The following is a 57,671-nucleotide window of genomic DNA, read 5'->3' on the forward strand; positions in this document are numbered from 1 at the left end:
ACCATATTTTTTAATTTCAATCTTTTTGTTTGGGGGAGTGGAATCAGTATGATTGTTGTCCAATTGTTTTATACTTGGAAGCTAATTAGAAGATATTCAATCTGGTATGCCAATTATATGTTTGATGAAAAAATGGTAGGATTTAGAAAAAAAGTGGAAAAACCCAGGATATTCTTTTATTCCATTTTTTGGCCAATAATGAGCTTAAGTACTTACGCCATTTTGGTTTCAAACCCAACAGGAACCCTTTGGAAAGATGTTTTGCTTTTTGCACCATTCGTTTTCCTATTCATCGTTGGTGTTTTGATTCTAGATTTAACCTGGAAGAAAAGATTTGAAAATCGGTATATACCTCTGGTAAAGGATACTTTAAAAAAAAGCCAAAAGAAATTTAGAACACATTATACATCAGGGCAGTTAGCAAAAATTTTTGATGGATTGGTGGAATATGGATTCATCGAGTATATGGACTTTGAAAAACAAAAATCTCATAGAGAGAAATTTGTCGCTTTTTTTGAAAAGGGGACAACTCCATCTACCCCATTATTTGACTTAAATATTCCTGTGATTGATGCGGTTTACTTTTTCGATGAACTAAACAATAAGATTGATGGGCTTTCATATCCTACATTGGCGAAAATTTTTCTCATAAATGGGAAAGCAATAAAACCCGGATCTCTTCGAAGCTCAAAAAGCATTTCAAAAAACTCCAGAAGCAAGTCTGAAATTGAATATCAAATAGACGGTATTTTTTCAAAAATTCATTAACGAAACCCGCTAAAACATTGACAATAGTTAATTTTTATTGTCCTTTCAGGCCTCCTTTATTCTCCTTTGCTGGACAACATCAAAAAAACGCAGCAATGGAAAACGAACAAATCCTACACAAACTCAATCGCATTGAGAAATTTATGTTTGGCCTTAAGGATATCTTGAATCCTGAGGAACTTAGTGAGTATACAGGTTTCAAAGTATCCTACATCTACAAACTAGTAAGCCAATCCAAAATCCCTTATTCCAAGCCTAATAATGGCGCACTTTTCTTCGATCGCAAAAAGATTGATGATTGGCTATTGCAAAATCCAAGTAAATCGGAAGCAGAAATAAGAAAGCAAGCTTTGCAATACACCAGAAAAAAATAAAGCGAATCCTTTCGAATTCGCTTTTAATAATGTGGAAAGAGTATCTCCGTCTGACAACGTAAAGATACTGGTTCTGCATTCATTTTCAAACTCTTAATGCAGCTCCATGAAAAACAGAAATCCTTTCAAACGATTGGATGATGACTCCAATTCACCAATGGTAAAGATGATCCGGTACTTGATAAGTAAATATGACTTTATCAACAACGTAGTAGTTTACGAAGTTTTTGCCAGTGAAAAAGAAAAAAACAACTACCTGCGGGTCAATCCCCATACCCTATTGATCGAGGCAAAATCAGCAGGACACAACACATCACTAGCCGATATCAATTCCTTCTTGAGTAGTGACTTTATTCCGAAGGTAAATCCCTTGGAAGTCTATTTTGAGCACCACAAACAGCACTGGAATCAAGAAAAACATGGTGATTACATAGATCACTTCGCCAACTATATCCAAGTGCTGGATCAAGAAAGGTTCAAAGTCCAGTTCAAGAAATGGCTAGTCCGCTGCGTCGCTTGTAGCCTAGACGACCAATACTTCAACAAGCAGGCCTTGATTTTAGTCCAGGACAAACAAAACAGCGGAAAGTCGACCCTGACAAGATTTCTTACTCCTCCAGACCTTTCCGAATACCAGACCGAAAATATTTCGGTAGACAAGGATAGCCTGATAGCCCTTTGTCAAAACTTCTTGATCATCCAGGATGAATTGTCAACTCTCAACAAGCAGGAAATCAACGCTCAAAAAAGCCTAATGAGCCGATCCTACATCAAAGTCCGACATCCCTATGATAGAAAGCCTACCATGGAACCCCGTAGAGCATCCATTATCGGTTCTACCAACAAGGCGGAATTTCTAACAGACGATACAGGGAGTGTCCGTTGGCTTTGCTTTACCCTGATTGGAATCAACTGGAAGTACAAACAAGAGGTTGATATCAACCGAGTCTGGTCTCAGGCATATAACCTTTTTAAAAGTGGCTTTGAATACAATATGAATGCTGAGGAGATCACGGAAAACGAACTGGCCAATAACCAGTTCAGCACAATCACCATGGAGTTTGAACTAATCCAGAAACACTTTGACCCAGGAAATAAGGAGGACGAATTCATGACTCCCTCAGACATCATCCAATACCTGAATAAAGCAGAAGGATCACTTCTCAAAATCAGCAGGGAGGAAATCGGAAAAGCCCTGAAAAGACTCGGATTTGAACGGATTGCCAAAAGAGGCTATGGCGACAAATCCTATCCCGTAAAGGGCTATTATATAAAAACCCCTAATCCACTTACTACCTTACTACAATGAATATATATAATTGATATACTGATAGTTACCTGTAGTCAGGTTAAATCAATCAAGGTTACTACACCTTACTACAAAACCGGAAATGTAGTAACCGTAGTAAGCTTAAAATACCAATAAAAATGCAACCTGACTACAGTTAACACATTGATTTTCTATCGATTAAAGCTAGTGTAGTAACGTAGTAAGCTACTTTGACAATTTTAACTAACAAACCATAAAAATCATGAACTGTAAGCAAGCCAATCAAATCAGCATTCTCGAATATCTCTCAGCAATTGGCACCCAACCAGCGAAAAACCTTGGAAGCTATTCCATATACTTCTCTCCTTTCCGGGAAGAAAAAACACCTTCTTTCAAAGTAGATCACAGAAGCAATCTTTGGATCGACTTCGGTAACGACAATGAAGGTGGAACCCTCATCGACCTAGTCTTGAAATTAAACCCTGCATTTTCGATTGAAGGTGCGCTGAATCATCTCACGCAAAGAAACCTGGAGTCTTTTTCTTTTCAACAGCAAGACAATCATCATGACTTGAAAGCCGATTCTAAAATCCAAGTCTATGCAGTCAAACCACTTGGTACCAACAATGCTATTTCAGAATACATTGAATCTCGCGAGTTAACCTTGTTCATGGCCCGACAATTCTGCAAGGAAGTTTACTTCGAGGTGGACGGAAAAAAATATTTTGGAGTAGGAAACCAGAATTCCAACGGATGGTCTATCCGCAACAAATACTGGAAAGGATGCACAGCCCAAGGCATCAGTATTTTTGGAGATCCAAAAGGAAACGGTAATTCAACCTTGGTAATATTCGAAGGGATTTTTGACCTGATGAGTTACTTTCAAAGAAACAATATACAGGAGATTCCCTTTTGTTTAATGTCACTTAACTCATTGGCAAATACCAAAGAAGCCACCTCCTATTTCGAGCAATTTAAAACTGTGGAGCTATACCTTGATCGGGACGATCAGGGAAAGAAAAAGACCAAAGAACTATTAAAGGAACACTCCCATTGCATAGACAAAAGTCTGGACTATACAGGGTACAAGGACTATAATGAAATGCTAATTCATGAAGGTCGACTGGGCTTTCTTCGATGAGGGTCGCTTTGCGAAGCAAGCTATGTTTCGGCCAGACCGAAACGCTTGCTTCGCTCCGCTCAGAAATCAAAAACTCACTTCGTTCATTTACCGATATGGCAAGACCTAAGCTACCGCAAAAAGAAAAAAAGAGCATCAAGTTTTCCTTCAAAATGGACGAAGGGGAATATGAGCAATTGGCAAAACTATGTGAATACTCCGACCTCAGCGCTTCCGAAGTGATCAGATCTTGCGTCTTCAAAAACAGACTGCCGAAAGCACGTACACCTATTCTGGAAAAGCAAACCTATCTAGAGCTAAAGAAGATCGGAACAAACATCAACCAAATCGCAAAACACTATAATTCAAATATCCCGGTACCATCTGATAAGCTTGCAGCTTTCCAGGCTTTACAAGAAAAACTAAATCTTCTAATCAAACTTCTAGTCAATGATCACTAAGGTATCCATAGGAACTTCTTTCATGGGGGCGTTGAACTACAATTTGCAAAAGCTTTACTCCAAGGACGAGTCCCAAAAAGCTGAGTTACTTGCTACTAATTTTGCTAGCCTCAAGCAACAGTCTATCAAGAATGAGCTGCGCTTATTGCAAAGTTTAAATCCCAGATTGAAGCGAAACACCTTTCACACCAGCCTCAATTTCGGCAAGGACGAGGTGATTTCTAATGATAAAATGCTCACCATCGCCGAAGAGTACATGAAGAAAATGGGCTTTGACAATAATGCTTATTTCATCTTCCGGCATCATGACACCGGCCATCCACATTGCCATATTCTAGTGCTACGCAACCGATTTGACGGAACCGTGGTCTCAGACAGCAGGAACTACCAAAGAAGCGACCAAATCGCCAGGGAGTTAGAGATTAAGTATAATCTGGAACAGGTAAAATCAAGCCAAGAATCAAAGGTAAAGTCTCCCGACAAGGATGAAATAGAAATGGCTTTGCGGACTGGTAAAGCCTCCCAACGAATGGTACTCCAGGAGTTGGTGGGAGCAGCTTTGAAAAAAAGTAACAACATCCCCTCCTTTATTGGCCATCTGGAAAAGAGCGGGGTCAATGTATTATTCAACCAAGCTAGTACAGGCCGGATATCGGGCATCTCCTACTGCTATGGAGGATTTGTAGCTAAAGGACAGGCTTTGGGAAATCAATTCAAATGGGGGCAACTATCCAAAACATTACACTATGAGCAAGCTAAAGACTTTCAATCAATTGACGAAGCAAACCGTCGATCAAGAGCAGCATATCCTAAAGGAGGCAATGACCATCAAGCTGGAAAACCAGCAGCTGATCGAATGCTTGATAGAACTCCGAGACAGCCAGAATCAAATCAGGAAGAATCAAAAAATACTTCAAGGTCAAATCCATTCCAACCATCAAACGCTGGCCGCGAAGCAAGATCCACGGATCGAGAAGTTAATTTCGGGAATGATCGAGAACCGCAAATCTTACCGTCAGGTGATCAAAGTAGTTCAAATAGCCTTCTTCACGCTCCTAGTGCCATTGCTGGCCTTGGTGACCTGCTTGCTTCTATTCCGGCTTCTGGGAATCTAGATGACGACAGCAAAAAGAAAAAGAAGAGAAAAAGCAAGGATTTAGGGCTAGGACGGTAATCAGCCTTGCTCTCATATATCTAGATATATACATATAATGGCGAATATATATACGTATATCTAGATATATCCTACAACCCTTACAAATCTAGCCCTAAAAGTCCTTGGTTTAAGAAACCACTCTATGCTATTCCTCACATTTTAAGAGAACAGGACCAGTACTCGTTAAGAATTCACTTGCTTGTGTGCTTAAAAATTAAGCTAGCTGTAATAACAAAAACTTATTTGATGGTCATTTGATCCTCCCCCTCTTTTATAATATAGGATACTGATAATCAGCCGATCCTTATTTGACGGTTGTTTGATGATCAAGATGAAGAACAACTACAGACTGTGACAGCTATGAGATGGAAAGTAAAAACCAAGCGTAGCGCTGGATCAAGAGTTTAGCGTCTCATGGATGAGACACAAAATAATTTGTGTCTCATATTCTTGAAATAATGAGACGCAATACTATCTTGTGTTGCATAGATGAGATACAAATGAAACCGTACAAACCACAAGAACTTCTTTCGACGAACTTAGACTGGGCAGCTATAGTGGATTTACTGAGTACTGCCAATCGCCAGCTTGCCCGATATGACGGGCTACTTCAGTCTATCATCAATCCAGAAGTTTTGCTTTCACCTCTTCGCACTCAGGAAGCCGTGCTATCTTCCAAAATAGAAGGTACACAGGCTACACTAAAAGAAGTGTTGGAATATGAGGCTGAAAAAGTCCAATCTTCAGAAAAACAAGGGGATATTAAAGAGATTATTAATTATAGGAAAGCCTTATTGGCAGCAAAATCAAGACTTGACTCCCTACCCCTATCTCTTCGATTGATTCGTGAAATGCATGCTGTGCTAATGCAAGATGTCCGCGGAGAGAATAAGGCTCCAGGGGAATTTCGGAAAATCCAAAATTGGATAGGATCTCCGGGAAGCACCATGGATACTGCAAGATTTGTTCCTCCCACAGTTCAGGATATGCTTCATGGCTTGGATGATTGGGAGAAGTACATCCATTTTGAAGAAAAAGATCCGCTTGTTCAATTGGCAATTATCCATGCCCAATTTGAAATATTACATCCATTTTTGGATGGTAATGGACGGATAGGAAGAATTCTGATTCCTCTATTCCTATTTGATAAAGATATTATCAGAGAGCCTGTATTTTATCTTTCAGACTATTTGGAGAATCATCGCCGTGATTATTATGATGCGCTGAAGGATATCACTGAGACAGGGAGCTGGACAAATTGGATTAGATTTTTTTTGGGAGCGATTATTAGTCAGGCAAAGAAAAACAATGATCAAACCCGCCAAATAGTGGCACTTTACGAGTCCATGAAAGAGCGAATAGTGACGGCAACGCACTCTCAATTTGCTGTAAGTTGCCTGGACTTTATTTTTAATCATCCAGTTTTCAATAGTGGAAGATTTTATGAAGAGTCTGGGGTGCCTAGAGCATCTGCCTCTAGGTTACTTAACGCAATGGAAGCCAATCAGATAATTAAATGTATTGAGAAGGGATCTGGCAGGAGAGCATCTCTGTACATATTTGAACCTTTGCTTGATATCGTAAACCAATAGGAAACTTGCGTATCATGAAATATGCACAAAATCATTTGCGTCTCATAAAGCAAGATATATGAGACTAAAGCATACCTTTTATCTCATCTGTAATACACAAAAATAAATAGGCAATACGGCTTTGGGTGGTTCGAATTTTTCCAATTCTAGGAATGTGAGAGAATCCAAAGGGATGGAAACCTATTTATGACCATCTATACTTTGGCTAGTACCGTCTCATAAAAGGTGGGCAAATGGATATTTGAGACCTTGATTAAAGAGATGAGTTTATGAGACTAAAAATTGGGTTTTTTCAGCGGAGATATCCTAACCAGAAATTGTCTCAAAAAACGGTCGTTTTATGAGACTCTAAATTCTCCCAATAGATGGATAGATGCTTTCACTACCCAATTATACAGATAAAGCTATTTGACTACTATTTTTTTTAGGCAACCTTTAAAAACCCCGCCTTTAACCTAAAAAAAGAACTTCCTGTTTTATGTAACATGATGATTTAGGGAAGTTTTATCGAGTAAATCCCTCTATTTGCTCACTTTTAAAATTCTAAATGCCCCTTGAACAACCAGGACAAAAACAATTGCTCCAATAACCAGATCAGGCATACTCGATTCTAGCCAATGAACTAGTAGTCCTGCAGCAATTACACCTGAATTAATAATTACATCATTTGATGTAAAAATCATGCTTGCTTTCATATGAGCCTCTTCTTTGCTTTTCGATTTTTGCAACAGGTAAAGGCAAATTCCATTCGCCATGAGAGCAAGAATTGAGACAATAATCATTGTTGAAAAATCCGGAAGCTTCTCGACTCCAAAAAACCTTCTTAATACCTCTACAAATCCTATGATCGCAAGTATAATTTGAAAATATCCAGCCCATTTAGCAATCCGCTTTTTCCTATATATTGTTCCCCCCACTGCAAATAAACTAATCCCATACACAAAGCTGTCCGCAAGCATATCCAAGCTATCGGCAACCAGCCCCATAGATTTGGAAATAATTCCCGTGGTCATTTCGATTAGAAAAAATGCAAAGTTTATTGCAAGGACAGACCATAGTAACTTTTTTTGGTGAGTGTGTTCTTTAAAAACCGTTTGGTCAGTCTGTTCGGTGGAAATTTTCCTTCCTCCTAAATTTAAGTCCACAATAGACTTTTCGATTGCTTCAATTTCCCCTTGATGAAAAACTGTCAGTTTCCGGTTAGGAATATCAAATTCCAAATTCTCAATACTGGAAATACCGTCCAAATTCATCCTGATAAGATTCTCCTCCGAAGGGCAGTCCATTTTGGTTATCTCAAAAATTGTTTTTTGCATGTTGAATAGCTTATCTTTTGAATGAAAGATTTTTAAGATTTAAGTATATATTATCAATCAGAACTCTTCAGATCAATGTTGGTATGTTTGGTATCTATATCGCTTAAAATAGCGATACTGCCTGAAATCAAACCTCCTGTGACTTCTAACACGGTAAAGGCTAGATTCAGGAAAAAGGCTGTCCTGATATTGTTATCTTTTTTTGCCACTGACTAGCTGTTATTTTTTAATCCACTTTAATGCAGCTTCTTTATCTGAAATATCAAAGTATTTAACTTTAGCAGAAGAGAAAAAACCCATTAGGTCAGACATTTTTTCTTCCCACATTTTTTCACCTACCATGGCCACTTTATCAAAGTCATTGGCATGTTTTGCATCAAACTTCACATCTTCCCAAAAGGCTTTCAATTCCCACCCTTCAAAATCAACCATTTCAAAGTACCATCGAATCTTTGAATGTTTGTCGAGCGCGTTCTTCAATAATGGTAATAGCTTTTTGTAATCAACTTCAGTTAATTTTCCTGAGGCTTTTGTTGCTATGATATTGTTTTCAGTCTGTTCTAGTATCTGCAGCATAATATTGTTTTTAAGTAAATATCCCCACCCTACGTGGGGATTGATTCCACTACTTCCCTGTGGTTAATTCATTTTCTCTGGTATCCCAGCAACCTTAATGCATTTACTACAACGACTATCGTAGATCCTTCATGGATAAGTACAGCAATTCCTATTGAGGCAAATCCAAAGATCGTAGCTGGAATCAATACACCTACTACACCTAAACTGATCCACAGGTTTTGTTTAATAATCCCCTTGGCTTTTCTACTTAGCCCAATTGCAAAAGGCAATACTTCAAGTTTATCAGCCATCAATGCAATATCTGCAGTTTCCAAAGCGACATCAGAACCTGCTGCTCCCATGGCAATTCCTACTGTACTTGCAGCCATAGCCGGAGCATCATTTACCCCGTCGCCGACCATGGCGATTTTGGATTCTGACTGCTTTAATTGCTTGATAGCTTCTACTTTTTCTTCAGGCAGTAGGCTTCCTCTTGCACCAGTCAGTCCGACCTCATTGGCAATTGCATCTGCGACTTTCTGGTTATCGCCACTGAGCATGATCATCTTTTCAATCCCAATCTCCTTCAGTTCCCTTAAGGTAGCTTTGGCCGATTCCCTAGGAGTGTCCATCAGTCCAATGATACCCATATAGGTGTCATTTTTCCTGATGAGGATAGTTGTATTTCCATTGGACTCCAATTCTTCAATTTTTTTGACTACCTCATCAGAAGGTTTTTTATCATCCAGCGCTTCATATAAATCCAGGTTTCCGATATAGATTTTATCCGAACCCACATTAGCCTTAATTCCTTTGCCCAACACTGCTTCCAATGAATCAGCTTTGGGAATTTCTTTGCCATCCATTCGTTCTTTACCGTCTCTAACTACCGCTTTGGCAAGTGGGTGATCACTCAGCTCTTCCACTGCTATAGCATCTGCAAGTAATTCTTCGTTGGAAATTCCTTCCAGAGCAATCACCTCTGTGATTTTGGGTTTTCCTTCAGTGAGTGTTCCTGTTTTATCAAAAGCAATTGCAGTCAAAACACCTAAATCTTCCAAGGGTCTCCCCCCTTTGATCAACACTCCTTTTTTGGCAGCACGGGCTATACCGCTTAATACAGCACTGGGTGTAGCAATTGCCAGTGCACAAGGACTCGCAGCTACCAACACGGCCATCGCTCTATAAAAGCTTTGGCTAAAAGACTCATCAATGACTAAAAAAGCAAAGCATAATATCACCACCAAAACCAATACCGAAGGGACAAAATACTTCTCAAATTTATCAGTGAGTAACTGAGTAGGAGACTTTTGTGCCTTTGCTTCGTTGACTAAGGTGATCAATCTTGATACGGTGGAGTCCGTGGCTAATTTCAACACCTTTATTTCCAAGGTTCCATTTCCATTTATAGTCCCTGAAAATGCACGGCTTTCTTCAGGAACATCTTTAAGAGATAATTCATTTGAATCTGCATTTTGCATAGCAACTTTGTCCACTGGAATACTCTCACCTGTGATGGGGGCCTGATCAACGGCGCTACTACCTTTGATTACTACTCCATCAGCAGCTATACGAGTGTTGGGCTTGACTAAAATAATATCCCCAATTTCCAATTCTTCAATACCGATTTCTTTGGTAGTATTCTCATCCTTTTTCAAGGCAGTTTTAGGAGCTAGAGTTGCTAAAGACTCAATAGATTTATGTGCTTTTCCCATAGCGTAGTGCTCCAGTGAATGCCCGAGACTAAACAAAAATAGCAGCAAAGCACCCTCGGCCCATTCCCCAAGGATCGCAGCACCAATGGCTGCGACCAACATGAGAAAATCTATTTCAAACCCACCTTTAAGAATGGTCTCAATTGCTTCCTTGGCAGTATAGAACCCTCCAAAAAAATAGGCCCCTATATACATTCCAAGACTAACCCATTGAGGTACGGACTCTATAAAACTGAGACCAAACCCGATCCCCAAAAGAGCACCACAACAAATTGAGAAAATCAATTCACTATTTTTTCCGAATATCCCTGAATGTTCTACTTTTTCCTTTTCCATGATTTCATAAATCAGTTAGCATATTTTTCCTTTGTTTTTCAATGATGTCCACCTTCTTCTTCGCTGTTTTTAGCTTTTGAAAGTAGTGTGAAAGCTCCCTTAGTTACCAGTTTGATTTCCTCATAGGCACGGGCGGAATCCAATAATGTCACCTCAGTAAACCCGTCTTCATTATTCCCCATTATCACTTCTATCATCTCATAATCGTAGGCGGGTTTCCCGTTTTCATCCCGCTGTCCCAAATAGGAAAAAATAAAATGTTTCTCTCCAAACCGTACAACTGCATCATTTGGCGCTACTAGCGCTTTTTCACTTGCAGTTTCTATTTTGGCAGTCACATACATTCCTGGGAGCAAATCAGTATTCTTGCTGTCAAAATGACCATGAACGGTTACTGACCTATCTTTTCTGACTCCCTTACCTACCAAAAACACATGCGCCTCTCTCCATTCTTCATCCGTATTGGCAATATTGAATTTGATGCGTTGATCCTTTTTAATTTTAGTAATGTCATTTTCATAGACAGAAAGTTCCACATGCAAATCATCCGAATTGGTTAAATCCATGATCACATCCTGCGGACTGACATATTTGCCAATATTGGTATAAACGTCCAGCACCGAACCGGCAACAGGGGAATAGATATTTACTACAGATTTAATTTCTCCTGTTTCCACTTTCCCAGGATCAAAACCAATCATTGTTAACCGTGCTTTGGAAGTTTTTATTCTTGCCTCATTGGCCAGAAAATTACTTTTTGATTCTTCAAAGGTTTTTCCGGAAGCCACTTGTTCACCATACAATTTCTCCTGACGCTCGTACTCAGATTTTAAATAGGAGCTGTTAGCCAGACTCTCTAAATAGTCCTGTTGAAATTGAATGAAATCAGGATTTTCTATCGTTACAAGCAGCTGTCCTCTTTTGACTGCATCGCCGGGAAGAAGTGTGGTGTTTTTCACAAAACCTCCATAAGGCATGGTAATGGAAATGTTATTTTGCGGTGGGACATCAATCACCCCATTCACCATAAGTTCACTTCCAATTTCCTTGAATTCCAATTTACCTAGCTCAATCCCTGTCACTTCATATTGCGCTTGAGACAGTTCTACCCTGGCTTCATTTTCTTCGTGCTCTCCCTGAATTTCAACACTTTCAACCTGTGAATTACAGGAAACTATAAAGCCTGTTATTGTCAAGGCAAGTAGGCTGTTTATGATATATTTTTTCATTTTAAATGATTTTTAGTATTGGTACTATGGAATCTCAAAGGGATTAGACTCATTCTTCTAAATGACTTTTCACTCATGCTCGATTTCATATTTATTTAATTGGAGTTAATTGATTCCCGACAAGAATTCGATCTGAATAAGAGCCTGGTTGGATTTATCAAGTAAATCCAGGTAATTAAAAGACACGGTTAAGCTTCTGCTTAGTCCTTGGATATATTCCACATACCCAATTTCACCACTTTGAAAGCCCCGCTGCGACTGTTTTAAAATCAGCTCAGCTTGAGGTAAAGCATTGGTTTCATAAAAATCCAAACTGGTCTGGAATTTTTCGTAATCAAGAAGTAACGTGGTTAATTGATTTTCAAGCTCGTTGGTAAATGCCTCTTCTTCCTGTTCCACTTCGGCTATCCGAATGGTTTTGGATTTAATATTTGCGGACTGAGATTTTATGCTGAAAACCGGAATAGCTAATCCTACCTGAAAACCATCGAAACGATCTTTGGAGGTGAAGAATTTGGGATCACCTGCCACGGTTTCGCCTGGGCCATTTAGAGATTGATTAAAATACCCAACTTTAATGTCAGGCATCAACCTGGATTTCTCCACTGACTTTTCCTTTTCTGCTATTTCTATTTGTTGTTGAACCCAGGCTAACGTTGGATTACTTTCCACACTTATAGAAGATAGTGAGAGGGGTGATGACTTTTGTTCCAGTATTCCCATTTCAGATTCAATCTCTACTTCAGTGTTTAAAAGCATTTTCAGCCTCTTAGAGTAGATTTCTATATCTGCTTTGTTCTGAGCCAGTAGTGCCTGGATTTCAGCTACCTCTGCTTCGGCAGTTGCCTTTTCAAGCAAGTTGGTTTCCCCTGCCTCAAATCGGAGGGTGGCAGCTGATGCAAACCGGGAATAGATACTATCCTGTCTGACTAGTAGATTACCCCTTTCCTTTGCCGTCCATAAGGCAAACCAAGTTGACTTTACGGCTCTGGTAAGTTCATTTTTAGTCATTTCCACGGCCAATTCACCGGAAGTTACTTTGGACTCAGCCAGTCCATTTTGTCTGCTATAAGTAGTCGGGAATTCAAAGGTTTGTGAAACTGAAAAACGGGTATCATTGGTAAATGAACTGTTGGTCTGACCGTACTCCATATCCACAGCAGTTTTGCCAATGTTCCAGCTTGCCCCTTTTAAAGCTCGCTGCTGCTCCAGCCTCAGCGCTTCTGCTTTGACATTGGGATTGTTTTCCAGAGCCAGTTCTATTGCCTGGTCCACTGAAGAAATTCGCTGAGGTTCCTGAGCGAAAGTTGACATATTTATAACAGTCAAAAATGTAATGACCAGCAATCCTACTTTGCCTGTGGATTTCCTGAATCCTTTTTCAAAATAGTAATACAAAACAGGCAGAACCACCAAAGTCAGAATCGTGGCAGTGATTAGCCCACCGATGACTACTGTGGCCAATGGTTTTTGAACCTCTGCTCCACTTGAAGAAGAGAGTGCCATAGGCAAAAAGCCCAAGGATGCTACAGAAGCTGTCATAATCACAGGCCTTAGTCTGGTACGTGTACCTGAATAGATTCGCTCAAATATATCCGTGATCCCTTCTTTTTTCAGATGGTTAAATTCAGCTATCAGTACAATTCCATTGAGCACCGCTACTCCGAAAAGTGCGATAAAACCTATTCCTGCAGAAATACTAAAAGGCATTCCCCGTACAGTTAAAGCGAAGATCCCACCAATGGCGGAAAGCGGTATCGCAGTAAATATCAATACACTTTGTTTGATAGATCCGAAAGTGAAGAAAAGTAAAACGAAGATGAGTAAGAGCGCCAGAGGAACGGCAATTCCCAGTCTGGCTTTGGCCTCAATAAGATTCTCAAATTGTCCACCGAATGTGACAAAGTAACCCGTGTCGAAATTCACAGCCTTGTCAATTTTAGCTTCAATTTCATTGACTATACTTTCCACATCCCTATTTCTCACATTGAAAGCCACCACAATTCTCCGTTGGGTGTCATCCCGCTGAATCTGATATGGTCCTTCTTTCACGGAGACTTCTGCTACTTGGTACAGCGGAATCTGATCTCCATTTGCTCTGGCAATAAATAAATTTTGAACATCTTCCAGTTCATTCCTTTTGGTCTGGTCAAGTCTGATCACTAGATCAAATCGCTTTTCCCCTTCGTAAACTTTTCCAGCGGAAGCCCCGGCAAAAGCTGCCTGAATCGAACGGTTTACTTCCTTGATGCTTAAGCCATATTTTGCCAATTGTGCCCGTTTATAATCGATGACGATTTGCGGCACTCCCGTTACCTCTTCTATGTAGATATCCTCCGCTCCATCTACTCCTCGTGCTATCTGTCCTATCTGATTGGCATATTCAGAAAGTTGGTTTAAATCCTCTCCGTATATTTTTATTGCCACATCCTGGCGAACGCCGGACATCAATTCGTTGAAACGCATTTGAATGGGCTGCTGGAAACCAAAGTTGACGCCTGGCAGGACAGCCAACGCTTCGGACATTTTATTCGCTAAATCTTCCCTGTTAGTTGCTGTAGTCCACTCGCTTTTATCCTTTAAGACAATCATCATATCAGCGGCTTCCACTGGCATGGGATCTGTCGGTATTTCACCAGCTCCTATTTTGGATACTACTTCCACAACTTCTGGAAATTGATCCAAAAGAATCTTCTCTGCCTGGGTTGTGGCCTTTATGGTATTTTGAAGTGAAGAACCTGTGACCACACGGGTTTCCACCGCAAAGTCACCCTCTTCCAGTGTTGGAATAAATTCTCCTCCCATTCTGGAGAAAACCCAGCCTGAAACCAATAATAAAACCAAAGCAGTGCTTAAAATTACTGCTCGATGATGCATAGCCCAGCGGATGGAAGGATCGTAGAAACCATGGAAAAAATTCATGATTTTGTCAGAGATATTGGGCTTGTCACTGATCTTTTTGCTTAGAAAAAGTGCTGAGATCATAGGCACATAGGTAAGAGAAAGAATAAATGCGCCAAGAATTGCAAAGGCAACTGTCTGTGCCATAGGTCTAAACATCTTGCCTTCAGTACCGACCAAGGCTAAAATCGGTAGATATACGATAAGAATGATAATCTCCCCAAATGCAGCGGAGTTTCGGATTTTACTGGCAGAAAGAAACACTTCTTCATCCATCTCATCTTGGGTCAACTTCCTACCTATTTTTACCAAGCCTAGATGATGCAGGGTCGCTTCTACAATGATTACAGCCCCATCTACAATCAACCCAAAATCTATCGCTCCAAGGCTCATCAGGTTGCCCGACACTCCAAACAAATTCATAAGCGTAAAAGCAAAGAGGAGTGCCAATGGAATCACAGACGCCACAATTAGGCCTGCGCGCATATTACCCAACAAAAGCAGGAGCACAAAAACCACAATCAAAGCTCCCTCAATCAAATTCTTACTAACTGTCCCAATGGCATTATCCACTAATTTGGACCGATCTAAAAAGGGTTCCAAAGTCACTCCTTCTGGGAGGGTTTTCTTGATCTCTTCGATTTTAGCTTTGACATTATCTATGACTTCTGCCGAATTCTCTCCCTTTAGCATCATCACAATTGCACTGACTACTTCACCTTCTCCGTTTCTTGTGGTAGCTCCATAGCGTACAGCACTTCCCAGCTGGACTTTAGCTACATCTTTTATGAGAACTGGAATCCCATTTTCATTGACCCGAACAGGTATATTATTGATATCATCAAAGGAGCCTACCAGACCCTCACTTCGTATGAAAAGAGCGGTAAGGTTTTTCTCAATGTATGCACCGCCTGTATTTTCGTTGTTGTCTTCCAGCGCTTGGAAAATATCGGCTATTGATACATTTAAAGATTTGAGTCGATCAGGTTCTATGGCTATTTCATATTGCTTGAGATAGCCTCCAAAACTGCTAACATCTGCAATACCTGGAGTGCCCAACAATTGTCTTTTTATTATCCAATCCTGAATACTTCTAAGCTCGCGAGCATCGTATTTATCCTCAAAGCCTGGCTCTACGCCGACTACATATTGATAAATTTCTCCCAAACCAGTGGTAATCGGAGCCATACCTGGAGCTCCGATTCCTGGCGGAATCTGTTCTTTGACTTCAGCCATCCGCTCATTGACTTGCTGTCTAGCCCAATAGACATCCACATTTTCCTCAAAAACAATAGTAACTACCGAAAGTCCGAAACGGGAAAAGCTTCGGATTTCTTCTATGTCAGGAATAGTTGCCATTGTGATTTCAATGGGGAATGTAATAAGCCGCTCAACTTCCTCAGCAGCCAGAGAGGGAGAGGTAGTGATTACCTGAACTTGATTATTGGTAATATCAGGAACAGCATCAATGGGAAGCTGAGTAAGTGAATACCCTCCCACAATGACTAATCCTATGGTAAGTAGGCCGATAATCAGTTTATTATTAACTGAAAACCGGATTATATTATCCAGCATAAGGAATTAATTTTTATGAAATAAAATGGAAATGGGCACAGGTGCCCTTAGAAAAAACCGAGCACAACAGACTTGATCAGTCAATTGAAAAGAGCTGATCGAAAAGGGTAAATCTGGTGTGAAACGGGAAATTTAGCTCCGAGGAGGCTGAAAGAGTTCACCTAAAACCGGTGAAGTAAAAAGAAAAGTATAGTAAGTCGCTGGCTCTACTTTTTCATAAAAAGACCGGACTACAGAAAAATCATTTATTAAAGAGTAATAGATAGGAGCATGTGAACAGGTATGATTTCCATGAAAAGGTAAATTTTCATGACTTTCTTCATCATGGCTGGTATTGTTTGATCCATGATCAATATAATCTTCTACTACGAATTCAAATACGGAGTCGTCATGCAAAACTTTATGCTCCGCAAAATGTGAAAGTAAAAACGGGATTTTTTGAATCTGACAACATAGATCGAAATTCATCGATAGCATCCCCAAAAGGAGCAAAGCAATAAAAGATCTGTTTCTTATCATTTTCATGTTCTGCAAATCTATGAAATAAAGTAGTGCAAGGCTATTGCACAAAATCGCCACTGATTTCGCTACTGATTTAAAATTAAAAACCCTAACCATCAATATTTAAGATAGTTAGGGCTTTTAAATGTAGAGAGGAAGGGTCTAAAACCTTAATCTGTACGATTACTTCTATAGCTCAATAACACAATATAAATGAGTTATAGAACAACTTTCTATTCCTCACATGAACTACTAGGCGAAAAATTAGACCTACTTTGAAGATCAGACTGAAAATCCGCCGTTTCCAATTTTGCCACAGCTTGTGGCAAAAATCGTTTCCGGTTCCATTGATTCGCCAAGGAAACGATAGAGCTACCAATTCATTTGACCTGAATTCAACCAATTTCCAACTACCGAATATTTCTGAGTAGTTCAACTGTTTTAGGTTTCCGAAACTTTCAAATTTTAACTTCTTCCTAATCAGTGAAAGGCTTATAAACTTGCAACTTTTGGATTCAATTCAAAACAATAAATTCTCATTGCGAAATTTCCACCATGGGGAGGTAATAGCGTGTATGCCTTAATTTTCCAGTCTTTTTTAAGGCTCCAATAGCTACCATTTCCGCAAGATCTCTGGTTGCAGTAGCAGGGGAAGTTTTGCTGATTCGGATATAGTTCTCGGCACTCAGCCCACCTTGGAAACCAGCTGGTCCCTCTCGAAATAACCGAAGCGCAACTTTAGATTGACGCTCATTCAGCTTATCCCGGAAGTCTTCAAAATATCGAGCCTTTTCTACTATAAACAAAATCAGTTTATGAACATGGACTTGGGCTTCCAAGATCTCCCCAGAAAAATAAACCAACCACTCGGTTACCTCCAAAGAGCCATTGGCACGCTCCAAGGCCTGGTAATAAGCCTTTTTATTACTCTCTATGGTACTGGACAGTGAATTGATCAAGGGGTGTTTGGCTCCCATAGTCAAGGCTTTTTCAGCAATGGCTCGTCCGATTCTTCCATTACCGTCTTCAAAAGGGTGAATCAATTCAAAATATAGGTGTGCCAATCCAGCATGAATCAAAGTAGGCATTCCTTTACTGAATGCTTGATTGAACCAAAGAAGATAATTTTCCATCTCTTTTGGCACTCGGTGAGATGGTGGAGCCTCATAGAAAACTTGAGGTAAATCTAATCTCCCCGATACTATCTGCATCGGATCTTCATGAACTCGGTAACCTCCAACAATTTCCAAATCAATCCTTCCGTTCAAAATCATTTGATGCCAGCTGAGTAGGCGCTCTTTCTCAAGAGGTTCATCGTAACTTTTATAGAGATCCACCATCATTCGGGAAGCTCCTGTTTCTTTGGGACCAGACCTTCTTCCATCAGTTTGTAATCCCAGCTGACCGCGGATGGATGACTGAACAGAATCTCTGTCCAGTAATTCCCCTTCAATTTTTGATGTATCCAACGCTTCATTACTCAACAAGGTCACCCGCAATTCATCCATATCATCAGACGACACAGAACTAAGCGAACCTAAAATCAAACCAGTATTTCGATGAAATTCGCGTTCTAAATGTGTGAATGCGGCTGGGTCAAATGTAAAGTTTGGCCAATCCGCTCTTTCCCAAATCCATTTCATGAGCTATTGATATTATTTCTATAACTCAATAATACGAAAAATATGAGTTATAGAATGAGTTTCTATCGCTCATATGAAATCAAGCATGACCCGAAGCGACACACAGAGGGATGATTATAATTCATGCGAAGATTCCATGTGACCTTAAAAAAAATTATAAACACATGAAAAACTTGGCGAAAAATGAAGCCTACTTTGTAGTGCGTACTGAAAATCCTCCGTTTCCAATTTTGCCACAGCTTGTGGCAAAAATCGTTTCCGGTTCCATTGATTCGCCAAGGAAACGATAGAGCTACCAATTCATTTGACCTGAACTCAACTGTTTTTCAACTACCGAATATTTCTGGGTAGTTCAACTGTTTTAGATTCCCGAAACTTTTAAATTTTAACTTCACACCTCTTAGTCAATGGCTTATAAACTTGTAGCTTTTGGTTCTGTAGAGAAAAAATGGTCATTTTTGAATTAGAAAAAGGATACCGATCAATGGAAAATCGAAATATACCAGGGAACTGACGGCCAGACTCAAATTGAGGTGAAGTTTGAACAGGAAACTGTTTGGCTTTCTCAAGATCAAATGGCAAGCTTGTTTAATCAAACCAAGCAAAATATCAGTTTACATATCAACAACTGCTATAAGGAAGGAGAATTGGATAAAACTGCAACTGTCAAGGAATCCTTGACAGTTCAGCAAGAGGGTAAAAGAAAAGTTACCCGGAAAATAAACTTCTACAACCTTGATGTAATCATTTCAGTTGGGTATCGAGTAAAATCGAACCAAGGTACCAAATTCAGAATCTGGGCAACCAAACGGTTAAAAGACTACCTTATCCAAGGCTATGCAATCAATGAAAATAGACTAGCCCAAAAGCAACAAGAAGTCCAAACCCTAAAGGATGGAATTCGGATTTTAAGCAGAGCAATTCAGCAAAAAGAAGAAGACCAACACTTGGATTTTGAATGGCTAAATTACTTTGCAAAAGGTTTAGAGTTGCTCGATGATTACGATCATGAGAACCTGGACAAAAAGGGATTAAGCAAAAGAAAAGCAACATACCCTGAATTATCAGAATATCAAGAGGTAATCAAATCCATGAGATCAGATTTTGAATCTGGTGTATTTGGAAAAGAAAAAGATGGAAGCTTTGAAAGTGCAATTGCACAAATCAGCAAAGGCTTTGGTGAAGAAGACTTCTATCCTACCCTGGAAGAAAAAGCAGCTACCCTACTCTACTTTTTCGTGAAGAATCATGGTTTTGTCGATGGTAACAAAAGAATTGCTGCAGCTTGTTTTCTACTCTTTTTGCAGTTAAACGATCTACTGCTTAATATGGAGGGAATCGCGATCATTAGCAATGAAGCACTTGCCAGCTTAACGTTATTTATCGCTTCAAGTAAACCTGATAGCCTGTCCCGACGAATGACGGGAAAATGGACACGGTAAAAAAATTGGTGATTAGTGTTCTGAACAGGAATCGTAATTAATCGGGAAAGTCAAGTAGAAAAGAATTATAAAACCCAAGACTATGGCACACAAGAAAAAAGGACATATAACTGTTTCTGGTGAATGGGCTAAACATTTAAGAAATAAGAAGAAAAAGTTATTTTGGAAAGGTGAAAGAAATGCGGGTAAAGAATTGGTTCTAAATAAGTTAAATAACGAATACGCAAGTGAAGAAAGCAAACAATAATTCCGTTATCAGGAATTCAAAAATCAAGGGGAGAAAACAGGAGAGATTAAGAGAGATTACCCTAAATGGGTTAGACATAGGTTTAAAATGCAATGCAACCTATATTCTTTGCTGTTCACGGAAAATAAGTAAGTTAAATAGTCAATACTTTCACTAGCGCATGATAAATGAAGTCATCGAAATTGAATCGTTTAATCCATTTGAATGTCAATTTCCTAATAGAAAACTGATAACGAGAGAAACTTTAATCCTAATTAAAAATCTTCGTGCTGCAGGTCATAATGTAAGAATACTTCCAGATAATGATCAGCCCTTAGAAATTTTGTATAAAAAGGGCTTTTCTGAACTGTTTTCGGATGTCCTATTTTTGTATATGTGTGGTAAGGCGGTCGACGTCGCTGTAAATGTTATTTCAAGTCAGGTTGAGAAACTTCTTGAAAGTGGTAAAAATGTAAAAACTGAGAACATCATTATTAACATTGACAGATCAACTAAAAATTATAATTATTTGGGGGAAAAAGTACTTACCAGCACTAAGAAGAAATTACTAGAAGAACGATTACAATTCAAACAAGAATTTGAGAGATGCTTCAATACCATCTCACCTTTCCATAAGTATCCAATCCCTATTTTTTTAGAACATAAGCCAAAAATTGTGGGATGGTGTCTAATATATGAAGATGAAAAAGGACTTGGAACAGAAGGGATAGTTACAGATAAGAAAGTTAAACGTCGTATCAGTCAAGGAAGGCTTAAAGGGTTTAGCATCACTGGAATCGCTAAACTAACTCAATGCTCTATTTGCAAATCCAAATTTACTGATTGCAATCACATTCCTAGAAATTTCTATGACAACAAAGAATGTGTTAATAAGATCATAGAGGCTGATTTTATTGAAGGCAGTATTGTTAAAGAACCTATAAATCCCCAATGTTTGATAAATATGCAGTTGTAATCCGAGATAAAGTATTTCGGGCTTAGTTGGAGGCAATATTGGTAATTACTACTAATTTGTACAACTTCTGTACAACTTACCACCTTCAATAATACTGTAAATCAACAGGTTAACACTTACTGCATCGGCAAATAAATCGAGTTTTCTTTTTAAGACCAAAGTGACATCGAAGGTAATTTCACCGATTTTTTACCCTCGAATAAAAAACGAAGGTAAATTTTATACTCGTTACTTAACAATCAGACAAAACACATCTGCTAAGGCTCCAAACTCAGATGAATCATTATATCTTTTCTGACTCTCCTAATACCCTTGCTGGCTTGTGGATTTGCTTGAGAATCTATCGCCTATTGAAAATCTATAAAAAGTCCGCAAAAAGAAAAAGAAAATGGACGAGGAGCTTTCGAGCAAGATCAACCGAAAAAAGTTATTTCCGTAATTTTTCCAGGCCTTTGGATGGGCCGAAAAATTCCAGAATAACTGTTCCAACCGCTTATACACGTTTCGGACTTGTCCCGTAGAACTGTTAAAAGAAGTAGTCCCAAATTCGTTTGCGTGTTCCATGCAAGTTGTGTTTTTGTGACACAAATTCTATCGAATTTGCATCACCAAAACCTACTTACCTTTGGATTCACCTATTGCATACGGTAAATCCAAGGGAGTTTAGAACCTCGCAACTCGGGTCACTTTTACAGAAAAGACAGAATCATAAATTCACTGAATCATGACTAGATTCCCAAATCATAAATCTGAAGCCAAATTGGCTGACCATTACCCGATCCCGTCTCCATAAGGTAGAAATACAAAATACCATCAACTATCAACAGATTGCCAAATCTGAATCTTTTCCCAGAAGCCTCTTTATAAACGACAGTCCAATCATTGGTTCCCCCTTCTGCTTTTCGAATAATGGGTCTGTCATTCTCCAACCCTATCAAATACAGCTCATTTCCTACACTCCTAAGTTCACCACCTGGAAACTCCGTTGTATGCGTAAATTCCGAATCTGATGCTTTTTTATAACTATGAACATTCCTTGTCTCTCCTGAACCCGATACATTATTCATCATAAAATGGATATCACCACGTTGGGTTACGGTCCAAGAAGGAGAAGTAGTAATCGTTACCTTACCAGGAACTACATCAGCAGGTTCGTAAAAAAATATTTCATAGGGATCTATTAAAGGAGAAGTCACTTCTTCTCCCTTGTAGTTATGCCAATCATTGACTCCTTCGGGATCATCAGAATAGGAATAAAAGAAACCATTATTATAGACAAATTCCTCATCATTTTTTCTGATGCTGTATCCAATCTGAAATTTCCCATTGAGGTACTGCAAATAGCCATAAAGACCCCAGTTGTAGTTTATACCCGCTGCACTTTTTGCGTTTAAAACATTATAATCCTTCCATTCAGACCAAATAACGCCATCATAGTTTGCGATTTGAAATTTCCCGTTGTCGTTGCCACCCACTCTCATTTTTACAAGTAAATCTCCCTGGTCATTGACGAAAAAATCAGGATAAGTCAATCCAGAATAATCTTCACCTTGTTTTAAATAAAGTTTTTTAGGATAGAATTTACCCAAAGTAAATTCATCATCCGGAAGAGTAGCTGCATTTTCCACAGACATACTGTAGCGAAAATAATCCTCGGTCAAGCTGCCATCACTTGGCCTGTTTGGTGAATAGGCATGCATATCATAAAGTAAGTGAACAGTTTCATTCTTAGGACTAATTCCTACTGCTATAGTATTATGAGATTCACCAATATGCCATCTGTTTTGAAACCCGGTATGCTTATGAGGGAACTCAATATCCACCCGGGATTTGGTCTTTGTGTTGACTCTGGTTAGCATCACCTGTCGATTTTCCTTACCGCCCTTATACCAGGTTAGAAAAACATAATCTCCGTATTTTGCTATGCAGTCTCCATGTGGCGTTATTCTGTTACCAAAAGCATAATCATACCGTCCGTCTTTCCTCTCGGATTTTTCTAGACGCTGAGATGGTGCGACTACATCACCATCGAAATAAAGTCCTGTATCTGAAATAAGTATTTCTGAAACTAGAGAAACCTGTCCAATCGATTTGTTGCTTAAAGCCACTAAAATAAGTAGTGAGGTTAATATTGAAAAAGACCTATTCAAAGTGAGACAAATTCTCGTCATTTATAGATTATTTAATAGTTTGGACAATACACTTACCAAATAATAGAGAAGACTTCTCATAATTATTCATTCTAAAGTATGTTTGCACATAGGCCTTTATAGATGTTATACTCACTATCATTCAGTCAATAAAATTTATTTTGACACCTATTTTTGCTTGATTAAGGACCTATCAAATTCAGCCTGAGATATTACCTCTCTGCTCCGATCACCTTCACCGGCTTGCCATCGCTACCATTAGTCCTAGCTTTTTGCTCCACAAAGTAAGGCTGAAAGGTGTAAGAGGAATTTGGATCCCAAGTGGAATTTTTCTCAGGGAGCAGCTTCTTTAATTTTTTGATTTCATTGGCATAGATAGGATTACCGGCTTGATTCATGAATTCATGGGGGTCCACCCTATGGTCATATAGTTCTGCCGAACCATCCTCATATTGGATATACCGAAAACCATCGGATTGAACTGCATGGTTGTTCATTCCATAGGTGATAAGAGCAAATGCCTTTTTATCAGGACTCTTCTCTTGCATTGTGGACACTAAACTTTTCCCCTCGTTCCTGTCATAAGCCGGTAATCCTGACAATTCCAGAAGAGTAGGATAGATGGAGAGCATCTCAGTAGGGGTATCAATCACCTTACCCTGAGGTAGATTAGGAGCTACAATTAACAAAGGAGCTTTAGTCGCAGATGTCCATAAGCCATGCTTTGCAAAAGTCCCCTTTTCCCCTAATCTATAGCCATGGTCTGACCATAGTACTATAATGGTATTGTCTGCATATCCACTTTCCTCCAATGCATCCATCACTCGGCCTATTTCATAATCCACAAAACTGACACATGCCAAGTAGGCTTGAATTATTTTCTTCCATTCACCGGATTCTATCGCCCATTCGGTGGAAGGCATCATAGGCAAATTATTGATTTGTAGTCCTATTTCTGGAATATCATCCAAATCATCAGATAGGTACGGAGCTACCTGAATTCCGCTCAGAGGATGCAAGTCAAACCATTTTTGAGGAACATACAGTGGCACATGAGGCCTCAAAAACCCTAACCCCATAAAAAAAGGTTGGTCATATTCCTTATCAAGTCGCTCTATCACCCAATCCACCGATTGATGATCAGGCATCAGAGAATCATATTCAGGAAAAGCTCCCCAATCTGTGCTCGTGCGTCCATAATTTTTCCGATCAGAGGTACCAAAACCATCCCAGACAAAACGCTCATCGGGCAATGGGCCAAAACCTTTTTCCCTTCCTCCTGACTCATCAAAAACACCTTCAGGTGCATGATCATGGAATAACTTGCCAATACCCATGGTATGATAACCATGCTTTTTAAAGTATTCCGGTAGGAAAATAATATCCTTTGTTGCTGGATTTTCAGAACGGATCTTATAGTCATCAATCATTCCATAAATGCCTGTGGTGGATGGGCGCAAACCAGTCATCAAGGATGCTCGTGATGGACCACATAAGGGCGCTTGGCTGTGTGCATTGGTAAACAAAACGCCTTTAGCCGCCAACTTATCAATATTGGGTGTTTTGGTGCTGGAATAATTATTCAGAACGCCAATCCAATTATTCAGATCATCCACAGAGATGAACAAGACATTCGGCTTATCGGATTCAGTTTGGATTGTTTGTGCTTGCAATGCAGAAATTTCAAACACAACTATTAAAACAAGTAAAACCACTAAAAATTTTTCTTTCATGTTCTCTAGTTTTTTTACGGTAAAACTGTTTCTATTTTATCCACCATCATTTTAGTCATTGTTTTAATTGTGAGCCTGTTTCCATTTTAAAATGATCCTCTATTTCTAGGAAAACGTTTTTCAAGCAATAGCCTCATTGATTCCTTTTCTTTTTCAAACTGGCTATCATGGGCTAAATTCCGCTCAGCAATTCCTTTGTTATCTTTTATTGAATAAAGTTCAATACCTTTGATTTCCTGCGAATCACTATCTCTCCATTCAGTATAGCGCCAGTTACCATCGGTTACAGTGCAACCCATCATGCTCTTACCTCTCGGATAAAGACTATATGCTGCTTTATTCCAGTCCAAATTCGGGGATTTGAATAATGGCATTACGCTTATCCCATCTAACTTTTGCTTCGAAAGACCGGACGCCTCAATTATGGTTGGGAAAACATCAATGTTTTCTACTAAGGCATCTGAAACACCAGAATTTTTATCGGACTTACCTTTGCTAATAATCAACGGGACTCTAACGTCCAATTCGAAGTTTGTATGGTTGCACCAAGCACCGTATTCCCCTATTTTATATCCATGATCGCTCATAAATACCACTAGAGTTTCCTCACGAAGCCCCAATTCATCCAAGGCATTCATTACTTTTCCTACCTGAGCATCGATATAGCTAATCGACGCATAATACCCATGAATCAAGGTTCTTGTCAATTCATCATCCAGTTCCCCTTCAGCCGGAATACCATAATAGGCTCGTAACTCACCCCACTTGGTTAATGCTGTTGGATACATATGATCCGGCTTAATTCTGGATGGAATAACTAAAGAATTCCTATCGTATAAATCCCAGTATTTCTTTGGGGCATTAAAAGGCAAATGGGGCTTACTCAAGCCAATAACCATCAAAAATCTATCATCCACCAATTTTCCAAGAGACTCAATTGCGTTGTTGGCCACTCTACCATCTTTATACGCCTCATCATTCACATCAGCACTTTCATAAGCCGGCCCATTCCCTCCTTTTCCTTCCATTTCTAATTGGGCAACTAGTTGAATATTCTCCGGTTTCAAATAACTGTTAGGCTCTTTTGGGAAATAAATACTCCAGTTCTCTTTATCATCCTGACCATGATGGTAGACTTTCCCAATGCTCACAGTAGTAAAACCATTGTTTTTGAAAAATTGTGGCATGGTCAACACCTCTTTATGGACAGACCGAAGCGGAGTATTCAGATCGTAAATACCAATAGTCTCTGGTCTTAATCCTGTAAGAATACTCATGCGGGAGGGTGCGCATATTGCCTGTTGCGCATAGGCACGATTAAAAACCATCCCTTCTGATGCAAGCTGGTCTATGTGAGGTGTTTTGATGATTTTATTTCCATAGCTACCTAATTCTGGCCTCAAGTCATCTACTAAAAAAATCAATACATTCTTGACCTGCTGAGCATGTAAAGTGGAGCTACCTAGAATAATTAATAAACAGGCCACACCTACTATTTTAGGATATATCGTGCGCATCATTGATTTAGATTACAGTAATTGTCAATTCAACAGAATTAGAATCAAAATCTGCTTTAATTGGAAGGGCTTCCACTCCAGGCACCATATTGAAAGTTCTGCTTTTCTCTGTTTCGATTATGGTCAGGGGAACATTTGCCGTGATCTTAACCTTTCCTTCTGGTTTGGTAATGATAATCACATTCGCTTCAGGCTGTTCCACAGGCTCATTATTTTTGGATATGATGGGAATCGTAAAGGATGTTTTTCCCTTTATAGCTTGCTTTGTCTTTGCATTAATCCGCAGTCCCTTCGCCGAACATAAATAGGTGATTTCAAAGTCTGCGGCAGAGCCAGGGATAATCTCCCTAGCTTCGTTTTTCAGCTTCACATCACCAGAAATACTGATTTCTCCCTCTTGATCATTGGTCGAAAAAACAGCTGATAAATCATATAGATTCGTGAACCATTCTCCTTCATGAAAGGTCTCTAACCGTGGGGTTAGTGCGATATCCTTTCCGGGTGCATCTTGCTGATTTAAGGGCTCCATCAATCGGTAAACTGCCAAGCTGGCTGCGCAGAGCATCCCAACTTTATTGTGGTAAAGCATTCCTAAGGAATTACCCGTGGCTTGTCTCAGATCCATTTTAGGATAATACTCCGCATCGTAGGCTGAAACAGTGCCTCTCCAATCTCCTCTGGCAAACAGCACTGTATCCAATTCTTCGAAATACCTGAGTCCGTCAGCCTCGGCTCGTGGAAGAGGGTTTGATTTGGAAATTACGGGCATCTCATCCCAGTGATCCAAGAGTAGGGCAAGTGATTTGGTATGGGTAAAAGTATGGTGAATGCAAGGTTTGATCCCATGCGAAACATAATGAGGACCACCATGAAGCAGTCCATCAGAGGTGCATCGCTTGAGCAATTCTGTGTTTTTGAAAGTTGCTGTACCAAAGGCGGGATTATAGTCAGCCATGAGACTAAATGCAGGCTGTAATCCATCACAAGTTCGGCTTCCCCAATACGTCCACTTAAACATTCGTGTCCCCCAGCTATTATCCATTCCACCATCAGGAAGTATGAACTCCATCTGATTAGTCAAGGACTTCCGTACCAACTCAAGCAACTCCTCATCCTTTTCATGTAAGGCATATAATGCTAAGCTGTTGATTGACTCTTCCAAATTATACCCCAAATCCACTCCAGGAAGTCCTTTTTCGCTTAATTTATGCGCGGTCGGCTTCACCTCTCCAAATAAGAGTGAATTGGATTGGGTAAAATAGTTTTTCACTTCCGCTGCTAGTTTTCTACTCAGCGCTATATATTTTGGCTCATCCAGCAAATTCCCAATCAGGTTCATCGCATAAATATTTGTAGCCCCATAATTTACATTGGTCGCATCGATTGCTGGAAACTTGTCATAGATAAACTCAGCCGCTTCTCCCAAACGCTCAGTCCATTTTTTGTAACGCTCCGCATTCAACAAATTTCCGTGGTATTTAAGTGTTTCAGCCAAGGCAATTGCTCCAAATACGGTAGTTCCATTCCAGGACTTTGGATTTAGATCATTGGTCCAACTCCCATCAGGCTGGGAGACATTTTGGCTCCATTCAAACACAGCAATTCCAGCATCCAGGTACTTTTTTTCACCGGTAGCTTTGGCCATGTAGAAGAATGGGTAAACGGCATCAGAGACACGACCGTGAATCGTTTCACAAGCTGGACAATCCAGTAAGCCATGGACTTTGGGATCTGAGGGGTTGATGATCTGAACTTTAATCATGCCATCACACCAATCCTTTAAAAGATTAAATACCAGCTCTCTATACTCTTCAGAATGTGGGGAACTAGAATTCTCTGTTGCAAAAATGCTACTGAATGGCAATGATAAACCTATACCTGTAAATGCTGTAGTATGGATAAATTCTCTTCTGTTCATTTTGGTGAAGATGTGGTAGGAACCTAGTTTAAATTTTGTTTGATAATCGCACTTGGGTTGTAGCCTATTCTATGAGCTTGCACCCAAATTGATTCTCCATCTTCCAGATTAACTGGCTTCTGGTAAATACTCCAGGAAGCGGATTGTTCTCCGATAGCATTGATCAATTTATATCCTATGGAAGCTCCTTCAGTTTCAGATTCGATTGCTACTTTCCCATTACTGATTTTTATCTGAGGATCAGCAGTTGTAGGCTTTTTATCACCTGCCCAGAGTCTATGAATCAGGTTTATTTCGGGTAAATTTGGAGTATCCCCAATATCCGTCAGCCAGCGATCCATTTCCAGACTCAAATCCTTGAGTTTATCTTGGTATGCGGGATCATCGGCGAGATTATGTAGCTCAAAAGGATCTGCAAGGCAATCATACAATTCTTCTTTAGGTTTTGATTCCCTAAACCATTGGGCTTGGATTACATTCAATTCTCCAGCTTCATTCAGTCTTAAAAGCTCCTGCATGGTAGGGATTTGTTCTCTGTATGCCAAAGGCAAGTAATAGCCTTGGTTGGGACGATAGTTTCTGATGTATTTGAATTGAGGATCACGAACAGCTCGAATAGCATCAGTAACTTCATCAAAGCGATCTGCAGCAGCATGAATATATTTACGCTCATCCTTAGCCTGATAATCACCCAAAAATGCCTGTCCTTGCATGTAATCAAGAGGCTTTTCACCAATTAATGAAAGAAGTGTTGGAGCAAAATCCACAAAGCTGATCAATTGATTATCAGTCGTTCCAGCTCTCCAGGAATCCGGAAAACGGATGATCATCGGAGTATTTAACCCGGAATCATAGATCAATCGCTTTTCACGAGGAAGAGGGCCACCGTGATCTCCATAAAATACAATTATCGTATTTTCTAACAATCCGTCCTCCTCCAATTGAGCTAGGATTACTCCGACCTGATTGTCCATCTCAGAGATATTATTGTAAAGTTTCCACATATCCCGCTGCACTATTGGAGTATTTGGGAGGTATGGAGGAACTTCAAATTCCTGATCCTTTGAGACATGCACCGGTGTTTCATCTTCCGTCAAATTACCTGGTTCCCATTTGTAAGTGGTATCTCCAGAATGGTAATGTCTCATTTCTATATTTCGAAAGCCATACGGTTCGAAAAGACCTGATTCATGTGTAGTGGTAAAGTTGAATATGGAGAAAAAAGGTTGACCTTCCGCTCTATTTCTCCAATGGGCATAAGGCCCATTATCATCCCAGGCTGTGACTGGAGCATTGAACTGGTAATCTTCCTTGTAGTTATTTGAAGTAAAATAGCCATGGGAACGGAGCAGTTCACTCACCATTTTCACTTCCGGTCCAGGTACAGCTTCATACTTGGGAAGTCCTGTCACTTCCGAATATGAACTTGTGCGCATATGATTAGCACCTATGCTCGAAGGATACATGCCCGTGGCTATGGCAGCTCTACTAGGCGCGCATACTCCAGAAGTGGAATACAAATTAGTGTAAACAACCCCTTCCTTTGCCAGGCGATTCAAGTTGGGCGTAATGGCACTTGAGTCTCCGAAAGGCGAAATATAAGCACCCATATCCTCTGTCACCAACCATAAAATATTGGGGCGATCTGGAAGAGGATTTCCCCTATTCCCTTCACCTAAACCTCTTGAATTACCACTCTTACATGCAGAAAACAGAACAACAGAAATCAATCCCAACCAGATGGATTTAACCAGTTGATATCTAAGGTTTATGTTCACAAATCTTTTTATAGTGCTCATTGAATTTGACATTTTTTTGAGAGACAGGTTTTCTTGCTAAATAGCGAAAAACACTCTCTATTTTCGAGTTAATCTTATATTTCAAAGCAGCCAAAACTTGAATGCTCCGACATTAGAAAGAATTGACTTTCAATTGAATAGTATGTTTACCTGTTTCCAGCCGGATGGTACCAAATGCAGTGGCTACTTTTTCTCCATTATGAATCACATCTTTTCCTTCCAATTCATTTAGAGAAAACTCAGCCACCATATTTGCAGGAATTTCAATTTCATAGGTCTGCAGCCTGGCATTATTGAAGAGATAATCTGCCTTAATGGACCCCAAGACAGTAGGTACTTCAATTGAACTTGATTGGAGCGTACTCATTTGGGGTTGAATCTGAGCAATACCAAATCCCGGTGTTTTCGGTTGTATTCCCCACAAACCTCGAGGAATTACATTTGCAGGAACTGCTCCCCATGGATGGTTCCAGTCCAGGTTATTTTTGTACTTATTATCCCAAGCTTCGAGTGTAATGGTGGAACCTAACTTAATCATATTATACCAACTACGATCACTGGTATCTACCAAAAGAGATAAAGCATAATCCTGCTCCCCTGCCCTATAAAGCCCATCCATCAAATACTGAGAGCCATAGACACTGCAGGCCATTCCACGGGATTTAACAAATTTCAATACTGATTCCTTATATTCCTCAGGCACCAATCCAAAAGCCAGAGGCATCATATTGGCATGCAGGGAGGCGTGAACAGTACCGATTCCGTCCACATAAATCCCTCTTTCTGAATCAAACATTTGTTCATTGAGAGATTTTTTGACTTTGGCAGCCTGATATTCAAATTCAAGCGCTTCTTGAGGTTTACCCATGATCTTTGCGAATTCCGCCATGATTCTCATGTTTTCATAGTAGAATGCATTGATCACCGTATTATAAGGTTTGAAAACAAAACCATCTTGCTCCCCCATGGTAACAGCCCCATTAAACTTTGCCGGAGGCCAGTCCACAATATCTGTCAACGGTTTTTTATAATCTGGAGCAAATCCCAGCTTCAACATGTAGTCATGATCTACCTTCGTAGAAGTGATCAAGCCATCCTGATTGGCTAATTCATAGAGGGTCTTATATTTCAGTGGCTCGTAGTATTTCTCAATCAATTCCGTATTCCCAGTGTACATATAATCTGCGTAGAACATCATCGCCACATGCTGCTGCCACTCGGTAGGCCAAGTTGGGTTTTCCATGAAATACTCTATGGTTCTTCTAGCCATAGCATATTCAGCATCAGTTGTATAATGGCTGAGCTGATTTAAGTAGGCGTCCGATTCATAGGGAATCCTCTCCCGGTCCCCATCCACATACAGACCATTGAAGGTCGTGGCCTTGATGGTATATTTACATAGCTCCCACACTTGGTTTAGGATATCGTCCGAGCTTTCGAAAGCACTCGCTTCCTCATCAAAGTAGGTGTGATAGGCAAGTTGGATAAAATCATCAGCTACTAATTCTCCTTTAAGACCTTCCACTTCAGCATACCTAAATGGCATCAATACGGGAGTACATTCAGGTAATGGCAATGCAACATCTGGGAGCGTATTTCTGGTATCTTGCTTTATGGACAACTGATAGGTTGTCTTGCCAGGCTCTACTTTCACTTCAATCTCCTGGTATCGAATATGACTCTTTGCAGGAGGAGTTCTATTGACATTTTTCCCGTCAGCCATTTCTCCAATTCTAAAAATCAGCGTTTCAGCCTTATCTGCCTGGTATTTGAATTCCATGGTGGCAAAAGCAGCCTTGCCAAAATCAATGAAATAATTATCTCCATTTTTATCGAAAACTTTTGGTTTGATCCTACTTACATCCTGAATATTTGAAGTAGAAATCATCTTATCCTCACTCCTACCAACTGTGAATTTCTGAGCTTCTGAATAATCAACCACCCGATTTTCCTCATCCCAGATCCTTACTTTCCAGTAGTAGCTCTTTCCCACCTCCAAAGGTTTTTCAGCATATTCTACATTTGATGAAAGTGCAGTTCTTACCTGTCCACTATTCCAAACATCACCTGTGTTGGTGTCGATCAGTTCTTCGCTGGAACTGACTAGGATTTGGTAAGCAGACTGAGTTTTGGAATACTCGGATATCAACCATCCAAATTCAGGTTTAGTGTCCAATATCTTCACGCCATTCTCAGGATCTCGAATGAGTTCAACTGTCAAATTGGAAGGGGCAGCTCTATACTTATTACTAAATTTGGTAATCAGTTCATCAGTTTTGGAACGAAGCTCATCAGCGATGGTCTTGTACTTAGGATCATTGATCAGGTTTGTTATTTCCTGAGGATCATTTTTCAGGTGATAGAGTTCTTCAACTTTCTTGTCATTGACATATCGGAAATATTTCCATTCCGCAGTACGCACTCCTTCACTTGGAGGGATTTCATCAAATTCCCAAATATGCTCTATCAAGACGGTGTCTCTACCTATTCTTTGATTCTTTCCGTTAACTATTGGCATCAAACTCTTTCCATGCCAGCTCTCGGGAGCCTCAACACCCGCCAAATCCGCAATAGTTGCTGGCACATCAATATTTAGCACCATATCTTTTACATCCTGATGTGTATTTGAACGTGGGTCATAAATGATTAGAGGAACACGGATGGAATTATCATACATCAGCCATTTGCCTGCGAGCTGACGCTCACCTAGGAAGTATCCATTGTCCCCCATCACGATAATCACCGTGTTTTTATCCAACCCTTTTTCCTTGAGCTTTTGACGGATCTTGGCTATTTCCAGATCAATGCCTGAAATCATTCGATAATACCCCTTTAGGCTATGCTGATATTTTTCTGGCGTATCGTATCTCCAAGTCCAACGGAGGCGGTTAAAACCGTCGCGCACAAACTGCGGCTGAGCTTGAAAATAGGTATCCTCTGCGAGAACAGGACCTGGAATAGTGGTATTCTGAAGTAATTGATCCGTGCTGGATTGCCAAAAGTACTGATCGGGAGCTCCGTCGTGAGCATGCGGTGCACTGAAGCTTAAGGACAAACTAAACGGTTGATTTGAAGGTGCTTTGTCAATAAAGTCCAGTGCCTGCTGGCCGGTATATCGGGTCAGGTGAACCGTATCTCCATTGATTGTTTTGTAGAAATACCCTCTTTTATCCGGGTATTGATTGTTTCGATCGTAGGACTCGTACTCATCGAATTGCTTTTCCAGATCGTCATATCGCACCCCATATTTTCCAAAAAAGGCAGTGTAATATCCATTGTTTTTTAAGACAATGGGATAGGAATTATCCATGTACTCATCCCGGATATTGCCGGTTTGAAAATTAAAATTATGGGATCGCTCATAGAGCCCGGTGAATAAGCTGGCCCGGCTGGCTGCGCAGATCGGGGTGGTCACAATCGCCGTCTCAAAATAGACCCCCATCTCTGCGAGCCTATCCATCTCCGGAGTCTGGACAAATTGATTCCCTGCATAACCCAGCGCATCAAAACGCTGATCATCAGTTAGAATAAAGATAATATTAGGTCTATCCTGGGTTTCTTTTGATTCCTGAGCCGATACTTTTATCGCGTTGACAGAAAGACATAAGAAGCATAAAAGTGCTATAAGCTTTGTCATTAATTTGGGTGAATTTTAATTGATGTAGTATAGTTTCAATCCTATTTTTTAAAAAAGAATTTATCCGTGACTACAAATTAGTTCTTAAGAATCATACCACTATCCTGTACCCTAGCGTGTGCTTTAGAGTACTAGATTCAATGCTCTTTGGAATTTACCCGGAATGGTATTTTCAAAGAATAAAAAGAAGTAAGCTTTTGGTCAGCTTACTTCTTTTATGTTTTGTAAAATTAAAACGGTTGATATCTCACATAGCTGTTCAGTTGATGTCCTATGCCATTAGTGAAAATAAAATTATGAAGATTCACAACCGTTCCTCTAGAAGTGCTAGGCATATTGGATGGCGTAGAAGGCGAGCCTATCCTTGCAATACTGGTATTGATTCGGATAGACTGATCAAACAAGCGCTTATTAATCTCAATTGAACCAGTATCTCCAGGAACCAAGGTCTGATAGTATAGAAAGGAATCGTTTTTAGGTATGGCAGGCTGTGATAAGTATTCATCGATAATGTGATACCTAAGTACATGTTCTAATCGCTCATTGCTGATCGAATCCAGCGGGTAATTTCTGTTTCCCGCCATGTTTTGAATCAGTTGATTGTTGCCGTTCCAAGCACTATTTCTTAATAACAAATAAGTCTTTGTAGTATCCTGCCCCAAATACAAATCTTCTAAACCTGTTCTTGCAATTGCCTCAAGCAAGTAATTAAATTCAGGCAGTCCGTTAGCATCTTGATAAGTAGGGTCGCTATTTATCATCTCCATCCATTCCAATGCTGACATTCCCGTAGGTCTATTTCCAAATGGCTCTGGCACATATTCCCATTCCTTTTGCAGTTCCAAGTCACAACTGAAAAGTGCAAAAGTGGCAATTGCAGCCATCATGAAGTTTCTTGCCTTTTTAATATATAGTTTCATCTGTAGTTAAGTTTAAATTAGTAACCAGGAGTTTGAGTCAAGTTTGGATTGTCTACCAAGTGCTGAAACCAGATTGGAAACAGTAATCTATCCGAACTTTGTCCATTGATAGGTCCCAATACCTCAACTGCTTTATCTGTTCTGATCAGATCCCACCATCTCTTACCTTCCGCAAGCAATTCAAATTGGCGCTCGTCCAATATAGCGTCATGCAATTCATCGCTCGTTTGATAATCCTCCAGTTGAATTTCCGGTAAATCTCTAGCAGCTCTTATTCGGTTTACCAACCCTACTGCCTCCTCCATATTCCCCAATTGCAATTCAGCCTCTGCTTTGAGTAGCAGCATACCTGCATATCGATAGACAACTACATCCGTATCATCCTCATTTCCAGAATAATTAGTCAAATTGTATTTCCCATACCTTCGCTCGCCAATATCTTTTATAGATTCTATCATCTGTAAATACCTGTGATAATCTCCATAAATCGTCTGACCTGTATTTTCATCTACTGTCTGTGGTATAAAATCTGGATACTTCATATGCCACGAAATAGAATCTGTAGGAAATGTTTCTATCCATTTATTTTCCAGATGCTCAGAAACAAAGAATGCAGGCACACCAGGCCAAAACAAACTGTAAATTCCTCCTTCGCCCTGATCTTCCTCGATATTCAATGCGATGGAGAAAATCAGCTCCGGGCCTGTTTCCATTTGATTGGAAGGAAGACCTGATCTATCTGGTTCATTGCGAAATAGGGCATGAAAATCTTCCGGTGTGTTAACTAGTGTAAACTGATTTAATGCTTCCAACTTATCCAGCGCCTCTTTAGCCAATGCATATTCCTTTAAATGCATGTAAACTTCTGCTTGAAAACTGTAGACACTTGAAAGCGAAAACCTTGACTTTTCATGAGGATTCAAAATCAACTCTTCGGCCTTCATCATGTCTGGGATTATAATAGTATTTATAATCTCCTCTCCTGAGGTCTTTGGCCTATAGATATCATCATTTACGCCAGTAATCACATCGAGGTATAAAGGGACATCTCCGAAAGTCCGAACCAGGTCGAAGTAAACAAAAGCTCTTAAAGCATGAGCCTGTCCCAAAAGCCCGTTAATATCTCCTGTAATAGTTGGAATGTTATTTATAGCCAGATTAGCTCTCAAAAGCACATTATACATGTCAGCCCAACCACCATAATTTCTGCTTTTATCATTAAGATTATTAGTGGTAAGTTGAAGAGCTTCAGGATTTTCCCCAGCAGGTGATGCATCAAAATTATCTGATCGCAATTCTCCCCACACAAAATATTTACGTGAATAAGCGGACTGCAATGCATCGTAAATTCCGGCTACTCCAGATTGGGCATCTGCTTCAGTTTGCCAAAATTGTGCATCAGAAATTTCACTTTGCGGATTCTCTTCCAGCATACTATCACATCCTTGTGAGGCGATTACAGTAAGTGCTATCAGCAGTCCTATCGTTGTTTTTTTTATAATTTTCATAAGATTATAATTTGTCTTTTAAAAGCCATAGAGAATATCGCGATACTTATAAACGTACCAGTGTATGACCTTTTGGTCATGCCTATCTGACTCAGTCATGCTCGATTTCCAAATGAACTTGTTCCTTATTTCTAAAACTAAGACGCTTAAAATTTGATATTTACACCAAGTATATACTCTCGGTACAAAGGATATCTAAGATTATCCAGACCAGGCTGAAGTGCATTTCCTCTTGATCCCAGCTCTGCATTATATCCCTCATAATTTGTCCAGGTAAGAAGATTATTCCCGGAAGCATAAAAGGATACATTAGATAAGAAGTTTACTTTATCCATCATGGAGGTTGGGAGTGAGTAATCCAACCTCAAGGATCTTAGCTTTATGAAATCAGCTTGACTCACCCAGTAAGAGTTTGGTCCTAAACTATTTCTAGAGCTCCCACTCGCATTTAAACTCGGATATTTAGCTATATCACCTGGTTGATACCAAGCTTCCTCAACTCGATCAGGCCCAGGTATCACAGTACGTACCAAGCGTTGATTTCTGGTTTCATCGTAGCTTCGGTAGATGTCATTTCCGAAGTTATAGTCAATCATCATCGAGAGTTTTATTCCTTTAAAAATGAATTCGTTATAGAGTCCACCAAAGAACTTCGGCAAACCATTCCCGATAACCGTTCTATCAGCATTTGGATCAATATTGAAATCACCGTTCCAATCCTTCCACATCACATCGCCACCAAGCAATACTCGATTCTGTACTTTGAGCTGATTCACATTTCCAGTATAAGCTTGACCATTCTGCTGATAACTCAAAAACCCTCCTTGCTCATCAAAAATCGGAGTCAACTGATTCCCATTGTCATCAAATGCGTTGGACTCATTATAAGGAAAAACCCCCAATGCAGTGTATCCCCACATGTCTCCGATGGATCCTCCTTCCCTGATGATAAAGTCACCTCTAATAATCTGTCCATTTTCTTCGGCTAATTCTACTACTTCATTGGTGTTGGTAGCTATGTTGAAGCTGGAAAACCATTGAAAGTTTGGTTTTTTGATCACATCACCACTGATAGTAAATTCTATCCCGCTGTTCTTTATTTGACCGATGTTATTACTGATGCTGCTAAAACCTGTTTCTTCAGGAAGAGGCGTAGGGTAAAGCAAGTCTGAGGTCAATTTTTCATAGTAATCGAAACTCGCATTGATTCTTCCGTCTAAAAACCCAAAATCAGCTCCTACATAGGATTGCTGCGTAGTCTCCCATGACAAATTTTCATTTCCTAGCTGCGTAATAGCAATACCATTTAATCCGTTATAGAGAAATCCAGGTGAATAAAGTGTTCTGCTATCAAAGTTTCCGATTCGCTCATTTCCATTTTGGGATATCCCTGCTCTCAACTTGAACTCAGAAACTGCCCCTGAAAGTGGATCCCAAAACGATTCATCACTCAATCTCCATCCTACAGATACGCCTGGAAATACACCATATTGATTAGCAGAGCCAAAACGCGAAGAACCATCTCTTCTAATTGTACCTCCAAACAGGTATTTGCCTTTATAATCATAGGTAACTCTTCCGAACTGTGAAACCAACGCATGACTAGTAGCTGTGGTCCGGGTGTTTGCAGCGTCCAATTCCGCTACGTTGTTGAAAGTCCTTATGATATCGTTGTTAAAATTAACCGACCGAAAACGAGAGTACTCGTACTGCCATTGCTGAAACTGAACCCCAGCAACAGCGGTTACATTATGATCTCCAAAGCTCTTTTTATAGCTCAAATAATTTTCCTGCTGAAGACTATAATTCAAAGTAGTAATCTCTGAACCTGCAGGCGGGCTACCAAGTGGCTGTACCACGGTTGGATCAAAATCATTGTTCCTCCCAAGCTCAAAGTTGACCCCAAGAGTGGATTTAAACTTTAGAGAGGGAATAATATCTATTTCTCCGTATGAAAAAATTTGACCTACATAGTCTCTACTTCTCCTAACCGTGAAAATGGTTTCTGCAACGACATTCTGCTGACTGGAAGTTTGGGGTACATAAGTCCCATCAGCATCTTGGGTTGGCAAGTATGGGAAATGAGTTGCCAACTGACCAAAAATAGAACCTTCATTCAAACCATTTCGCTCCAAATAAGATGCATTGACGCGAGTACCAATTTTAAGTCTTTTAGCTACGTTGAAATTGACGTTTAGAGTCGTATTAATTCTCTGGAAACCGGAATTATCTACAATTCCATCTTGGTTCAAAAAGCCTGTGTTCCAATAAAAATTGGCATCATCTTTCCCCCCGCTCAACGAAAGTCCTACCTGGTCCCTAACTCCTACCCGGGTAATTAATTCTTGGTAATCAAAATCCTGATTAAACATCGCTGAAAGTGAATCAGCTGGAGGTCCAGGATTTATAGCATTATTCCCAACTCTGGCAAGTTCATAAATTCTCGCCTGACGTGTATTTGAAACCGGGATTTTTGTTGCCAAAGAGCTGTAACTACGCACATAACTCGCGTCTATTTTTGTAGCTCCACTTGCCCCTTTTTTGGTAGTTACGAGAATAACTCCATTGGCTGATTTGGATCCATAAATAGCAGCTGAAGCTCCATCTTTAAGCACCTCAATGGATGCGATATCATTTGGATTCAGGTTTTCAATGTTATCCAGTTGCTGACCATCCACAACATACAAAGGACCAGTCCCGCCATTCAAAGTGGACGTTCCTCTGATTTTGATATCCGATGGCTCACCAGGACCACCATTTGAGGTAATGGAAACACCGGCCAACCTGCCTTTCATACCATCCAGAACTCCAACAGGTGTAGTTTGCGCTAATTCTTCTGATTTTACAGAAACTACTGAGCCGGTCAAATCTCTTCTGTTTTGCTCGCCATAGCCCATCACTACCACCTCGCTTAATTGTGTCATGTCCACTCCCAAAGTCACATTAACTTGAGTTTGGTTTCCTACAGTAATTTCTTGCTGGTCATATCCTATAAATGAAAAAATCAAAACATCAGTAGGTGAGGCTTTAATTTGATACTTACCATCTATATCTGTGGCAGTTCCAGTTGTAGATCCTTTGACGAGAACGGTAACACCAGGAAGTCCCAGTCCATCTTCATCCGATATTACGGTGCCCATAATAATAGACTCTTGGGCAAGTACCAACGTACCGCTAAGAAGCATCGATAAGGACAGTAATATTATTTTTTGTAAAGTTTTCTGAATCATTTTAATTCTATTTAATTATCATTCATGATTAGTTTACTACATCTAGTGTAGCTATCCTTTTAAGGGATAAAATATTGGGCAAAAGGTTATTTAAGGTTTATTTTATTCATGCATATAATAATTAAATGTTTAAATATTCATACAGTTCAATCAGGTTTTCCCCTTAAACTAAAGATCAATACTTGGCTTGCAATTATTCCTGATCAGATCTTTAATAGGCATCATATTAACAATCCAATTCATAATGAATTATGAGCTAATACATCGATGATGTAACCCTATTCATTATGCTTGACTTTGCACCACTCGCTTTTGTACAGTTGAATAGTTCCATTCTCTAATCGAAGTAATCCCTTGGCGCTATTACTCGATTAGAACACTCTAAACTTCAAAATATTTAAAAAAGTAAAATCCAAAAAAAGGGTGATTTTGTACATATCAATACCAATATGCCCTTTAGGAATGATTAAAGGGCATTTCATAAATTGAATCAAAACTATCTTGGAAATTAGAATCTAAGAGGAGTGCATACCCCAAAGACACAAAAAGAGAATAGATCTAATTAAAAGTGAAAAGAAGAAAGAACTGACTACATTAAAAAAGATGAAAAGTCGTATAGAAATAAATTGGTCAATAGAACCTTTCGGAAAGGACACTCCACTTCTTCAAAAGGACATTATTCTATTTAGAAAAAACTATTGCAAGTATATAAAAATCAATCTAACCCTAACTCTTCCTTAAATCGCTCGGAGTAAGCTTTTGGACTTATACCAAAATGCTTTTTGAATGCTTTGGAAAAGTAATTTGGATCCTTAAAACCTACTATATATCCTACCTCAGATATATTAGTCTTATGCTGTTCTATTAAAGAAGCAGCTTTTTTCATTTTTACAGTTAATATAAAATCCTTAGGAGTCTGGTTTGTCCAGGCTTTAAATTTGGTGAAGAGTAAAGATCTGCTGATTCCTAACTCCTCTGTCAAATATTGAATATCGAAAAACTCGTTTGAAACATTATCCTTAATTAGTTGAATAGCATTTTTCATCATTTCTTCATCTCTGGAATTAACACTCACTTCTGTAGCTATAAATTCTCCAGACTCTCCTATTTTCTTTCTCAGTTTCTCATGAGTGTTTAGGATATTTCTGCATTTCAAAAGCAGCTCTTTAAAATCAAAGGGTTTACTTAAAAATTCGTCTGCACCTGACTCCAACCCATCGTATTTATATACCAAGGAGGTTCTAGCAGTCAAAAGTATAAAAGGAACATGGCTGGTACGAAGGTCAGATTTTACTTTTTCACAGAATTCTATCCCATCCATCACCGGCATCATTACATCACTGATGATAAGATCAGGCTGACTAGAAATCGCCTCTTGGTAACCTAAAGCACCATTTTCTATCAGAATAGTTCGATAGTTTTTACACAGTACACTTTGTATAAAAGAACCTATTTCTTTGTTATCCTCAACAATTAGTATTTTAGGTGCATCTTCAAGGACATTATTTCTTTCTTCATTTTCTAGCAAGGACCCTACTTCGTTTTCAGCCTGAGGCATGATATAGTTGGAAATTTCTTCACTGTTGACAAAGGAGTCAATAATTTCATCATTGGAAAAATGCTCTCGCCCTAGACTCAATTCCATCATAAAATCGCTTCCTTTCCCTTCTACACTGCTAACCTTCAGATTTCCCTTATGCAATTCCATCACATTTTTTGCGATAGCCAAACCAATTCCTGAACCTTTCTTGAACTTGGATTTTTGTCCGTGGGAAGGGACCTCGTAGAATCTATCAAAGACTTTATCAATATGATCTTCCGCTATACCAATGCCTGAATCCTGCACATGTATCTGAACTTTCTCAGCTTCAAGTGAAACTCTCACTGTTACCTGTCCTCCAGTGGAAGTATATTTGAATGCATTGGATATTAGGTTATATAGCACCTTTTCCAATTTATCCCGATCAAAATAGACATTGATTTCCTCTTGGGAAGTGAGGAACTGATAATCTAGATCATACAATTTGGCCTGTTGAGTAAAGGATAAATAGATTTCCTTTGCAAACTTCACTACGTTCCCTTCTGCAGCCTGAAGCTTCATTTGTTTGTTCTCCAACTTTCGGAAATCCATCAGTTCATTTATCAACTTGAAAAGATGATCGGTATTTTTTTTGATAACCTGAAGCTGTCTGAAAACACCACTAGGCCCTTTATATTCAGTAATCAATTTATCCAAAGGTGCAGAAATCAAGGTCAGTGGAGTTCTGAACTCATGAGAAATATTAGTGAAAAACTGCAGCTTTTGCTGATTCAGATCTTTTTGGTATTCAAATTCCCTGGTCTCCATTTCTAGCTGATGCTGCAATTTTAATCTTGACCTGAAGAAAAATATAACCACCAACAGCGCCGATAAAACAATTAAGGAATATAGTAAATAAGCCCAGCCAGTAAGCCAGGGAGCACTTTTCATAGTAATATCCAAGCTGGTGATCTCCGAACTTTCTATCCCATCTTTGTTTACTCCTTTCACTTCGAAAACATAATCCCCTCCTCTTTGAATGGTATAGGAAACAAAAGAATTAGTGGTTCTTACCCACTCATCCTCCAAGCCTTTTAAGCGATAGAGGTAAGTGTTTTTGTCCGAATTAATATAATTGGGCATGGAAAAATGTATGGAAAAAATATTCTGATTATAATTCAATGTAAGCTCTTTGGTGTAGGACATAGCTTGATCTAAAATGCTAGTCCCATCATTCACACTAATTTCCCGATCTGAAATATAGAATTGGGTAAGCACCACCTTGGGAGCAGAAGCATTCTCTACGTCTAGCCGAGTAGGATAAAATGAGGTCACTCCAGATGCTCCGCCAAATAGAATTCTTCCTGAACTGCTATACAATTTTGATCTCCTGTTGAATTCATTTGGCTGAACACCATCCTTGCTGTCAAAAATTCGGTGATTGCCAGATTCCGGATCATAGGAAACAACACCCTCCTCAGTACTCAGCCATAGTTTTCCATTGCTATCCTCGCTAAGCGCAAAAACACTCGTAATCTTGGGTATGTTCACAGAATATAGCGTGTCATTTTTCACAGAGAAAAGTCCGAAATCATTAGCAGCTACCCAGATGTTATTTCCTTCAGAGCTTTCCAGAATATCGTGCACATACAAATTGCTTTCCTCACCGTTTTCCAGTTTCAATAATTGAAATTGAAAATCATTTTCATTGTAGGATTTGCGGGAAAGGACGGATACCCCTCTTCCAGTCCCAATAAATAAGTCTCCGCTTTTAGTTTCGGTAAGTACTCTTACATTATTATTAGGAATGCTTGGAGAATTTATGTCAAAAGTAAAATGCCTAAACGATTGGTCCTTAGGATCAAATAGGCTTAGCCCTCGATTCAACGTGCCTATCCAAATTTTACCATCAAAGGCTTTTTCCAATTCTAATAATTGATTGGTGGAGATGGCTTTATCAGGCTCTGACTTTGAGTCATATTTATATTCTTTAAAGGCTTTACTTTTTAGATCGTAATGAATTAGCCCCCTGTTGAAGGTAGCAATCCAAACTTTATGTGAATCTTCATAAAGCATATCCTTGACAGAGCCAATAAAATTCCCTTCTGATAACTGATCAATTTTCTGGAAATTTTCGCCTCTAGCATTCATCACATTTATACCTGCGCCCTCGGTGCCTATATAAATGTTGGAGTTTTTATCTTCCATAAAAGAGCTGACCACATTGTACCCCAACTGAGTACCAAAATGCTCCTGTATCTTCTCAAAATTGAGCTGTTTATCGCTCCAGTAGTTGATCCCACCAAAATAGGTGGATATCCAAATTCCTCCATCTCGATCGGTAAACAATGCTTTTACATCTTTTCCATTTAAACTATTTGGGTTTCGTGAATCATGCCTAATCTTCGCTAAAAGTTTATGATTATTATCCAGCACATTCACTCCGTCATAAGTACCTACCCAAAGTCTATTTTGATGATCAAAGGTGATATCACTAATTACTTGATTGGTCAGTTTGCCCTCACCAGGCTGATTTCCATACCGTATAAATTCTTCTTCATTAGTTCTAAAATAAAAGAGTCCATCCTTGGTACCTATCCATAAGTTGCCTATTAAATCTTCCTTGATCGAAGTGATTTCAAAATTACCATCCTGCTGGTTATTGGAGATTTTAGGAGCATAGGATTTAAAAGTTAATCGTCCCCCTTTTTCCCTTAAGGATTTATTAAGTCCATTTTGTGTTCCTATCCATATTTCTCCTTTTTTGCTCTTGAAAAAACTAGTGATAATATCAGAACTGAGCGATTTATCATCATTTATATCATGCCTATAGACTGTTATTTCGTCCATTTCTTCATTCAATACATTAAGTCCCGCACGCGTAGCTAACCAAACTTCAGAAGCACTAATTCTTAATACATCAAATACAAAAGATGTAGATATCGACAGCTTTTCGGTAGTTTCAAAAGGAAAATCATGTGGTTTCTCAAGCCTTAGATCAAAATAACTCAAGCCTTTTTTGGTTGCCATCCATACACCCGCACTGTCTAAACTAATAGAGTAAATATCATTAACTCTTAAATCCCTCACATCGCCTACCTCCCTACGTACCACCACTAAATTATGCCCATCATATTTCATCAATCCATTTCTGGTTCCCAGCCAAATCATGCCTAAATTATCCTGATCAATACTATTGACAGGATTTAATGAAAAACCATCTGAAGTAGGTAAATGCGTAAAGAAATTGAAAGAATCCTGTTTTTGGGCAAAAAGGCAGCTACTGGAAACAAAAAATGAAAACAGGAATAGAGCCAAAATCCTCCATTGTTTGAATGCAGTATAAGAATGCGAGCCAGTATTTAAAAATCCTATTTTCCGTGCATTTTCAAATTGCATAATGCTAGAGTCATATTTGGGTTGTTAATCGACTTTATACCGGTCGAGAGTTTAATAATAGAGAAATTCCAAGTTCGAAATGCATCAAAATGGTAAAATATTGATGTAACAATGTCTTGTTCAAACTCCTGAAAGCAATAAAGCCCATAGCCACTTTATAAGGAGACTTAATAGGCCTTGGTGAAATAACTACAAAAAGCAGACTTTGCTGTACTGCCCCATACTGCTTACCCTAAAGTCCAGAAGCAAAAAAAGGGAGAAGATATGCCAATCCTCTCCCTATTGAGCTAAACAACCTAAACCCTCTGAAAAAGTTGCTTTATAGTACGCTCAATTTTATAGTATTTAAATCCTTTTCCATGCTTGAGGTACCAATTGAAATAGTAAAATCACCTGGCTCTACGACCTTTTCCATTTTTTGATTGTAAAGAGAAAGGTTCTCTGGGCTCAATTCAAATTGAATTGTTTTTGTTTCTCCTGGTTTCAAAGAAACCCGTTCAAATCCTTTAAGCATTTTATCATACCGACCCACCGAGGCAAAATCATCCCGGATATACATTTGAACTACCTCATCCCCCTGAATTTTTCCAGCATTTGTCACATCTACAGACACGGTCGTTGATCCATTGGAATGGATTTTCGTTTTAGCTAACCTTAGATTGGAGTATTTAAATTGGGTATAGCTCAATCCAAAACCGAAAGGAAAAAGTGGCGTTTTGTCTGCGAATTTGTATTCTCCTTTGCCGGATCCAACAAAGTCAGGTCTTTCTAAATAGGTAACTGGAAGCTGACCAACTGAGCGCGGAAAAGAAACCGTAAGTTTTCCTCCGGGATTGTAATCCCCAAACAGCACCTCAGCAAGCGCATCTCCACTTCTCATTCCCAGATACCAACTTTCAATGATCGCAGGTACATTTTCAGCGATGTAATTAATGGTCAAAGGTCTACCATTGACCAGAATTACCACGATAGGTTTTCCTGTTTTAGTTAATGCTTCAACCAATTCATTCTGAACACCAAAAAGATCCAAGTCGTCTCTATCAGTTCCTTCTCCACAAGTGAGCGTGGATCCGCCCACTGCCAATACTACAACATCAGACTTATTTGCTGCTGCAATAGCTTCCTGAAAACCAGCCTTCGAATCACTATTTAGTTGTGCACCCTCGGCATAATTGACCTGAATTTGATCTCCAACTTTTTGTTTTATCCCTTCCAAAATGGAGGTATAATAGGGCGGAATTCCAGAATAGCCTCCCATCAACGTATACTTTTTACCTTCAGGCACTTCCTCATGCGCATTTGGGCCAATCACTGCAATAGACTTAATTTTATCTTTGTTAAGTGGCAACAAAGAGTTTTCATTTTTAAGAAGCACTACCGCTTTTTTCGCAATATCAAGTGCTAGTTCCTGACTCTCAGGCGTACTGACTACAGTCTTCACCTCATCGGTGTTCTCTTGATCAAACAGGCCAAGTTTATATTTCATCTTAAGAATTCGAGATACACTTGCATCTACATGTTTGACCAAATCAGGATTACTGTTCAGTGTATCTTTCAATACATTCATGATGTAAGCCGCATCGGCTGGGTTTTTCCCAATCACCAAATCCATATCTACACCTGTTTGTAATCCTAGAACGGCAGCTTCTTTTCTGGATTTGGCTATGTAATGCATGTGGTGAAGTCTGGAAACATCATTGTTATCCGATACTACAAATCCTTCAAACCCCCATTCGTCTCTCAATAAGTCCTGAATCAACCAGGTATTCATATGACACGGAATTCCGTTCAGATCTTGATGGCCGGGCATTATTGCTCCAACACCAGCCTCTTTTACAGCAGCCTCAAAAGGTGGAAGATGAATTTCAAATAATCTTCGCTCAGAAATATCACTGAACCCTCCATTAATTCCCCGACGGTTTTCCGGATAAGCTACAAAGTGTTTTGCAGTAGCCATGATATGATTCTCATCAAATTGCTCTTCACCTGTCCCCTGCAATCCTTCTATAAAGGCAACTCCCATTTTTGAAACTAAATAAGGATCTTCTCCATAGGATTCCTCTACTCTTCCATACCTGGGATCACCGGTTATTACATCTAAGTTTGGAGAATAACAATGAGTCAGGTTAGCAGCTCTAGCTTCCTTTGCAATAGCAGTAGTCATTGATCTGATTGCTTCTGGATCCCATGTTGAACCCAAAGCTATCGCTTGTGGATACACTGTAGCACCAGGCAACCAAAGGCCATGAAGACACTCACTGTATTGCATCATGGGAATGCCCAATCGCTCATTCGGTGGAGCATCCTGAGTCAGTTCTGCCACCTTTTCTTCCAAGGTCATCTGACTTACTAATTCGGACACTTTTTTATCAATATCAGAATCAGAATCAGGATCCTCTTCCTTATTGACCATGGCATTGGATTGACAACCTGTAATGACTGCTCCGATGATGAGCGTGCCAACCAGGAAATTAACACATCGTATTACCCGCATTTTTGGTAAAATTTACTGTTGAGTTTTATTGTTATAGAGACATCAAATAACACTCAAAATCCACTTCTAAAAGTCTAAAAACAGGGTGATTTTGTCCAAAAATGGAAAATTATTAATTGAAAAAATCAGTTCAAAAAATTATTTACAACACTGAATACTAATGACTAAAGACATTTTATTTAACTCAATTTGGAATTGGATTTGAAAAAATGTAGTCCAACAGTATTTTTTTGACATCATCCACTTTCCCTGACTCTAATCCACCTGAAGTGGCTCCAGTAATCCAGTAAAGAACCATACCTGCATCCGAGCAATCCCACTTCCCTTTTTGAAACTTGACCACATCGTCCACCTCTGCCATTTTGCCCAAGATCCATAACCACTGAACCCTGGAATCAGGATGGTTCTTAGCCCAATCCCATTTTTCTAAATCCACTTTAAGATGTGTGTTTTGATCAGGAATTCGCACTTCCTCAACACCAAAGTCAAGGATTTGCTTCCAGGTATAATAATCACCGGCATCATCATTTGCAGGGTGATGTGTAATCACTTTTACAAATTGGTGTTTTTGCTGATCGGATTCAGCCAAGGCCATACCAATGATATCAGGCTCCCCTGCTTCCACAATCCACAATGGGTCATCAGCAGTGGATTGATTAATGGCATGGGCAAGATCCCTGACAGTCTCTTCCTTCTGCCAAAGTGCATCATAAAAAATCAAAGAATCATATCCTCCCCATCGCCGGGCTGTCACATCACAAGCCATCTGCATCATAAGGTGCCGTTCCTTTTCAGCCCTTTCTGATATTCTGTTTCCTCTAACTAAATCGCAACTATGAGAATAATGCACCAATCGGTCGGTTATTCCGGCTGCTCGAAGCAAGGCTAAAGAAACCGCTGTCCCTCCCAGGTCGTCGGGATCAGGAGAATTTCCATCAGCAACGATTGCAATCCTCCCTGCTGGGGGAGCTATGATTTCTCCATTTTCAAAAGGCTTAGGCACATAATTGATGTCCTGAGTCAAAAGAAATTGATCAAATTCAAAACCATCCTCCCGCATGCTAAACTGTATAGTATGAACACCTGCATTTTCTACATCCAAGAAAATCTGATGAGGTACGCCACAGTGTTCTTCTTTCGTTCGTTGGCTATTCCCCCACGTCCAGGCATTTTTACCTTCACACCATTGCATCCTCTGTCCGCTCTCAGGCCAAGTATCATCTATGCCAACATGTACACCATTGTCTTCACTTCCTGTTGAATAAGCGCTCACCCAAACATAATACCTCCCTGGTTTAGTAAAATTTACCTGATAGTGAACAACCGCCATTTCGCCGGCTTTTTCTGAGAAATTTTCTCCTCTTATCAATTCATCTTCATGCGTAATTCTAGTGTCGGGTAATACTTCTATGTAAGAATTATTACTGGCGGTTTCTGCATGATACCCATCAGCACCAGCTAATCCTTCCGAGTTAGTCTGATCTTGATGTATCACCCACTTTCTTGTATCAGTTTTTCTTTGGGTGAAAAAATCCTCTGCCTCAACTTTGAAAATTCCATCCTCCTCTTGATATATTTTATGAGCTGATTCTTGGCCTAACGCAAAACCAAAAATCAAAAGGTAAAAGGAAACACTAAATACTATCCTGTTTATTTTTATGTACATAGTCTTGGGTCTTTATTGAGCTATTTCACTAACATTTAATTCATTAGACGTTAGTAAGGAAATTTGCTATTTAAAAATTACATACTCTTTCCAGTAATTCCTGGCTCTATTTTAAGGGTTAATTCCTGTTGATCGTTTGGCCACTTCAAAATGACTAATTCCTGCCTGATCTCGTCCCAAATGAAGTTATCCATTTCCCATTCACCAGTATTCTTTAGCATCTCCAGCCCTGCCTTTTTTATCGGATTGTGAATTAAAAGCAATTCCTCTCCTATTCGAACAGTAAATCCATCTGGATAATGTCTATTCGCTCCAATAAAGAACTTAGATGCACCTTTATTACTAGCTGTTAACAAAGACACTTTTAATATTCGAGTGGAAAAATCATAATTAAATGTATGGATATCACCCGCAATTGCCTGTGGATAAGGTCTTGCTATAATATCAGTAATGTATTTTCTTTCTACGGTACCTACTCCGGTTGAATCACTAAAAATCGCCCAAGTTGACGGTCCACCGGGGAGAAAATTCTGCATCACCCGGTTACCTGAAAACCAAGCTTTGATAGTCCCGACTCCAAGACTGTCAAATAGATGGGCAGTATGCATGTAATAGTCTATATAGTCTAATTGATCAGAGATTGAGGTATCCGTGGTTTTGAGCGTAGGATACCCCCACTCTCCCACTAACATTGGCCCGTTCTGAAGTTCTGCTTCCTTTACAAACCGTAGCATAGTAGGCCTAATCCATTGTTTTTTATTTTGGTAAATATGTGGGGTAAATACCACATTTTCTCGATCAATTGACTGGGTAATCTCTGCGTATTGATTGTGATTTATCGCATCGCCTTTATTCATAAAAATCGCCTGACAATACATCAATTTACCCTGATCAATCTTTAGATACTCATCTATAATCTTCTGATAAATAGGAACTAGATATTTATTGGTTAATTCAGTATAGGAGATATCCATGTCATGCTTTCTGGGTTCGTTGACTAGGTCATAACCCTTTACAGCAATATCATTTTTGTATCGATTCCATATGTTTTTCCAAGCCTCTACATACGTTTCCTGTGCACCATTTTTATTCAGGTAAAAATCTTCCCAACTGAAACCTTTTACGCTATAAACAGTCATTTTGAAAACGGTCTTGACACCATGGTCTTTTCCCAATTCAACCAAGCTATCCAGCTTAAGCAAATATTCTGGTTTCAACTGGCTACCCTGAAAACTGCTGAGTTTACCCAACTCCAACCTGATCACTTGGTAATTGGCTCCCATTCTTACCATTCTCAAATAGTCATCTGAAGTATAAAAAAGCTCTCCAGCACCGTCATTTGTATTTACTACAAAACCTCTTGGAATTACATGCCTTCCATTTTCATCTCGTACTACATGATTTGACTGAGCAATGGATTGAAATGCAACAAGCATAAAAAACAAAATGATTGTCCCTAGTCTACTAAAATTCATAGTCATTATAATTTCTGGATTGATTCGATAAAATGGGTAGGCCCTTCAACTAAATTAAGTTGAAATTACCATGCAAAACCTTTCTAGAGATCCAAAAAAAAGGTGAAAAAGTCCGAAAACCCGCATTCGTGCATCTCTTAATAATATTTGATGACCACAAATTCTGCAGAGATTTATCAATTAATAAAAAAGGATTACTTAAATCATGGATTTTGAGGTATACGGATTTTAAACTGCAACTCAGCAAATAAAAAGATAGAGTGAGAATAATCAGAATGATTAGGAAGCAAAGATTTACTTAGAACTACTTTACTTACTAAATCCATGATTTCCATACCAAATCGCTATGGGTTAACTTGATCCCCACGAACGAGAACATACACTACCCTATTCCTGAAATCGAAGCAAAAAACAATACTTCTAAAAATTCAATTTAAAATTGAAATAAGCCTATAAAATGAAGTCAAAAGGATTTTTTGTACCGTATTTGTACCGAAATAACGTTAACATACTGATAAATAAATAGCTACACTTTCTGCATCGGGAAGTAACCGCCACCTATTTACTCTACTTCAATCAATCATTTTAATATTTTATTATAATCAGCAACCTACCCAGCTGCGGATTTTCCATTAATATTAAGCTCCGGTGTTCGACATTTGACCGCTATTCGACATTTGTAATGTCGAACCACCTATCATAGCATTTTAAATTCAACTACCCCCCCCTTTTTTCGCATAGCAGAACAAGCCAATAACCCCAAAAGCTTTACCTAGTCTAGTTGGACAACTACTCATTTTGACCTATTTTTAGCAACAACCTAAACCTAATAACCTATGCAAAAAACTTTTCTTATTCCCCTACTCCTATGCCTAGGCTTGACTGTCTCTCAAGCCCAACAAGGAACCAAAGAACGAGTCAAAGTACATAGCCGCGCACTGGAGGGCAATCTAATCGGTGATCCTCCAGATCGGGATGTGACGGTCTATCTCCCTCCTTCTTATCAAACTGATTCTAACAGAAACTTCCCTGTCCTCTACATGCTTCATGGGTTTACCGACACGGATTCCCAGTGGTTTGGATGGGAGGATCATTGGATCAATCTTCAAGATGTGATCGAAAAGTCTCTCTCCGGTGGAGGTTCTAAAGAGATGATTGTTGTGATGCCCAATGCTTATAATACCTTTAAAGGAAGCATGTATGCCAGTTCGGCTACGATAGGCGACTGGGAAACCTTTGTCACCCAAGAGCTGGTGACCTACATAGATTCCAAGTACCGAACCCTAGCCAATAAAGCAAGCAGAGGACTTGCCGGACATTCTATGGGCGGCTATGGCACCATGCGTTTGGGCATGAAATATCCTGATGTCTATGCAGCCATCTATGCGCTGAGTCCCTGCTGTATGGACGGCGGACCTTCGACCAATCCTGAGATGATCTCAAAATTGGAAAACTTCACTTCGGAACAACTTGATGATGCATCCTTTGGAGAAATTGCAGCCCTTGCTACTTCTGCTGCTTTTGCACCAAATCCCCAAAATCCTCCCTTCTATTTGGACCTACCTGCAAAGGATGGCTCGCCGCGTCAGGATATTATCAATAAGATCATCGCAAGCCGAACGCTCACCACAATTGATCAGTATATCCCAAACCTGAAAAGGCTAAAAGCCATAGGAATGGATGCCGGAACAAAAGATAGAGGAATCAGCGCTGCTACCAAAAAACTGCATGAGGTACTGGATTCTTACCAGATCGAGCACATGTATGAAAGCTACGAAGGTGACCATTTGAACCGCATCGCGGAACGCATTGAAACCAAAGCCTTGCCTTTCTTTTCAGAACATCTTGTTTTTCAAAAAAGCACCCTAAGCGAAATTATTGAAAATGGTGGCACAGGTACGTATCCAGCTGTCATGACTTCGGAGAGCAGTTTGCCCACACATACCATCTTTAGACCTCAAGATATTGAGTCATTTGGCGGAGCACAAAAGCTTCCATTGATCGCATGGGGCAATGGTGCCTGTTTTGATTCTCCCTGGGAGCATATCAATTTTCTGAATGAAATAGCTTCTCATGGTTTTCTGGTTGTCGCAATCGGTACTATGCCCAAACAGACTGATACCCGTTCCAAATCACAAAAACTACTGGATGCCATAGACTGGGCTATTGCACAAAATAATGATCCAAACAACCCCTATTATCAAAAAATCGATATCAAGAACATTGCAGTGAGCGGTATGTCCTGCGGAGGTTTGCAAACTATAGAGGTTGCCGATGATCCTAGAATCACCACGGTTGGCGTATTTAATAGCGGTGTATTGGGGAATCCTGGAGGTGGAATGTCTGGAATGCCACAGGTCGGCAAGGAACAGTTACAAAGAATCAAAGTTCCTACACTCTATTTACTGGGTGGAGAATCAGACATCGCTTATGGAAATGGAATGGACGATTTTAGCCGCATCAATCATATTCCTGTTTTTGTTGGAAATCTGGATGTAGGACATGGGGGCACCTATGCACAGCCACATGGTGGAGAATTTGCCCGGGTAGCACTAAATTGGTATCTCTGGCAGTTGAAAGGAGATGAGGAAGCGGGAAAGCTTTTCACTGGCGACTCTCCAGCATTAGCGAAATCAGCAGGCTGGGTAATAGAAAAGAAAAACATGGACTAAGCTAAAGGGAAAAGTCAGCTCGGATATAAATAAAACCGCCTCTAAAATGTACATAAGATAGATTTTGGAGGCTTTTTTGTGTACTTCGCAATCATGCATTTGCGAAATATTGCCACAAATGAAAAGTTACTTTTCTACATCGTAAAGTTTGATTCGGGAGCTATAGCCTAGATTGCCACGTCGAAATCAATTCCCTTCGGTCCTTAATTTATCCTCGCAATGGCGTTCTAATCCATAACTTTTTTGGTACTACCACGAATTTAATGGAATCGATAATTGAATACCTGGTGAAGATGGTTTCCGGAGGCTAGCATCCGGATGGGTGAGCCTTTCGGGATTTTCGGTTTTGTACTGAATTGAACACCGTGAAGAAAATGACTCAGCTCCCGAGGTACGAGAGGACAAGTCGTAAAGAAAATGCCCTTTAGGCATTTTTAGACTTGGGCCAGGTTTGGGCAGGGAGTCATTTTTAGGTGTGAAATGCAGTACAAAATTCCGCTGTTTGCTCAGCATAAAGTAGCACTACACCACACAGCGGAAAGAAAAGACCGAGGCTCAGGGCTTTTTGCCTGCCCGCCTGTGTGCGGGGTTACTTTTTGGCCGCCAAAAAGTGACAAAGAAAACCTATAGAGAAAGGGGTAATGTGTTAGAAAAATGTTAAGTCTCCTAAAGAAAAAAGCCGCAATGATAATCCGAACCTATACTCTCTACTAGAGAAATTAGTTTAAAACCCAACTTGCTTTTCCATTAAATTCAGGGTAGAACCACTTTTTTAATCTCTAATCCCCTTTCTCGAATCCCTAAAAGCAATTTACCATCCCCAAGTTCCTGCCACTCCTTTGAATGGTCCTACAATGTCACTAGTGATCCAGCCACCATAAAAATCTCCCTCTTGGGCCTGGACTTTTTCATCATTTACATAACATGCATCCATAAGATGGGCATAAATGGAAATGGTTTTTTGAAGTTGAGGATATGCCTTATTAGGATTGAGATAGCCCCAAGCCGCCCGAGAAGCAGTTTTGGCCCCTACTTGTATATAGTAATAATTGGCAGTGCCTTTCCACTCACAATAGGTAGAACCTTGAGCAGGAATCAAAACTCCTTCTTTGAAAGCATCCAGAGGAATGTAATACGTGGGTGGATGGCTGGTTTCCAGCATTCGAAAGGAGCGATTGGTATCAAGAATGATTACCCCATTAAAAACAATACGAAGATGTTTCCCGCAAAATTCAAGTCTTGGAGGACGTGGGTAGTCCCAAACTGATTCTTGACCTGCTTTAGGTTTTATAGGTTTGATAGACATGTCATTTTAACCAAACTCCCCCACTTTTGTTATGGGGTTTCTGTACCATAAACCCCAAAAGGACAAATCAATAGAATTCATTTCCATCCTCCCTCAGAGGCATTTATTTGCAGAAAATGACTTTGGGCGGGAGGGGAATTGCGAGGTAACTCAATGGCCAAAGGTTGACTCCGATAGCTCAGGATTGGGTCTTTTGTGTCAAAGCCTGCTCCGATTTTTTTTGGGGCAGAAGGACGAAGTAAAAAAAAGATTGGATTGAAAGAAATGACAATAATACGAAGTATTAATGTCCATTAAATCTCTTAATACTTTTCTATAATTATTTTTAGAATCTTCGTAAAATTCTAAGGTTAGACTCTACCTCATCTTCAAGAACTTTACTGCTATTTGGCAGTAGGATCAAGACTAATTATTTACAATTATCTGAAGCCCAAAGAGATAATTATGAGGTCGAATTGGCTCATATAGTTTTAAAGCATTTATCGCCTGCACATTCCTGATTCGTGCTATATTCCCCAAATAATACCATCTCGAGAAAAATATTTTGTGAGGGTTTAAATTTATAAACTCACTTTTTTGGACTTTCAATCCCAACTTATGATTTTCATGAAGTCCTATCATTTATTTCAAAATTTCCTTTTGAATTTCAACGGTATTGTACTAGTTTTCAAAGCTTTATTCTTTTTCCGCAAGACATAAATTAGAAAAGTGCTAAGGAAAAGGAAGTTAAAAAAGTCACTTGATCTACCATTAATTTCTATGCTCAAGTGCCTGTTTGCAATCAGTTTCTAGTCATTTCAAATCAGTGTTTGGACAGTTTATTACCCATCCTCCAGCGCTAACTTAAAAAGAAGAATTATATGAAATTAGGAATCCTTGGAGGAACTAGCCTAGCCAAATCCCTAGGCAAAAAATACATAGATGCAGGACTTTCTGTTGTATTTGGTGTCCGCACAGATTTTAATATTGATGAAGCCGAATGGAAGGTTCTCAACCGTTTCTATGATAGACTTTGCCCTTACCAATCTGCTATCATACAATCGGAGATAGTTTTGATTTGCTGTGAAAATGAGCATTTAGCACAAGTTTGCCAGGAACTAAAAGAAGTGGATCTGGAAGACAAGATTATAATCGATTGTACCAACGGCGATTATGATAAAAAGCTAAGCACTGGAAATACACAGTTGATTCGCAGGTCAGCTCCAAAAGCTATAATTTTCAAAGCTTTCAATAACCTTGGACTTGATTATCCAAATTCCGATGTGCTGGGAATAGTGAAGGAAACCTACTTTTGCGGAGATTCAAACTTTGAAAAAATTCGGATAAAAAGATTAATCGAGTTAATAGGCTTTAAAGCCATAGATGCAGGTAAAATGAAAAATGCAACTCTACTGGAAGCATTTTATCATTTAAGCCGAGAGATCACTTGGAACAAAAAAGAAGAGTCTAATTATCATTTTAAACTGATTTCAGTATAATTATTTGGTTAATAGGCATTGAAAAGGCAGCAACCCATCATGCGCTAAACTTAACGCCACAAAGGAACCTTACTCACAAGTTTTCTCCTCAGTCAAATAAAATGGCATAAAGTCATACAACTTACATTTTTATCAGCTCCACTGCTCAAGCTATACTAGCCATTCAGTTTAGCCCTCTGAAAGCAGGGTTATAATTTTTAATCTCTGTCTAAAGGGATAATTTATTAATACAAAAAGGTACAGGTGTATTGAATTTTCAAAAAAAATGTACCAACAAGAACTGACTAGATTAAACCATCAATCTTAAGATTTGATTGAGTTCTTCAAGCCGAACCTCAATTTTGATGACGCTTAATGTCGCCTTCATCTGGGGTATCTCTCTACTTTACAATAAGAAATTCACCTGGTCTTACTCCTGAAAATGCTGCTAAAAAATCAAGCCTTTACCCCTCAATTTCTCTGATTAAAAAAAACGTATTCAAAGCAATTTCAAATTCTTTTTAGGTCATTTTCACGATTAGTGTCTGATTTACTATACAATTCAAGGGCTAGAATAATATAAATAAGCATAATTCAGTCACTTTTTAAATCAAAACAGGAAGAAATTCATTAATTAAAAAAAGAAATTAGTGAAGTATTTAATGAGCAGGCTTTGAAAGTAGAGAATTTGAGAAAAGCAATCTTACTTCTGAACACCAAAGTTTGATTTGATTTGAATATGATTATTCCAATTGCATTGAATCAAAAATTGAAGGAATTTAATCAATTGAAAAGGAAAACTTTTCAATTTTAAGTCCAGACTATAGCGACTTGAAGCTGATATAGTTTTAAAGAGTTCTAAAAGTTTGATTCCTGAATTTTGCTAGATAAATGCAGGTAAATCAAGTTTATCTTCTTCTCACTTTATGGGAAAAAGTAATTTGAAACACCGCAAAAAGTATAAGTAATTTAGAACAAGAGTCTTTATTAATTCAGTTTGGAAATCTAATTTTTTTTATCCCAACTAGTAATTAATAGAAACTGTAATAAAAGCTGAAAAATGGCCAATCTGGCCAAAAAATCATTAAGTAAACAGGCTATCTTAAAAGTAAATTTTAAATAGTTTGAGATTGGGTTCAAGTATATCAAGAGGTAGTAGAAAGTTCTACTACCCCTTTTTCCATTAGTTGTATTAATTTCTTTCCGTGCACTCTATTTATTTTAATAGAGGGTGAAAGTTACAGCCAAAAAAATCCCACTATAGTACTGTTAGGAAGTAAACAACTTTGCATATTTTATCTCAAAATATGTATTGTAAGGTTATATCCTACGTATTGTAAACCCAGAATTAACATAAACCCTAAAATAATCATGTTTAAAAAAAGACTGGAACTGACTCTACTCTTGCTGCTATTATTTTCTATTATTTCAATAGCCCAAGGCCCTAAAAATGATTCTAATCTAACTTCTGAGTATGAGGCTATATCTATTAAAAGAGATATTGTTTATCGTGAGGGAGAGAGTAATGCATGGAAGCTGGACTTGGCTACACCAAATGATCAAGGATCCGCCTTACGCCCAGCTCTTGTGATAGTGCATGGAGGTGGATGGTCCATGGGCTCTAAGTCTGTGGATGTATATCAAAAAATGATGGTTGATTACGCAGAGAAAGGATATGTAACGATCAATGTTGAATACAGATTAACAGGTGAAGCTGGCTTTCCTGCTTGTATAGAAGATGTTAAAAATGCGGTTCGTTGGCTACGCGCACATGCCGAGGAGTTACATGTAGATCCTGAAAGAATTGGAACCTATGGTCACTCAGCTGGGGCACATTTAGCTTTGATGCTTGGCATGACTTCAGAAGTAGAGGAACTAGAAGGTGATGGAAGTTATCAAGAATATTCCAGCCATGTAAATGCAGTCGCTGCAGGGTCTCCTCCTACTGAGTTGGGTCGTGAGACTCCAATGTCCAAGCCAATTTGGTGGCCAATAGGATATATTTCCGCAGACCATCCTCCAATGCTTCTAATTCAAGGAACAGAAGATCCGGTGGTAAAGCCAGTCCTCACGCGTGATTTTGTAACGAAGATGAAGAATGCAGGTGCCGAA

At 39.3% G+C, this 57,671-nt stretch carries 35 protein-coding genes (2 of these 35 cut by a window edge); 13 read left to right on the top strand and 22 right to left on the bottom strand.

What is annotated here, in order from left to right; translation table 11 throughout:
- From ACPUEN_RS05455 to ACPUEN_RS05485, 7 genes are all read left to right on the top strand, one after another.
- Positions 1-768, top strand: the 3' portion of a protein-coding gene (locus tag ACPUEN_RS05455) for a hypothetical protein (RefSeq protein WP_425639105.1). It extends 75 nt beyond the left edge of the window; the window shows 768 of its 843 coding nt (coding positions 76-843); its start codon lies beyond the left edge, outside the window; it ends in the stop codon at positions 766-768.
- Positions 769-863: 95 nt separating this feature from the next.
- The gene (locus ACPUEN_RS05460) at positions 864-1,142 is read left to right on the top strand and encodes a helix-turn-helix transcriptional regulator (protein ID WP_425639106.1); all 279 of its coding nucleotides are present in this window, start codon (positions 864-866) and stop codon (positions 1,140-1,142) included.
- Positions 1,143-1,248: 106 nt separating this feature from the next.
- Complete coding sequence (locus tag ACPUEN_RS05465) at positions 1,249-2,451, top strand: VapE domain-containing protein (RefSeq protein ID WP_425639107.1); 1,203 nt, start codon at positions 1,249-1,251, stop codon at positions 2,449-2,451.
- 223 nt (positions 2,452-2,674) lie between these two features.
- Entirely contained in the window at positions 2,675-3,553 is an 879-nt protein-coding gene (locus ACPUEN_RS05470; protein WP_425639108.1) for a toprim domain-containing protein, read from the top strand.
- A 95-nt stretch (positions 3,554-3,648) separates the two neighbouring features.
- Positions 3,649-3,993 (top strand): MobC family plasmid mobilization relaxosome protein, encoded by a 345-nt coding sequence (locus tag ACPUEN_RS05475; protein WP_264810083.1) that lies wholly within the window; start codon positions 3,649-3,651, stop codon positions 3,991-3,993.
- Positions 3,983-5,167: a relaxase/mobilization nuclease domain-containing protein gene (locus tag ACPUEN_RS05480; RefSeq protein WP_425639109.1), complete on the top strand. Its 1,185-nt coding sequence runs from the start codon at positions 3,983-3,985 to the stop codon at positions 5,165-5,167. The genes ACPUEN_RS05475 and ACPUEN_RS05480 overlap by 11 nt, the downstream gene beginning before the upstream one ends.
- A gap of 482 nt (positions 5,168-5,649) precedes the next feature.
- Positions 5,650-6,741 carry a Fic family protein gene (locus ACPUEN_RS05485; RefSeq protein WP_425639110.1) on the top strand — a complete coding sequence of 364 codons (1,092 nt, stop codon included), beginning with the start codon at positions 5,650-5,652 and terminating at the stop codon, positions 6,739-6,741.
- Between the two features lie 521 nt (positions 6,742-7,262).
- On the opposite strand, the gene ACPUEN_RS05490 is transcribed toward ACPUEN_RS05485, so the two are convergent.
- From ACPUEN_RS05490 to ACPUEN_RS05525, 8 genes are all read right to left on the bottom strand, one after another.
- A complete protein-coding gene (locus ACPUEN_RS05490) occupies positions 7,263-8,057 on the bottom strand; it encodes a cation transporter (RefSeq protein WP_339750796.1) in 795 nt (264 codons plus the stop codon).
- A gap of 53 nt (positions 8,058-8,110) precedes the next feature.
- Positions 8,111-8,266: a hypothetical protein gene (locus ACPUEN_RS05495; RefSeq protein WP_339750794.1), complete on the bottom strand. Its 156-nt coding sequence runs from the start codon at positions 8,264-8,266 to the stop codon at positions 8,111-8,113.
- A gap of 10 nt (positions 8,267-8,276) precedes the next feature.
- A complete protein-coding gene (locus ACPUEN_RS05500) occupies positions 8,277-8,633 on the bottom strand; it encodes an STAS/SEC14 domain-containing protein (RefSeq protein WP_339750792.1) in 357 nt (118 codons plus the stop codon).
- A 68-nt stretch (positions 8,634-8,701) separates the two neighbouring features.
- Positions 8,702-10,666 (bottom strand): heavy metal translocating P-type ATPase, encoded by a 1,965-nt coding sequence (locus ACPUEN_RS05505; RefSeq protein ID WP_339750790.1) that lies wholly within the window; start codon positions 10,664-10,666, stop codon positions 8,702-8,704.
- A gap of 38 nt (positions 10,667-10,704) precedes the next feature.
- The gene (locus ACPUEN_RS05510; protein ID WP_339750788.1) at positions 10,705-11,895 is read right to left on the bottom strand and encodes an efflux RND transporter periplasmic adaptor subunit; all 1,191 of its coding nucleotides are present in this window, start codon (positions 11,893-11,895) and stop codon (positions 10,705-10,707) included.
- A gap of 105 nt (positions 11,896-12,000) precedes the next feature.
- Entirely contained in the window at positions 12,001-16,371 is a 4,371-nt protein-coding gene (locus ACPUEN_RS05515) for a CusA/CzcA family heavy metal efflux RND transporter (RefSeq protein ID WP_425639111.1), read from the bottom strand.
- Between the two features lie 132 nt (positions 16,372-16,503).
- Positions 16,504-16,896 (bottom strand): hypothetical protein, encoded by a 393-nt coding sequence (locus tag ACPUEN_RS05520; protein WP_425639112.1) that lies wholly within the window; start codon positions 16,894-16,896, stop codon positions 16,504-16,506.
- Positions 16,897-17,408: 512 nt separating this feature from the next.
- The gene (locus tag ACPUEN_RS05525) at positions 17,409-18,515 is read right to left on the bottom strand and encodes a Fic family protein (protein WP_425639113.1); all 1,107 of its coding nucleotides are present in this window, start codon (positions 18,513-18,515) and stop codon (positions 17,409-17,411) included.
- Between the two features lie 533 nt (positions 18,516-19,048).
- On the opposite strand from ACPUEN_RS05525, the gene rhuM reads away from it, so the two are divergent.
- The 3 genes from rhuM (at position 19,049) to ACPUEN_RS05540 (ending at position 21,159) form a co-directional block, all read left to right on the top strand.
- On the top strand, positions 19,049-19,957 hold the full coding sequence (gene rhuM / locus ACPUEN_RS05530) for a RhuM family protein (protein ID WP_425639114.1): 909 nt from the start codon (positions 19,049-19,051) through the stop codon (positions 19,955-19,957).
- An 82-nt stretch (positions 19,958-20,039) separates the two neighbouring features.
- On the top strand, positions 20,040-20,204 hold the full coding sequence (locus ACPUEN_RS05535; protein ID WP_425639115.1) for a hypothetical protein: 165 nt from the start codon (positions 20,040-20,042) through the stop codon (positions 20,202-20,204).
- A gap of 160 nt (positions 20,205-20,364) precedes the next feature.
- Positions 20,365-21,159 (top strand): hypothetical protein, encoded by a 795-nt coding sequence (locus ACPUEN_RS05540; protein WP_425639116.1) that lies wholly within the window; start codon positions 20,365-20,367, stop codon positions 21,157-21,159.
- Positions 21,160-21,887: 728 nt separating this feature from the next.
- On the opposite strand, the gene ACPUEN_RS05545 is transcribed toward ACPUEN_RS05540, so the two are convergent.
- The 13 genes from ACPUEN_RS05545 to ACPUEN_RS05605 form a co-directional block, all read right to left on the bottom strand.
- A complete protein-coding gene (locus tag ACPUEN_RS05545) occupies positions 21,888-23,330 on the bottom strand; it encodes a BNR-4 repeat-containing protein (protein WP_425639117.1) in 1,443 nt (480 codons plus the stop codon).
- Positions 23,331-23,521: 191 nt separating this feature from the next.
- Positions 23,522-25,042 (bottom strand): sulfatase, encoded by a 1,521-nt coding sequence (locus ACPUEN_RS05550; protein ID WP_425639118.1) that lies wholly within the window; start codon positions 25,040-25,042, stop codon positions 23,522-23,524.
- 86 nt (positions 25,043-25,128) lie between these two features.
- Entirely contained in the window at positions 25,129-26,562 is a 1,434-nt protein-coding gene (locus ACPUEN_RS05555) for a sulfatase (protein ID WP_425639119.1), read from the bottom strand.
- Between the two features lie 4 nt (positions 26,563-26,566).
- A complete protein-coding gene (locus ACPUEN_RS05560) occupies positions 26,567-28,477 on the bottom strand; it encodes a hypothetical protein (protein ID WP_425639120.1) in 1,911 nt (636 codons plus the stop codon).
- A 23-nt stretch (positions 28,478-28,500) separates the two neighbouring features.
- A complete protein-coding gene (locus ACPUEN_RS05565) occupies positions 28,501-30,276 on the bottom strand; it encodes a sulfatase family protein (RefSeq protein WP_425639121.1) in 1,776 nt (591 codons plus the stop codon).
- Positions 30,277-30,388: 112 nt separating this feature from the next.
- A complete protein-coding gene (locus ACPUEN_RS05570; protein ID WP_425639122.1) occupies positions 30,389-33,913 on the bottom strand; it encodes a sulfatase-like hydrolase/transferase in 3,525 nt (1,174 codons plus the stop codon).
- Between the two features lie 230 nt (positions 33,914-34,143).
- Positions 34,144-34,833 carry a fasciclin domain-containing protein gene (locus ACPUEN_RS05575; RefSeq protein ID WP_425639123.1) on the bottom strand — a complete coding sequence of 230 codons (690 nt, stop codon included), beginning with the start codon at positions 34,831-34,833 and terminating at the stop codon, positions 34,144-34,146.
- 17 nt (positions 34,834-34,850) lie between these two features.
- Positions 34,851-36,341: a RagB/SusD family nutrient uptake outer membrane protein gene (locus ACPUEN_RS05580; protein ID WP_425639124.1), complete on the bottom strand. Its 1,491-nt coding sequence runs from the start codon at positions 36,339-36,341 to the stop codon at positions 34,851-34,853.
- A gap of 146 nt (positions 36,342-36,487) precedes the next feature.
- Positions 36,488-39,571 carry a SusC/RagA family TonB-linked outer membrane protein gene (locus ACPUEN_RS05585; protein WP_425639125.1) on the bottom strand — a complete coding sequence of 1,028 codons (3,084 nt, stop codon included), beginning with the start codon at positions 39,569-39,571 and terminating at the stop codon, positions 36,488-36,490.
- A 715-nt stretch (positions 39,572-40,286) separates the two neighbouring features.
- The gene (locus ACPUEN_RS05590) at positions 40,287-44,489 is read right to left on the bottom strand and encodes a hybrid sensor histidine kinase/response regulator transcription factor (RefSeq protein ID WP_425639126.1); all 4,203 of its coding nucleotides are present in this window, start codon (positions 44,487-44,489) and stop codon (positions 40,287-40,289) included.
- 319 nt (positions 44,490-44,808) lie between these two features.
- Positions 44,809-46,983, bottom strand: coding sequence for a beta-xylosidase (locus ACPUEN_RS05595; RefSeq protein ID WP_425639127.1), 2,175 nt, complete (start codon positions 46,981-46,983; stop codon positions 44,809-44,811).
- Between the two features lie 184 nt (positions 46,984-47,167).
- Positions 47,168-48,649, bottom strand: a complete 1,482-nt coding sequence (locus ACPUEN_RS05600; RefSeq protein ID WP_425639128.1) for a hypothetical protein — start codon at positions 48,647-48,649, stop codon at positions 47,168-47,170.
- A gap of 77 nt (positions 48,650-48,726) precedes the next feature.
- A complete protein-coding gene (locus ACPUEN_RS05605; protein WP_425639129.1) occupies positions 48,727-50,124 on the bottom strand; it encodes a cellulase family glycosylhydrolase in 1,398 nt (465 codons plus the stop codon).
- A gap of 836 nt (positions 50,125-50,960) precedes the next feature.
- On the opposite strand from ACPUEN_RS05605, the gene ACPUEN_RS05610 reads away from it, so the two are divergent.
- Entirely contained in the window at positions 50,961-52,796 is a 1,836-nt protein-coding gene (locus tag ACPUEN_RS05610; protein ID WP_425639130.1) for an alpha/beta hydrolase-fold protein, read from the top strand.
- Positions 52,797-53,607: 811 nt separating this feature from the next.
- On the opposite strand, the gene ACPUEN_RS05615 is transcribed toward ACPUEN_RS05610, so the two are convergent.
- Positions 53,608-54,102: a DUF427 domain-containing protein gene (locus tag ACPUEN_RS05615; RefSeq protein WP_425639131.1), complete on the bottom strand. Its 495-nt coding sequence runs from the start codon at positions 54,100-54,102 to the stop codon at positions 53,608-53,610.
- A gap of 860 nt (positions 54,103-54,962) precedes the next feature.
- Here ACPUEN_RS05615 and ACPUEN_RS05620 point away from each other — a divergent pair.
- Complete coding sequence (locus ACPUEN_RS05620) at positions 54,963-55,580, top strand: NADPH-dependent F420 reductase (protein ID WP_425639132.1); 618 nt, start codon at positions 54,963-54,965, stop codon at positions 55,578-55,580.
- Between the two features lie 1,350 nt (positions 55,581-56,930).
- Positions 56,931-57,671, top strand: the 5' portion of a protein-coding gene (locus ACPUEN_RS05625; protein ID WP_425639133.1) for an alpha/beta hydrolase fold domain-containing protein. 108 nt of this gene lie beyond the right edge of the window; only the first 741 of its 849 coding nucleotides appear in the window; the start codon lies at positions 56,931-56,933; the stop codon falls past the right edge of the window.

Origin of the sequence: Algoriphagus yeomjeoni, from assembly GCF_049821175.1 — a bacterium.
In the GTDB taxonomy this organism is placed as follows: Bacteria; Bacteroidota; Bacteroidia; order Cytophagales; family Cyclobacteriaceae; genus Algoriphagus; species Algoriphagus yeomjeoni_A.

Bases quoted from the DNA above. Each gene is read 5' to 3' on its own strand.
- ACPUEN_RS05460 (WP_425639106.1), top strand. From the start codon at position 864: ATGGAAAACGAACAAATCCTACACAAACTCAATCGCATTGAGAAATTT.
- ACPUEN_RS05465 (WP_425639107.1), top strand. From the start codon at position 1,249: ATGAAAAACAGAAATCCTTTCAAACGATTGGATGATGACTCCAATTCA.
- ACPUEN_RS05470 (WP_425639108.1), top strand. From the start codon at position 2,675: ATGAACTGTAAGCAAGCCAATCAAATCAGCATTCTCGAATATCTCTCA.
- ACPUEN_RS05475 (WP_264810083.1), top strand. From the start codon at position 3,649: ATGGCAAGACCTAAGCTACCGCAAAAAGAAAAAAAGAGCATCAAGTTT.
- ACPUEN_RS05480 (WP_425639109.1), top strand. From the start codon at position 3,983: ATGATCACTAAGGTATCCATAGGAACTTCTTTCATGGGGGCGTTGAAC.
- ACPUEN_RS05485 (WP_425639110.1), top strand. From the start codon at position 5,650: ATGAAACCGTACAAACCACAAGAACTTCTTTCGACGAACTTAGACTGG.
- ACPUEN_RS05490 (WP_339750796.1), bottom strand. From the start codon at position 8,057: ATGCAAAAAACAATTTTTGAGATAACCAAAATGGACTGCCCTTCGGAG.
- ACPUEN_RS05500 (WP_339750792.1), bottom strand. From the start codon at position 8,633: ATGCTGCAGATACTAGAACAGACTGAAAACAATATCATAGCAACAAAA.
- ACPUEN_RS05505 (WP_339750790.1), bottom strand. From the start codon at position 10,666: ATGGAAAAGGAAAAAGTAGAACATTCAGGGATATTCGGAAAAAATAGT.
- ACPUEN_RS05510 (WP_339750788.1), bottom strand. From the start codon at position 11,895: ATGAAAAAATATATCATAAACAGCCTACTTGCCTTGACAATAACAGGC.
- ACPUEN_RS05515 (WP_425639111.1), bottom strand. From the start codon at position 16,371: ATGCTGGATAATATAATCCGGTTTTCAGTTAATAATAAACTGATTATC.
- ACPUEN_RS05520 (WP_425639112.1), bottom strand. From the start codon at position 16,896: ATGAAAATGATAAGAAACAGATCTTTTATTGCTTTGCTCCTTTTGGGG.
- ACPUEN_RS05525 (WP_425639113.1), bottom strand. From the start codon at position 18,515: ATGAAATGGATTTGGGAAAGAGCGGATTGGCCAAACTTTACATTTGAC.
- ACPUEN_RS05535 (WP_425639115.1), top strand. From the start codon at position 20,040: ATGGCACACAAGAAAAAAGGACATATAACTGTTTCTGGTGAATGGGCT.
- ACPUEN_RS05540 (WP_425639116.1), top strand. From the start codon at position 20,365: ATGATAAATGAAGTCATCGAAATTGAATCGTTTAATCCATTTGAATGT.
- ACPUEN_RS05545 (WP_425639117.1), bottom strand. From the start codon at position 23,330: ATGACGAGAATTTGTCTCACTTTGAATAGGTCTTTTTCAATATTAACC.
- ACPUEN_RS05550 (WP_425639118.1), bottom strand. From the start codon at position 25,042: ATGAAAGAAAAATTTTTAGTGGTTTTACTTGTTTTAATAGTTGTGTTT.
- ACPUEN_RS05555 (WP_425639119.1), bottom strand. From the start codon at position 26,562: ATGATGCGCACGATATATCCTAAAATAGTAGGTGTGGCCTGTTTATTA.
- ACPUEN_RS05560 (WP_425639120.1), bottom strand. From the start codon at position 28,477: ATGAACAGAAGAGAATTTATCCATACTACAGCATTTACAGGTATAGGT.
- ACPUEN_RS05565 (WP_425639121.1), bottom strand. From the start codon at position 30,276: ATGAGCACTATAAAAAGATTTGTGAACATAAACCTTAGATATCAACTG.
- ACPUEN_RS05570 (WP_425639122.1), bottom strand. From the start codon at position 33,913: ATGACAAAGCTTATAGCACTTTTATGCTTCTTATGTCTTTCTGTCAAC.
- ACPUEN_RS05575 (WP_425639123.1), bottom strand. From the start codon at position 34,833: ATGAAACTATATATTAAAAAGGCAAGAAACTTCATGATGGCTGCAATT.
- ACPUEN_RS05580 (WP_425639124.1), bottom strand. From the start codon at position 36,341: ATGAAAATTATAAAAAAAACAACGATAGGACTGCTGATAGCACTTACT.
- ACPUEN_RS05585 (WP_425639125.1), bottom strand. From the start codon at position 39,571: ATGATTCAGAAAACTTTACAAAAAATAATATTACTGTCCTTATCGATG.
- ACPUEN_RS05590 (WP_425639126.1), bottom strand. From the start codon at position 44,489: ATGCAATTTGAAAATGCACGGAAAATAGGATTTTTAAATACTGGCTCG.
- ACPUEN_RS05595 (WP_425639127.1), bottom strand. From the start codon at position 46,983: ATGCGGGTAATACGATGTGTTAATTTCCTGGTTGGCACGCTCATCATC.
- ACPUEN_RS05600 (WP_425639128.1), bottom strand. From the start codon at position 48,649: ATGTACATAAAAATAAACAGGATAGTATTTAGTGTTTCCTTTTACCTT.
- ACPUEN_RS05605 (WP_425639129.1), bottom strand. From the start codon at position 50,124: ATGAATTTTAGTAGACTAGGGACAATCATTTTGTTTTTTATGCTTGTT.
- ACPUEN_RS05610 (WP_425639130.1), top strand. From the start codon at position 50,961: ATGCAAAAAACTTTTCTTATTCCCCTACTCCTATGCCTAGGCTTGACT.
- ACPUEN_RS05615 (WP_425639131.1), bottom strand. From the start codon at position 54,102: ATGTCTATCAAACCTATAAAACCTAAAGCAGGTCAAGAATCAGTTTGG.
- ACPUEN_RS05620 (WP_425639132.1), top strand. From the start codon at position 54,963: ATGAAATTAGGAATCCTTGGAGGAACTAGCCTAGCCAAATCCCTAGGC.